Source organism: Pseudomonas sp. UBA6310 (assembly GCF_002438225.1).
Lineage (GTDB): Bacteria > Pseudomonadota > Gammaproteobacteria > Pseudomonadales > Pseudomonadaceae > Pseudomonas_O > Pseudomonas_O kuykendallii.
Window position 1 is genome coordinate 19,169 of record NZ_DJTK01000073.1, and the last position, 44,397, is coordinate 63,565.

42 protein-coding genes and 1 pseudogene are annotated in these 44,397 nt (G+C 67.4%); 9 read left to right on the forward strand and 34 right to left on the reverse strand.

What is annotated here, in order from left to right; all coding sequences use genetic code 11:
- From B3E91_RS17810 to B3E91_RS17935, 26 genes are all read right to left on the reverse strand, one after another.
- Positions 1-556: aspartate kinase (locus B3E91_RS17810; RefSeq protein WP_287030772.1), on the reverse strand; the 556-nt coding region annotated here is incomplete at its 3' end.
- 104 nt (positions 557-660) lie between these two features.
- Complete coding sequence (alaS, locus tag B3E91_RS17815) at positions 661-3,285, reverse strand: alanine--tRNA ligase (RefSeq protein WP_287030773.1); 2,625 nt, start codon at positions 3,283-3,285, stop codon at positions 661-663.
- A 159-nt stretch (positions 3,286-3,444) separates the two neighbouring features.
- A complete protein-coding gene (gene ltaE, locus B3E91_RS17820) occupies positions 3,445-4,443 on the reverse strand; it encodes a low-specificity L-threonine aldolase (protein ID WP_287030774.1) in 999 nt (332 codons plus the stop codon).
- A 97-nt stretch (positions 4,444-4,540) separates the two neighbouring features.
- Positions 4,541-5,548: a succinylglutamate desuccinylase gene (gene astE, locus B3E91_RS17825; RefSeq protein ID WP_287030776.1), complete on the reverse strand. Its 1,008-nt coding sequence runs from the start codon at positions 5,546-5,548 to the stop codon at positions 4,541-4,543.
- 34 nt (positions 5,549-5,582) lie between these two features.
- The gene (locus tag B3E91_RS17830; protein ID WP_287030778.1) at positions 5,583-5,867 is read right to left on the reverse strand and encodes a topoisomerase II; all 285 of its coding nucleotides are present in this window, start codon (positions 5,865-5,867) and stop codon (positions 5,583-5,585) included.
- Positions 5,868-5,937: 70 nt separating this feature from the next.
- On the reverse strand, positions 5,938-7,284 hold the full coding sequence (gene astB / locus B3E91_RS17835; RefSeq protein WP_287030779.1) for an N-succinylarginine dihydrolase: 1,347 nt from the start codon (positions 7,282-7,284) through the stop codon (positions 5,938-5,940).
- Positions 7,281-8,744: a succinylglutamate-semialdehyde dehydrogenase gene (astD, locus tag B3E91_RS17840; protein ID WP_287030780.1), complete on the reverse strand. Its 1,464-nt coding sequence runs from the start codon at positions 8,742-8,744 to the stop codon at positions 7,281-7,283. Before astD ends, astB begins: the two co-directional genes overlap by 4 nt.
- A 28-nt stretch (positions 8,745-8,772) precedes the next feature.
- Positions 8,773-9,783, reverse strand: coding sequence for an arginine N-succinyltransferase (gene astA / locus B3E91_RS17845; RefSeq protein ID WP_287030781.1), 1,011 nt, complete (start codon positions 9,781-9,783; stop codon positions 8,773-8,775).
- A gap of 28 nt (positions 9,784-9,811) precedes the next feature.
- Positions 9,812-10,840, reverse strand: a complete 1,029-nt coding sequence (aruF, locus tag B3E91_RS17850; RefSeq protein ID WP_273228817.1) for an arginine/ornithine succinyltransferase subunit alpha — start codon at positions 10,838-10,840, stop codon at positions 9,812-9,814.
- 86 nt (positions 10,841-10,926) lie between these two features.
- Entirely contained in the window at positions 10,927-12,147 is a 1,221-nt protein-coding gene (locus B3E91_RS17855) for an aspartate aminotransferase family protein (RefSeq protein WP_286785524.1), read from the reverse strand.
- A gap of 460 nt (positions 12,148-12,607) precedes the next feature.
- Entirely contained in the window at positions 12,608-13,585 is a 978-nt protein-coding gene (gene argR / locus B3E91_RS17860; RefSeq protein ID WP_273228821.1) for a transcriptional regulator ArgR, read from the reverse strand.
- Positions 13,586-13,603: 18 nt separating this feature from the next.
- Entirely contained in the window at positions 13,604-14,368 is a 765-nt protein-coding gene (locus tag B3E91_RS17865) for an ABC transporter ATP-binding protein (protein WP_090230148.1), read from the reverse strand.
- A 13-nt stretch (positions 14,369-14,381) separates the two neighbouring features.
- The gene (locus B3E91_RS17870; protein ID WP_287030785.1) at positions 14,382-15,494 is read right to left on the reverse strand and encodes a succinylglutamate desuccinylase/aspartoacylase family protein; all 1,113 of its coding nucleotides are present in this window, start codon (positions 15,492-15,494) and stop codon (positions 14,382-14,384) included.
- Positions 15,495-15,504: 10 nt separating this feature from the next.
- Entirely contained in the window at positions 15,505-16,203 is a 699-nt protein-coding gene (locus B3E91_RS17875; RefSeq protein ID WP_287030786.1) for an ABC transporter permease, read from the reverse strand.
- Between the two features lie 28 nt (positions 16,204-16,231).
- Complete coding sequence (locus B3E91_RS17880) at positions 16,232-16,921, reverse strand: ABC transporter permease (RefSeq protein ID WP_090230156.1); 690 nt, start codon at positions 16,919-16,921, stop codon at positions 16,232-16,234.
- A 108-nt stretch (positions 16,922-17,029) separates the two neighbouring features.
- Positions 17,030-17,803 carry an ABC transporter substrate-binding protein gene (locus tag B3E91_RS17885; protein WP_090230159.1) on the reverse strand — a complete coding sequence of 258 codons (774 nt, stop codon included), beginning with the start codon at positions 17,801-17,803 and terminating at the stop codon, positions 17,030-17,032.
- A 436-nt stretch (positions 17,804-18,239) separates the two neighbouring features.
- On the reverse strand, positions 18,240-20,195 hold the full coding sequence (gene acs, locus B3E91_RS17890) for an acetate--CoA ligase (protein ID WP_287030787.1): 1,956 nt from the start codon (positions 20,193-20,195) through the stop codon (positions 18,240-18,242).
- Positions 20,196-20,456: 261 nt separating this feature from the next.
- Positions 20,457-21,740 (reverse strand): C4-dicarboxylate TRAP transporter large permease protein DctM, encoded by a 1,284-nt coding sequence (dctM, locus tag B3E91_RS17895; protein WP_286785529.1) that lies wholly within the window; start codon positions 21,738-21,740, stop codon positions 20,457-20,459.
- The gene (locus B3E91_RS17900) at positions 21,740-22,369 is read right to left on the reverse strand and encodes a TRAP transporter small permease (protein WP_286785530.1); all 630 of its coding nucleotides are present in this window, start codon (positions 22,367-22,369) and stop codon (positions 21,740-21,742) included. The genes dctM and B3E91_RS17900 overlap by 1 nt, the downstream gene beginning before the upstream one ends.
- A 67-nt stretch (positions 22,370-22,436) precedes the next feature.
- Complete coding sequence (gene dctP, locus B3E91_RS17905) at positions 22,437-23,435, reverse strand: C4-dicarboxylate TRAP substrate-binding protein DctP (RefSeq protein WP_282344848.1); 999 nt, start codon at positions 23,433-23,435, stop codon at positions 22,437-22,439.
- 363 nt (positions 23,436-23,798) lie between these two features.
- The gene (locus tag B3E91_RS17910) at positions 23,799-24,617 is read right to left on the reverse strand and encodes an HpcH/HpaI aldolase/citrate lyase family protein (RefSeq protein WP_287030789.1); all 819 of its coding nucleotides are present in this window, start codon (positions 24,615-24,617) and stop codon (positions 23,799-23,801) included.
- Positions 24,618-24,703: 86 nt separating this feature from the next.
- A complete protein-coding gene (locus tag B3E91_RS17915; RefSeq protein ID WP_287030790.1) occupies positions 24,704-25,909 on the reverse strand; it encodes a CaiB/BaiF CoA transferase family protein in 1,206 nt (401 codons plus the stop codon).
- A gap of 128 nt (positions 25,910-26,037) precedes the next feature.
- Entirely contained in the window at positions 26,038-27,390 is a 1,353-nt protein-coding gene (locus tag B3E91_RS17920; protein WP_287030791.1) for an MmgE/PrpD family protein, read from the reverse strand.
- A complete protein-coding gene (locus B3E91_RS17925; protein WP_286785532.1) occupies positions 27,390-27,785 on the reverse strand; it encodes a VOC family protein in 396 nt (131 codons plus the stop codon). The genes B3E91_RS17920 and B3E91_RS17925 overlap by 1 nt, the downstream gene beginning before the upstream one ends.
- A gap of 120 nt (positions 27,786-27,905) precedes the next feature.
- A complete protein-coding gene (locus B3E91_RS17930; protein ID WP_090230183.1) occupies positions 27,906-29,069 on the reverse strand; it encodes an acyl-CoA dehydrogenase family protein in 1,164 nt (387 codons plus the stop codon).
- Positions 29,070-29,136: 67 nt separating this feature from the next.
- Positions 29,137-29,970, reverse strand: coding sequence for an FAS1-like dehydratase domain-containing protein (locus tag B3E91_RS17935; protein ID WP_287030793.1), 834 nt, complete (start codon positions 29,968-29,970; stop codon positions 29,137-29,139).
- 317 nt (positions 29,971-30,287) lie between these two features.
- Here B3E91_RS17935 and B3E91_RS17940 point away from each other — a divergent pair, with 317 nt between their 5' ends.
- Both B3E91_RS17940 and B3E91_RS17945 read left to right on the forward strand, forming a co-directional pair.
- Positions 30,288-31,226 (forward strand): LysR family transcriptional regulator, encoded by a 939-nt coding sequence (locus B3E91_RS17940; RefSeq protein ID WP_287030794.1) that lies wholly within the window; start codon positions 30,288-30,290, stop codon positions 31,224-31,226.
- Positions 31,223-31,573, forward strand: coding sequence for a 4a-hydroxytetrahydrobiopterin dehydratase (locus B3E91_RS17945; protein ID WP_287030795.1), 351 nt, complete (start codon positions 31,223-31,225; stop codon positions 31,571-31,573). Before B3E91_RS17940 ends, B3E91_RS17945 begins: the two co-directional genes overlap by 4 nt.
- A gap of 7 nt (positions 31,574-31,580) precedes the next feature.
- Here the strand turns inward: B3E91_RS17945 and bkdR are convergent, their stop codons facing one another.
- On the reverse strand, positions 31,581-32,066 hold the full coding sequence (gene bkdR, locus B3E91_RS17950) for a Bkd operon transcriptional regulator BkdR (protein ID WP_090230193.1): 486 nt from the start codon (positions 32,064-32,066) through the stop codon (positions 31,581-31,583).
- Between the two features lie 147 nt (positions 32,067-32,213).
- On the opposite strand from bkdR, the gene B3E91_RS17955 reads away from it, so the two are divergent.
- Together B3E91_RS17955 and B3E91_RS17960 are read left to right on the forward strand one after the other, a co-directional pair.
- On the forward strand, positions 32,214-33,161 hold the full coding sequence (locus tag B3E91_RS17955) for a DMT family transporter (RefSeq protein ID WP_287030796.1): 948 nt from the start codon (positions 32,214-32,216) through the stop codon (positions 33,159-33,161).
- Positions 33,162-33,171: 10 nt separating this feature from the next.
- Positions 33,172-33,435: a transposase gene (locus tag B3E91_RS17960; protein WP_287030797.1), complete on the forward strand. Its 264-nt coding sequence runs from the start codon at positions 33,172-33,174 to the stop codon at positions 33,433-33,435.
- Positions 33,436-33,441: 6 nt separating this feature from the next.
- Here the strand turns inward: B3E91_RS17960 and B3E91_RS22340 are convergent, their stop codons facing one another.
- The 4 genes and pseudogenes from B3E91_RS22340 to B3E91_RS17975 form a co-directional block, all read right to left on the reverse strand.
- Positions 33,442-34,305, reverse strand: a complete 864-nt coding sequence (locus B3E91_RS22340) for a methyl-accepting chemotaxis protein (RefSeq protein WP_376747749.1) — start codon at positions 34,303-34,305, stop codon at positions 33,442-33,444.
- A pseudogene (locus B3E91_RS22345) lies at positions 34,297-35,364 on the reverse strand (methyl-accepting chemotaxis protein); the annotation flags it as partial. The pseudogene B3E91_RS22345 and the gene B3E91_RS22340, both read right to left, overlap by 9 nt.
- A 133-nt stretch (positions 35,365-35,497) precedes the next feature.
- A complete protein-coding gene (locus B3E91_RS17970) occupies positions 35,498-36,475 on the reverse strand; it encodes a nucleoside hydrolase (RefSeq protein ID WP_287030800.1) in 978 nt (325 codons plus the stop codon).
- A gap of 120 nt (positions 36,476-36,595) precedes the next feature.
- A complete protein-coding gene (locus B3E91_RS17975) occupies positions 36,596-37,384 on the reverse strand; it encodes an AraC family transcriptional regulator (protein WP_287030801.1) in 789 nt (262 codons plus the stop codon).
- A gap of 86 nt (positions 37,385-37,470) precedes the next feature.
- On the opposite strand from B3E91_RS17975, the gene B3E91_RS17980 reads away from it, so the two are divergent.
- The gene (locus tag B3E91_RS17980; protein WP_287030802.1) at positions 37,471-38,472 is read left to right on the forward strand and encodes a bile acid:sodium symporter family protein; all 1,002 of its coding nucleotides are present in this window, start codon (positions 37,471-37,473) and stop codon (positions 38,470-38,472) included.
- 15 nt (positions 38,473-38,487) lie between these two features.
- Here the strand turns inward: B3E91_RS17980 and arfB are convergent, their stop codons facing one another.
- Positions 38,488-38,901: an alternative ribosome rescue aminoacyl-tRNA hydrolase ArfB gene (gene arfB, locus B3E91_RS17985; RefSeq protein ID WP_286785537.1), complete on the reverse strand. Its 414-nt coding sequence runs from the start codon at positions 38,899-38,901 to the stop codon at positions 38,488-38,490.
- Positions 38,902-39,079: 178 nt separating this feature from the next.
- Here arfB and B3E91_RS17990 point away from each other — a divergent pair, with 178 nt between their 5' ends.
- Positions 39,080-40,135: a metal-dependent hydrolase gene (locus tag B3E91_RS17990; protein WP_287030804.1), complete on the forward strand. Its 1,056-nt coding sequence runs from the start codon at positions 39,080-39,082 to the stop codon at positions 40,133-40,135.
- 747 nt (positions 40,136-40,882) lie between these two features.
- Here the strand turns inward: B3E91_RS17990 and B3E91_RS17995 are convergent.
- Positions 40,883-41,530, reverse strand: a complete 648-nt coding sequence (locus B3E91_RS17995) for a YceH family protein (protein WP_286785538.1) — start codon at positions 41,528-41,530, stop codon at positions 40,883-40,885.
- A 144-nt stretch (positions 41,531-41,674) separates the two neighbouring features.
- Between B3E91_RS17995 and B3E91_RS18000 the strand changes: the two genes are divergently transcribed.
- The 3 genes from B3E91_RS18000 (at position 41,675) to B3E91_RS18010 (ending at position 43,701) form a co-directional block, all read left to right on the forward strand.
- Positions 41,675-42,451: an AraC family transcriptional regulator gene (locus tag B3E91_RS18000; RefSeq protein ID WP_287030806.1), complete on the forward strand. Its 777-nt coding sequence runs from the start codon at positions 41,675-41,677 to the stop codon at positions 42,449-42,451.
- A 97-nt stretch (positions 42,452-42,548) separates the two neighbouring features.
- On the forward strand, positions 42,549-42,722 hold the full coding sequence (locus B3E91_RS18005) for a DUF1427 family protein (RefSeq protein ID WP_090230219.1): 174 nt from the start codon (positions 42,549-42,551) through the stop codon (positions 42,720-42,722).
- Positions 42,723-42,741: 19 nt separating this feature from the next.
- Entirely contained in the window at positions 42,742-43,701 is a 960-nt protein-coding gene (locus B3E91_RS18010) for a quinone oxidoreductase family protein (protein WP_287030807.1), read from the forward strand.
- 25 nt (positions 43,702-43,726) lie between these two features.
- Here B3E91_RS18010 and B3E91_RS18015 read toward each other — a convergent pair whose 3' ends face one another.
- Positions 43,727-44,359, reverse strand: a complete 633-nt coding sequence (locus B3E91_RS18015; RefSeq protein ID WP_287030808.1) for a DsbA family protein — start codon at positions 44,357-44,359, stop codon at positions 43,727-43,729.
- Between the last annotated feature and the right edge of the window lie 38 nt (positions 44,360-44,397).

Sequence of the window (44,397 nt, forward strand, 5' to 3'; positions counted from 1 at the left end):
CCACGCGCGGGTCGGTGGTGTAGACGCCGTCGACGTCGGTATAGATCTGGCACTCGTCGGCCTTCAGCGCGGCCGCCAGGGCGACGCCGGTGGTGTCCGAACCGCCGCGACCGAGGGTCGTGATGTTGCCCTGCTCGTCGACGCCCTGGAAACCGGCGACCACCACCACGCGGCCGGCCTTCAGCTCGGCCCGCAGCTTGCGATCGTCGATCTGCAGGATGCGCGCCTTGTTGAAGGCGCTGTCCGTGAGGATGCGCACCTGGTTGCCGGTATAGGACACCGCCGGCACGCCGCGCTTGTTCAGCGCCATGGCCAGCAGGGCGATGGTCACCTGCTCGCCGGTGGAGATCATCACGTCCAGCTCGCGTGCGTGCGGCTGCTCGTCGATCTGCTTCGCCAGCGCGATCAGGCGGTTGGTTTCACCGCTCATGGCCGAGACCACGACGACGATGTCGTCGCCGTTCTCGCGGAATTTCTTGACCTTCTCGGCCACCTGCTCGATACGCTCGACGGTGCCGACGGAGGTGCCCCCAAATTTCTGTACGATCAAAGCCATTTCAAAAGCCGCCTAAGCCCGCGAAGGGCGCCCATTAAACATACAACCCCAACCACTGCCAAGGCCTGCACGGCGCCGATACCCGATCGGCGCCGGCAGTCACATCAGAGACTCTGTTCGACGAAGGTTTTCGCCAGCGCCAGTGCCTCGTCGAGTTTCGCCGGCTCGCTGCCGCCGCCTTGGGCCATGTCCGGACGACCGCCGCCCTTGCCGCCTACCGCCGCAGCGGCCTGCTTCATCAGTTCGCCGGCCTTCAGCTGGGCGGTCAGGTCGGCGGTGACGCCGGCCACCAGCACGACCTTGTCGTCGAGCACGCCGCCGAGCAGGATCAGCGCGCGCCCCAGCTTGTTCTTCAACTGGTCGACCAGCGCCAGCAGTGCCTTGCCGTCGAGCCCGTCGAGACGCGCGGAAAGCACCTTGACGCCCTTCACGTCCACCGCCGACCCAGCCAGGTCGTCGCCGGCGCTGCTCGCGGCCTTGGCCTTGAGCTGGGCGAGTTCCTTCTCCAGCTGGCGATTGCGCTCGAGCAGACCGGAGAGCTTGTCGATCAGGTTGTCGCGGCTGCCCTTGAGCAGGTTGGCGGCTTCCTTGAGCTGCTCCTCGGCGCCGTTCAGGTAGGCGAACGCAGCCGCTCCCGTTACCGCTTCGATGCGCCGCACGCCCGCCGCGGTGCCGCCTTCGCTGGTGATCTTGAACAGGCCGATATCGCCGGTGCGCGACACGTGGGTGCCACCGCACAGCTCGACGGAGAAACCGCCGCCCATGCTCAGCACGCGCACGCGATCGCCGTACTTCTCGCCGAACAGCGCCATGGCGCCCTTGGCCTTGGCGGTCTCGATGTCGGTCTCCTGCGTCTCGACCGCAGTGTTGGCGCGGATCTCGCGGTTGACGATGTCTTCCAGCGCTTTCAGTTGCTCGGGCTTGATCGCCTCGAAATGACTGAAGTCGAAGCGCAGGCGCTGGCTGTCGACCAGCGAACCCTTCTGCGACACGTGCTCGCCGAGCACCTGGCGCAGCGCCGCGTGCAGCAGGTGGGTCGCCGAGTGGTTGAGCGCCGTGGCCTGGCGCACCGAGGCGTCGACGGTGGCCTCGACGCTGGCACCGACGCTCAGCGAGCCGCTGTCGAGGATGCCGTGGTGAAGGAACGCGCCGCCAGCCTTGGTGGTGTCGCGCACGTCGAAACGCAGGCCTTCGCCGCTGAGGAAACCGGCATCGCCGATCTGGCCGCCGGACTCGGCGTAGAACGGCGTCTGGTCGAGCACGACCACGCCCTCCTCGCCCGCGTGCAGCTGCTCGACGGCCGCGCCGTCCTTGAACAGCGCCAGGACCTTGCCTTCGCCGGTGGTGCCCAGGTAGCCGGTGAAGCGCGTCTCGCCCTCCACCTTGACCAGCGCGTTGTAGTCCATGCCGAAGGCGCTGGAGGCACGGGCGCGCTTGCGCTGGGCGTCCATCTCGCGCTCGAAGCCTTCCTCGTCGAGGGTCAGCTCGCGCTCACGGGCGATGTCGCCGGTGAGGTCCATCGGGAAGCCGTAGGTGTCGTACAGCTTGAAGATGATTTCGCCGGGAATCACCGAGCCCTGCAGGTCGGCCAGGTCCTGTTCGAGGATCTTCAGGCCCTGCTCGAGGGTCTTGGCGAACTGTTCTTCCTCGGTTTTCAGCACGCGCTCGATGTGCGCCTGCTGCTGTTTCAGCTCGGGGAAGGCCTCGCCCATCTCGGCCACCAGCGCGGCGACGATGCGGTAGAAGAAGCTTCCGGTGGCACCCAGCTTGTTGCCGTGTCGGCAGGCGCGGCGGACGATGCGGCGCAGCACGTAGCCACGGCCTTCGTTGGAGGGCGTGACGCCGTCGGCGATGAGGAAGCCGCAGGAACGGATGTGGTCGGCGACCACCTTCAGCGAGGCCTGCTCTTCGTTGGCGCAGCCGATGGCCTGCGCGGAGGCGTTCAGCAGGTTCTGGAACAGGTCGATCTCGTAGTTCGAGTGCACGTGCTGGAGCACCGCGCTGATCCGTTCCAGGCCCATGCCGGTATCCACCGACGGCGCCGGCAACGGATGCAGCATGCCGTCCGCGGTCCGATTGAACTGCATGAAGACGTTGTTCCAGATCTCGATGTAGCGGTCGCCGTCCTCTTCAGGCGAGCCGGGCGGGCCGCCCCAGATGTCGGCACCGTGGTCGAAGAAGATCTCGGTGCACGGGCCGCAGGGACCGGTGTCGCCCATCGCCCAGAAGTTGTCCGACGCGTAAGGCGCGCCCTTGTTGTCGCCGATGCGGACCATGCGCTCTACCGGGACGCCGATGTCCTTGGTCCAGAGGTCGAAAGCCTCGTCGTCCGAGGCGTAGACGGTGACCCAGAGCTTTTCCTTGGGCAGGTTCAGCCATTTCTCGGAGGTCAGGAACTCCCAGGCGTAGCTGATCGCATCGCGCTTGAAATAGTCGCCGAAGCTGAAGTTGCCGAGCATCTCGAAGAAGGTGTGGTGACGCGCGGTGTAGCCGACGTTTTCCAGGTCGTTGTGTTTGCCGCCGGCGCGCACGCACTTCTGGCTGGAGGTGGCGCGGGTGTAGGCGCGCTTCTCCAGACCGAGGAAGCAGTCCTTGAACTGGTTCATCCCGGCGTTGGTGAACAGCAGGGTCGGATCGTTCGCCGGAATCAGCGAACTCGACGCCACACGGGTGTGCCCCTTCTCTTCGAAGAAGCGGAGGAAGGCTTCACGGATTTCTGCGCTTTTCATTGGATTTTTCCAGGGAAACGGCCGGACAGGAAATAACGGCAAAGGGCCGCATTATATAGGCCCCGCGCCCGCCCGATAGTGCTTTGTGAATAGACTCACGCTATCGGGGCGACAGGCATACGGGTATCGGGCGAAACGCCCCGAGGGGCGGCGCGGCGGTCAGCGGAAGCCGGCGAACAGCTCGCGGACCCGCGGGATGTGTTCGGCGCGGAAATCCAGGTGAGTCACCAGGCGCGTGCGCGGCGCGGTGCTCAGCTTGATTCCCTGCTCGGCGGCGCGGGCCTTTAGCGCGCCGGCCTGATCGCCCATCTGCACGTAGACCATGTTGGTCTGCACCGGCTCCACCTCGAAGCCCAGCCCGCGCAGCTGTTCGGCAAGAAGCTGCGCATTGGCGTGGTCCTCGGCCAGACGCTCGACCTGGTGCTCCAGCGCATGCAGCCCCGCGGCCGCCAGCATGCCGGCCTGGCGCATGCCGCCGCCGACCATCTTGCGCAAGCGACGCGCCTTGTCGATCAGCGCCTGGCTGCCGCACAGCACCGAACCGATGGGCGCGCCGAGACCCTTGGACAGGCACACCGAGACGGAATCGAAATGCCGTGCGATCTCCTGCACCTCGACGCCCAGCTTGACCGCCGCGTTGAACAGCCGCGCGCCGTCCAGATGCAGGGCGAGGCCGCGCTCGCGGGTGAAGCTGCGGGCGCGGGCCAGGTAGTCCAGCGGCAACACCTTGCCTTGCATGGTGTTTTCCAGCGCCAGCAGGCGCGTGCGGGCGAAGTGGAAGTCGTCCTCCTTGATGTAGGCGGCGACCCGGGCGAGGTCGAGTGAACCGTCGGCCTCCATCTCGATCGGCTGCGGCTGGATCGAGCCCAGCACCGCCGCGCCACCGCCCTCGTACCTGTAGGTGTGCGCCTGCTGCCCGACGATGTACTCGTCGCCGCGTTCACAGTGCGCCAGCAGGCCGAGCAGGTTGCTCATGGTGCCGGTCGGCACGAACAGCGCCGCGGCGAAGCCGAGCCGCTCGGCCAGGTAGGCCTCGAGACGGTTGACCGTCGGGTCCTCGCCGTAGACGTCGTCGCCCAGCGGCGCGCGGGCCATGGCTTCGCGCATCGCCTCGGTGGGCTGGGTGACGGTGTCGCTACGCAGGTCGATCAGGGGCATTCTCGGGCTCCGGTGAGTGCGGCGGGCCGCCGCAGAACGGCAGCCGGGCGCGCAGGATAGCGCCGGCCGTCGGCATTGTGCAGGCAGCGCGAGTGATTCAGGCGCCGGACGGAGCCTGGGTGGGGACGATCAGGATGCCGGCGCGCAGCCCGTTGGCGACTTTCGGGTTGGGGAAGATGATCCGCGCGCCCTCCTCCTCCACCAGCCAACGGCTGCCGGCGATGTCCTCGGCGAGCAGGTAGCCCGGCGGCAGTTCGCTGAAGTTCTCCACGTCGGCGGCGAGATGAAGCTGGAACGCATCGCTGTGCTTGATCACCTCGCGGGCGACGGCGAACAGCTGCAAATCGTCGAGGCTGTCGTCCGCCGCGTCCTCGCGGCCTTCGATGAGGGCCGCCAGTCGCGCCTCCAGCAGGTGCAGGTCGACCCCGTCGTTGTGCCCGAAGGGGCGCGCCTTGCCCAGTTCCAGGGTGAAGGCCTCGGCCTGCAGGTGCGTGTAGGTGTAGGCGCTGAAGGTGATCCCCGGCTTGCTCTGCAGCAGCACGGCGTCGATCCCCGCCGCGCTCAGGCGCGCCAGTTGCCGCCGCGAATGCTCTCGACCGCTGGCGAACGGATAGAGCGCGAAACGCTCGATCTTCGAGCCACGAATCGCCGTGTGCAGGTCGTAGTGCAGGCGCTCGCGCCCGGCGCCGGAGAAGAAGGCCGCGGCGAGCCGCTCCAGCTCGGCGGCGCGCAGGGCCTCGAAGCCGCTGGAGTCCTCGTGGCGGCCGTTGAACAGGCGGTTGAGATCCTGCTCCAGGTAACGCTCGCCACGGCGCATGGCATCCGGGTTGCCGTACATGAACAGCACGCGCGCGCGGGGCTTCAAACGGCCGCTGGCGATGTCCTGCAGCAGCCGGTCGAGCAGTTCGATCGGCGCGGTTTCGTTGCCGTGGATGCCCGCCGAGAGCAGCAGGTCGAGGCCGTCGTCCTTGCCGCTGGGCGGGGTGACCTCGAGCACTCCCTCGGTCAGCCAGTGCAGGCGAACGCCCTCTACCGTCAGTTGAATCTTCTCGGTCGGCTCACGGCGGACCAGGGTCAGTTCAAGCAGTTTGCCGAGGGCAAGCATGGGCGTACTCCCTGTCTGGCGCGTCGCGCGCTGCTCAGTGGCCGCAATCCGGGCCGTGCACGTGTTCGCCGTCTTCCTCGTCGGCTTCCACCGGCTCCATCTCCAGCTGCAGGCTGACCAGGTTGGTGGCCATCGGGCGCAGCAGCAGGTTGGCGTATTCGCTGTCGCCGTCCTCGATATCCACGCCGATCAGCAACTGCCCGTTGTTCTGCTGAATCCACAGCTCGCGGCCCTGCCAGACCACGGCGAAACGCGTGCAGGAGGTTTCCAGTTGGGTGCCGTCGGTGTCTTCGAGGATCAATTGAAGGGCGTCGCTCATGGGTTACTCCAGATGGCGGGCGCGGCCCGCATGGCAAGGCGGAGGCCGCGGGAAGCCGCGGCCGGGAGAATCAGTTGGTCTGGAACGGATAGACCGAGCCCAGTTTAAGTATCCGGGTCAGCTCGTCCAGCGCCGTGCGGCATTCCAGCAGCAGTTGAGGGTCGCCCAGGTCCGCTTCACCGAGGCGATCACGGTAGTGGGTATCGACCCAGGCGAGCAGTTCCTGGTACAGCGCCGGCGTCAGCACGACACCCGGATTGACCGCCGCCCGCTCGGCATCGTTGAGCGCGACGCGCAGGCGCAGGCAGGCCGGACCGCCGCCATTCTGCATGCTCTGCTTGAGGTCGAAGGCCTTCACCTCGCGGATCGGACCGCCGCTGGCGGCGAGCCCCTCGAGGTAACGCCACACCGCCGGGTTGCTGCGGCACTCCTCCGGGACCACCAGCAGCATGCTCCCGTCGGCGCGGGTGAGCAGTTGGCTGTTGAACAGATAGGAACGCACCGCGTCGTCCACGGCCACCGCATCGCGCGGCACGCCGATCGCCTGCAGGCGGCCGCCGCGGCGCGCCAGCTTGTCGTGCAACTCGGCAAGCACGCGCTCGCTGTCGAGGAAGGCGTCCTGGTGATGGAACAGCACCTCGCCGTTGCCCACCGCGATGACGTCGTTGTGGAACACGCCCTGATCGATCACCGCCGGGTTCTGCTGCGCGTAGACCACGCCCGCATCGCTCAGCCCGTGCAGGCGCGCCACGGCCTGCGAGGCCTCCAGCGTCTGCCGCGCCGGGTAGCGCGAGGGTTGCGGGTAGCGGCCATCGAAGGCGCTGCGGCCGAAGACGAAGAACTCCACGCCGGGCTCGCCGTAGTCGCGGCAGAACCGCGTGTGGTTGGCCGCGCCTTCGTCGCCGAACTGGCTCGCGGCCGGCAGCGCCGGGTGATGGGCGAAATGCTGCGGATCGGCGAACATCGCCGCCAGCACGCGACTGGTCTGCGGGTGCTCGATGCTGCGGTGGAACTTGCAGTTGAGGTTGGCGACGGTGAAGTGCACGCGGCCGTCGGCGGTGTCGGCGCTGGGGCTGACCGTCGCGGCGTTGGCCGTCCACATGCTCGACGCCGAACTGCAGGCCGCCAGCAGCAATGGCGCTTCTCGGGCGGCCTTCTCCACCACCTGGGCGTCGCTGCCGGAGAAGCCCAGGCGGCGCAGCGCGGCGATGTCGGGGCGCTCCTGCGGGGCCAGTACGCCCTGCTGGAAGCCCAGATCGAGCAACGCCTTCATCTTCGCCAGGCCCTGGCGCGCGGCTTCCTTCGGGTTGGACGCGGTCTGGCTGTTGCTCTGCGAGGCGACGTTGCCGTAGGACAGCCCGCCGTAGTTGTGCGTCGGCCCGACCAGCCCGTCGAAGTTCATTTCATGTGCCGTCATAGGCTGACTCCCGGGGTCAGGGTGGCGGGCAGGCTGAGACGCGCGCTTTCCAGCGAGGCGACCGGATAGGCGCAGTAATCGGCGGCGTAGTAGGCGCTGGCGCGATGGTTTCCTGAGGCGCCGACACCGCCGAAGGGTGCGCTGCTGGCGGCGCCAGTGAGCTGCTTGTTCCAATTGACGATGCCCGCGCGGCTTTCCAGCCAGAACTGCGCGTAGCGCTCCGCCGAATCCGACAGCAGCCCGGCGGCGAGCCCGTAGCGGGTGGCGTTGGCCTCGGCGATCGCCGCGTCGAAATCGACGTAGCGGATCACCTGCAGCAGCGGGCCGAACAGTTCCTCGTCGTCGCGCCCGGCGACCGCGCTCACGTCGAGGATGCCCGGCGTCAGCAGCGCCGCGTTTTCCAGCGGCTGCGACATGTTCAACAGCGAAACCGCGCCGCGCTCGATCAACTGGCGTTGCGCCTTGAGCAGCTGCTTCGCGGCGTCCAGGGAAATCACCGCGCCCATGAACGGCGCCGGCTGTTCGTCGAAGGCGCCGACCCGGATCGTCGAACTGACCGCCACCAGGCGCGCCAGCAGCGCATCGCCCCAGGCGCCCTGCGGCACCAGCAGACGGCGCGCGCAGGTGCAGCGCTGGCCGGCGGAAATGAACGCGGACTGGATGATGGTGTAGACGGCCGCGTCGAGGTCCTCGACCTGATCGACCAGCAGCGGGTTGTTGCCGCCCATCTCGAGCGCGAGGATCTTTTCCGGACGCCCGGCGAACTGGCTGTGCAGCAGGTTGCCAGTGCGGCTGGAGCCGGTGAAGAACAGCCCGTCGATGCCGTCGTGACCGGCCAGCGCGGCGCCGGTGTCGCGCGCGCCCTGCAGCAGTTGCAGCACACCGGCGGGCAGGCCGGCCTCGATCCAGCATTGCACGGTCAGCTCGGCGGTTTTCGGCGTCAGTTCGCTGGGTTTGAACAGCAGCGCGTTGCCGGCCAGCAGCGCCGGCACGATGTGCCCGTTGGGCAGGTGTCCGGGGAAGTTGTACGGGCCGAACACCGCGACCACGCCATGCGGCTTGTGGCGCAGCGCGGCCGTGGCATCGGCCAGCGGCGCGCGTTTCTCGCCGGTGCGCTCGCGATAGCTCTGCAGCGAGATGGCGACCTTGTTGACCATGCTGGTGACTTCGGTGGCGGCCTCCCACAGGGGCTTGCCGGTTTCCGCGCCGATGCAGTGGGCCAGCGCGTCGGCACGCGTCTTGAGCACCTCGGCGAAGCGCTCCAGCACGCCGACACGCTCCTCCAGCGGGCGCCGCGCCCACGCCGGAAACGCCGCGCGGGCGGCCTGCAGCGCCACCTCGACCTGCTCGGCGCTGGCCGCGCGGCCGCTCCACAGGCACTCCTGGGTCACCGGATTGAGCGATTCCAGGGCCTCGCCCTGCCCCGCCTGCCAGGCGCCGGCGATGTAATGCGTACTCATGGCGGAAACTCCTCGACCGCGCCTGGGCTCAGGCGCTCAGCGGCACGGCGCGCACCTGGGCGCCGGGGGTCAGTTGCAGGCGCCGCGCGGTCATCGGGTCGACCACCAGGGTGCCGGCGGCCATCCGCGCGGGGGCGGCGGTGATCCGGCAATCCTGGCGCTTGCGGTTGTGGATGAGGAACGGCGTGGCATCGTCGCCCGGCGTGCCGACGGCCAGCACCAGCGGCTGGCTGTCGCGAACCGCGCGGATCTTCGCCGTCTCGCATTCGATGGCCGGGCCGGCGTCGAAGATGTCGACGTAGCCCTGGTGGCTGAAGCCTTCGCTCTTGAGCATCGCCAGCGCCGGTTCGGTGTCCGGGTGGACGCGGCCGATCACGTTGCGCGCATCCTCGGAAAGGAAGCAGGCGTAGAGCGGGAACTTGGGCATCAGCTCGGCGATGAACGCCTTGTTGCCGACCCCGGTGAGGTAGTCCGCCTGGCTGAACTCCATCTTGAAGAAGTGCCGGCCCAGGCATTCCCAGAACGGCGAATGGCCGGCCTCGTCGGACATTCCGCGCATCTCGGCGATGACCTTCTCGCCGAACAACTGGCGAAACTCGGAGATGAACAGGAAGCGCGCCTTCGACAGCAGCCGGCCATTCAGACCGCTGCGGTGGTCGGCATGCAGGAACAGCGAGCACAGCTCGGAATTGCCGGTGAGGTCGTTGGCGAGGAACAGCGTCGGAATCTGCCGATGGATGTTCAGCTCCTGCGAGGCGCTGACGGTGAGCCCCACGCGGTAGTTGTACCAAGGCTCGCGCAGGCCGACGGCGCCGGCGATGGCGGAGATCCCTACCACCTGCCCCTCGTCGTCCTCGAGCACGAACAGATAGTCGGCATCGGCCCGTTCGGCCTCGCCGCGGAAGGTCTTCTCCGCCCAGCCGACGCGGTGCGCCAGGCGCGCCTCATTGGCCGGCAGGGTGGTCAGCCCGGCGCCGGTACTGCGCGCGAGGTCGATCAGCGCCGGCAAATCGGCGCTGCGTACGGGACGAACGATCATGGAATTCTCCGCAAGACTGCCGCGCTCATCACACCGCCACCAGGCGCACGGAGGCGCCGTCGCCGGCACCCAGCGCTTCGGCCGCGGCGCCAGGCAGGGACACCGGCTTGCCGGGCACCCAGTCCAGCTCCACCACCAGCGCCCGGAAATCCTGCAACTGGCCATTGGAGACCAGGTACGGACGACCGCCACGGATCGGCTCGCGACGCTCCTCGAGAATAGCCACCGGAACCATGCGGCTCTGGGCGATCGAGCGGATGCCCGACGTCCGCGCATGCAGGGTCGGCCCGCCGTCGAAGATGTCGATGTAATGGTCGGTTTCGAAGCCTTCGCGCATGAGGATGTCGAAGGTGATCTGCGCGCGCGGGTGCACCTGGCCCATCGCCTCCTGGGCGGAATCCGGCAGCAGCGGCACGTAGATCGGGTAATGCGGCATCAGCTCGGCGAGGAAGGTACGGCTCTTCAGGCCGCAGAGGCGCTCGGCCTCGGCGTAGTTGATGTCGAAGAAATTGCGCCCGACCGCGTCCCAGAACGGGGAATCGCCGTTCTCGTCGCTCTGCCCGACGATCTCGGTGACGATGGCGTCGGCGAAGCGCTCCGGATGATTGGCGACGAACAGCAGGCGCGCCCGCGACACCAGCTCGGCGGCGATCGAATCGACCAGGCCCGGCTCGATGTAGAAGCTGGTCAGCAGGCTGTTGCCCGTGAGGTCATGGCACAGCGAGAGGACGTGGGTCTTGTTGTGGATCTTCAGCTCGCGCGCGGCGTGCACGAAGGTCTCGTTGCGAAAGCTGTAGAACGGCTCGGAATAGCCGGCGGAGGCGACGATTCCTGAACAGCCGACCAGGCGGCCGCTGTCGCTGTCCTCGAGGACGAAGAAATAGGTCTCCTCGCCGTTGAAGCTGACTTCGGCGGCGAACGAGGCCTCGGAGGCGCCGATCTTTTCGCCGAGGCGACCGCTGTCGTCGGGCAGCGACGTGACACCGACCGGGCTGTCCGCGGCCAGGCGCTGCACTTCGGCCAGATCGGACATTTGCGCGGGGCGCATCACCAGCATTCTGAGACTCCTCCAGAAAAACGCGCCGCCAGAGGCGGCGCGCGAACACGGGTAGCGGCGCGCCCAAACGCGACGCCGGGCTTGGATCAGGCGGAAGTCAGCTTGACCACCGCCCGCTCGAAGCGCGCCAGGCCTTCGTCGATATCGGCGTCCTCGATGACCAGGCTGGGGGCGAAACGGACCACGTCCGGCCCGGCCTGAAGCACCATCAGCGCCTCTTTCTCGGCGGCGACGAGGACATCCTTGGCCTTGCCCTTCCAGGCATCGGCAAGCACGCAGCCGATCAGCAGGCCGAGGCCGCGAACCTCGCTGAACAGGCCGTACTGCTGGCCGATGCGCTCCAGCGCGGTGCGGAAGCGCTGGTGCCGCGCCTTCACGCCGTCTAGGGTCTCGCGGGTGTTGACCACGTCCATCACCGCGCAGCCGACGGCGCAGGCCAGCGGATTGCCGCCGTAGGTGGTGCCGTGCACGCCGACCGAAAAATGCTTGGCCAGGTCGGTGGTGGTGAGCATCGCGGCGATCGGGAACCCGCCGCCCAGGCTCTTGGCGCTGGTGAGGATGTCCGGCGTCACGCCGAAATGGGTGTGGGCGAACAGCTCGCCGCTGCGGCCCATGCCGCTCTGCACTTCGTCGAAGATCAGCAGCGCGTTGTGCGCATCGCAGAGTTCGCGTGCGCCCTGCAGGAAGGATTGCTCGGCCAGCAGCACGCCGCCCTCGCCCTGGATCGGTTCCAGCACCACCGCGCAGGTCTTGTCCGAGATCGCCGCCTTGAGCGCGTCCAGGTCGTTGAACGGAATGTGGCTGATGCCCTGGATCTTCGGCCCGAAGCCGTCGGAATACTTGGCCTGGCCGCCGACGCTCACAGTGAACAGGGTGCGCCCGTGGAAGCTGTTCAGCGCGGCGATGATCTCGTACTTCTCGTCGCCGAAGCGGTCATGGGCAACGCGGCGCGCCAGCTTGAAGGCGGCCTCGTTGGCCTCGGCGCCGGAGTTGCAGAAGAACACCCGCTCGGCGAAGGTCGCGTCGACCAGCTTCTGCGCCAGGCGCAGGGTCGGCTCGTTGGTGAACACGTTGGAGACGTGCCAGAGCTTGTTGGCCTGCTCGGTCAGCGCGCCGACCAGGGCGGGATGGCAGTGGCCGAGCACGTTCACCGCGATGCCGCCGGAGAAATCGACGAGTTCTCGGCCGCTCTGGTCCCAGACTCGCGAGCCCTGGCCGCGCACCGGAATGAAGGCGGCAGGTGCGTAGTTGGGAACCATGAACTGGTCGAAATCGGCGCGTTCTACTTGCGCGTGCGGAGCGGACATCGAGGTTTTCTCCTGCCATGAATGGCCAGTGGTGAGCGGATTGTAGGGACTGCACCGGGGCCGTCATTGCCGCCATGCGACAACTTGTTATAGCGGCCACCCGGCCGTTCGCCGTGCTTTCAGCAATGCGACAGAAAGCGTCGGGACTGCGCAGTTTAAACGCACTGCCCGGGCCGTTGGCGCTGCCGGGGAAATTTTCCGTGGGGAGTTTTGCAAACCACGCTACCGGGGATGGTGGGCTGAAGCCCACCCTACGGCACTGCCTGGACCGTTGGCGTCGTCGGGGAAATTTTCCGTGGGGATTTTTGCAGAACGCGCCTACCGGGGTTGGAGGGCTGAAGCCCACCCTACGGCACTGGCCGGGTGACGGTGGGCTGAAGCCCACCCTACAGGTCCGTGGGATTGGGTTAGCCGCGCAGCGGCGTAAACCATCGCATGACCCGCAAGACCGACAGCGACGCTACTCGCGCTCGCCCGATCCGCTCAGCTCGAAGGGGTTGGCGCTGCGCCGCTGGTTGCGGTCTTCGCGCGGGGTGGCGCCGAAGAAGTTGCGGTAGGCGCTGGAGAAGTGCGGGCCGGAAGAGAAGCCGCAGGACAGGCCGATCTGGATGATCGACTTGCTGGTCTGCATCAGCATCTGCCGCGCCTTGTTCAGGCGCAGCTCCAGGTAGTACTGGCTCGGCACGCGGTTGAGGTACTGCTTGAAGATGCGCTCCAGCTGCCGGCGCGACACGCAGACGTGCTGGGCGATTTCGTCGGTGGTCAGCGGCTCCTCGATGTTCGCTTCCATCAGCAGCACCGCCTGGGTCAGCTTCGGATGGCTGGAACCGAGACGGTTCTGCAGCGGGATGCGCTGGCGCTCGCCACCCTCGCGGATGCGCTCCACCACCAGTTCCTCGCTCACCGCACCGGCCAGTTCGGCGCCGTGGTCGCGCGCCAGCAGCGCCAGCAGCAGGTCGAGAACGGCGAGACCACCGCAGGCCGTCAGGCGATCGCGATCCCAGTCGAAGAGGTGGCTGGTGGCGATCACCTTGGGAAAGCGCTCGGCGAAATCGTCATGCCAGCGCCAGTGCACCGCGGCGCGGTAGCCGTCGAGCAGGCCGAGCTGGGCCAGCGGGTAGACGCCTGCGGACAACCCGCCGATCACGCAGCCGCTGCGCACCAGTTGCTTGAGCGCCGCGGCGAGCGGCGCGGAGACGTTCAGCGGCGGCTCGTCGGCCACCACGAAGAGCCGCTGCAGGCCTTCCAGGCGTCCGCTCCAGGGCTCGCCCGGCAGGCGCCAGGCGTCGGCCGCCGGGGTTTCGGCCTGCAGGAAGGACAGCTCGTAGACGACCTCCGGATGCAGCCGCTGCGCCACGCGCAGCGCTTCTTCGGCCAGGGACAGCGTCATTGCCCGGGTCTCGGGCCAGATCAGGAAGCCGATTCGATAAGAGGTCATGGCGGTCGAGTCTAGGGCTTATTTGAGGCTGCCGGAAAGAAACTGCTTGAGTCGTTCGGACTGCGGATTCGCCAGCACCTCGCGCGGGTTGCCGCGCTCCTCGACCAAACCCTTGTGCAGGAACACCAGCTGGCTGGAGACCTCGCGGGCGAAACCCATTTCGTGGGTCACCACCAGCATGGTGCGCCCCTCCCCGGCCAGGTCCTGCATCACCTTGAGCACGTCGCCGACCAGCTCAGGGTCGAGCGCCGAGGTAGGCTCGTCGAACAGCATCACCTCCGGCTCCACCGCCAGCGCGCGGGCGATCGCCACGCGCTGCTGCTCGCCGCCGGACATGTGCGCCGGATAGGCGTCCTTGCGGTGCGCCACGCCGACCTTGGCCAGGTAGTGTTCGGCCTTTTCCAGGGCTTCCTTCTTCGGCACGCCGAGCACGTGCACCGGCGCCTCGATGACGTTCTCCAGCGCGCTCATGTGCGACCACAGGTTGAAGTGCTGGAACACCATCGACAGCCGCGAACGCATGCGCTGCAACTGGCGCTCGTCGGCGGCCTTCAGCGCGCCGTGCTTGCCTGGCTTGAGCTTGAGCGCCTCGCCGTTGAGCAGGATGCTGCCGGCGTGTGGCTGTTCGAGCAGGTTGATGCAACGCAGGAAGGTGCTCTTCCCCGAGCCTGAGGAACCGATGATGCTGATCACGTCGCCGGCCTTGGCCGCCAGCGACACGCCCTTGAGCACCTCGTGGTCGCCGTAGCGTTTGTGCAGATCCTGGACTTCGAGCTTGTACATGTTCTCTCTCTGGTCAGTCGCTGAGCAGGCGACCCTGGCGAATGGGTTGGCGGCCGGCGACCTTGGTCAGCCACAGCCCCGGACGGGCGAAACGCATGCGCTCGCGGACGAAGAGCACGCCGTCGACCTGGGAACGCACGACGCTGTGGCGGCCGTCCAGCGGGTCGATCACCTCGAACAGCGGATCGCCGACGCGCACCTGCGCGCCGAGCGGCTGGAGGAAGCTGACCACCCCGGCATGCGGCGCCAGGGCGAATTCGGCGCCCTCGAAAGGCGTCGCGTCGCAGCAGTCGGCCGGCGCCGCCGGCCAGTCGCCGGCGATCAGCCCCTGTTCGGCGAGGAACGCGAGAATCGCCTCGGCGCTGGCCTCGGCCTGCTCGCGGCCGGTGTCGCCCATGCCACCCAGTTCGACGGTGGTCGCCAGGCAGGCCAACGGCACGCTGGCCTCGGCGAAACGCCGCGCCACGCTCAGCCAGGGCATCGAGCAGGCTTCATCGAAGGAATTGCCGCCGGACTCCTCGGCCAGCAGCACCGCGCCGGCGCCCAGGCGCGCGGCCAGCGAGCGCCACCGCGGCCCGTGCTGCGGAATCGCGTACAGGTGGGTCAGCGCTTCCATGTCGCAATGCAGGTCGAGCACTACGTCGGCGTCGCAGGCGTGGCCGAGCAGCAGACGCTGCAGCCCTTCCAGCTCGGAAGGTGCGGCGGGCATGCACGCCAGCGCCTCGCGCATCGCCGCGCGGATCAGCCGCACGTTGGCCGCGGCGTCGGCGCCGAGCATCCGCTCCAACGCCGGTGCGATGAGTTCGGCGAGGTCGAGGAAACCCCGGTTGAAGTTCTTCCCGCTGCCGAATTCGAAGCGCCCGAGATGGCTCGCCTGCAACAGCTGGCCGAGGCCGATCGGGTTGGCCACCGGCACCAGTTCGATGGTGCCGGTGAGGCGGCCCTGGGCTTCCAGATCGAACAGGCGCCGCTTGAGCTCGACCGCCACGCGCATGCCGGGCAGTTCGTCCGCGTGCAACGACGCCTGCACGTAGGCCTTGGCCGTGCCGCTGCCGAAACGGAACACGCTGAGGGTGCGCTGGGTGCCTGGCGTGCCCCAGGGCAGCGGATGATCGATGCGTTGCATGGCGCTCTCCTCAGGACGCCCGGGGCGCCAGGTAGGCCAGCCAGCGACGCTCGGCCAGCTTGAACAGGCGCACCAGGATGAAGGTCAGGCAAAGATAGAACACGCCGGCGGTGATGAACGCCTCGAACGGCAGGTAGTACTGCGAGCTGACGGTGCGCGCCGCGCCGGTGATGTCGATCAGGGTGACGATCGAGGCCAGGCTGGTGGTGTGCAGCATCATGATCACTTCGTTGCTGTACTGCGGCAGCGCACGGCGCAGCGCCGAGGGCAGCAGGATGCGCCGGTACAGGCGGGCGCGCGACATGCCCATCGCCCTGGCCGCCTCGATCTCGCCGTGCGGCGTGGCCTTGAGGCTGCCGGCGAGGATTTCCGCGGTGTAGGCGCTGGTGTTGATGGCGAACGCCAGGCAGGCGCAGAACGTGGCATTGGACAGGTACGGCCAGAGCAGGCTCTCGCGCACCAGGGCGAACTGCGCCAGCCCGTAATAGACCAGGAACAGTTGCACCAGCATCGGCGTGCCACGGATGACGTAGGTGTAGAGCCACGCCGGGAAGTTGATCGCCGGCTGCCGCGACACACGCATCAGCGCCAGCGGGATAGCCACCGCCAGCCCGGTGACTAGGGCGATGGCCAGCAGCTTGAGCGTCACCAGCACACCGCCGAAGTACAGCGGCAGGCTGTCCCAGATGACCGAGAAGTCAAGGATCATGCGCGGCCCTCCGTGATCGACCTGAGGTTCATAGCTCGGCCACCTTGATGCCGGCACTGTAGCGCTTCTCGAGGAAACGCAGGGCGAGCAGCGACACGCTGGTCAGCACCAGGTAGAGCGCGGCGACCGCGAGGAAGAAGGTGAACGGCTCGCGGGTGGCGTCCGCCGCCTGCTTGGCCTTGAACATCATGTCCTGCAGGCCGACCACGGAAATCAGTGCGGTGGCCTTGGTCAGCACCAGCCAGTTGTTGGTGAACCCGGGAATCGCCAGGCGGATCATCTGCGGTACGAGGATGCGGAAGAACACCTGGCGCCCGCTCATGCCATAGGCGGCGCCGGCCTCGGCCTGGCCCTTGGGAATCGCCATGAAGGCGCCGCGGAAGGTTTCCGACAGGTAGGCGCCGAAGATGAAGCCGAGGGTGAAGACCCCGGCGACGAAGGGATTGATGTCGATGTAGTCCTCGTAGCCGAGCAACGGCGCGAGGCGGTTCACCAGGTCCTGGCCCCCGTAGAAGATCAGCAGGATCAGCACCAGGTCGGGGATGCCGCGGATCACCGTGGCGTAGGTCTCGCCCAGCAGCGCCAGCCAGCGCAGCGGCGACAGCCGGCAGGCCGCGCCGAGCAGGCCGAGGCCGATGGCGACGGCCATCGAGGTCAGCGCCAGCAGCAGGGTCAGCCAGGCGCCATCGACGATGGTCGCCCCGTAGCCGTTCAACATCGAGCAGTCCTCAGGCGAAGCGGCGCGCCAGATGCGCGCCGCACGGGTGAGCGACGAAGGCAGGACTCATCGCCCTGCCTTCATCAGACGCGTTCCTGGCGTCAGCCCTTACTTGCCGTAGACATCGAACGCGAAGTACTTGTCCTGCACCTGCTTGTACTTGCCGTTGGCGCGGATCGCCAGGATCGCCGCGCTGATCTTGTCGGCCAGCGCCTTGTCGCCCTTGCGCACCGCGATGCCCTGGCCTTCGCCGAAGTACTGCTCGTCGGTGAAGTCCGGGCCGATGAAGGCGAAGCCCTTGCCGGCGTCGGTCTTGAGGAAGCCGTCGTCGATGTTCACCGAGTCGGCCAGGGTGGCATCGAGGCGGCCGCTGGCGAGGTCGAGGAAGACTTCGTTCTGCGAGCTGTAGCGGACGATCTCGGCACCCGCCGGGGCGAAGACGTCGGTGGCGTAGCGGTCATACACCGAGGAGCGCTGCACGCCGATCTTCTTGCCCTTGAGGTCGGCCACGTCCTTGTAGGTCGCGCCGTCCTTCATCGCCAGCTTGGCCGGCGTGGAGTAGTACTTGCCGGTGAAGTCGACCGACTTCTTGCGCTCGTCGGTGATCGACATCGAGGAGAGGATGGCGTCGAACTTGCGCACCTTCAGCGCCGGGATCAGGCCGTCGAACTCCTGCTCGATCCACGTGCACTCGACCTTCATCTCTTCGCACAGGGCCACGCCGATGTCGTAGTCGAAGCCGCTGATGTTGCCTTCCGGCGTCTTGAAGGCGAACGGTGGGTAGGCCGCCTCGATGCCGATGCGCAGCGGCTTGTCGGCCATCGCCAGCGGTGCCAGCAGGGACAGCGCCAGTGCGCCGAACAGGACGATCTTGTTCTTCATCGAAAGCTCCATGATGCGGAAATGTCGGGTGCCGCGGGGTTGGCCCGCCGGAACGAAGGGAGTTGGCAGAGGCGCCGGCGACACGAACCTTTTGGGATCGGCGGCCCTCCTTTCGGGTGGGCGGCATTCTAGCGGCAGGCCGAAGCGGGATATTTCCTCAATGCGACAACTAATTACAGAAGCACCGAAAGCGCGCAGGGGCGATATTGACAGGCCGTCCGAAACGTGACCAACCGGACAGGAAACAGCCAACCGATGAACGAAGCAATTAGCGCACCGCAAGGGCCCGAGGGCTCTGGAACGCGCCTGTGCCCGCTGCGGGCGAGAGGCGGTAACCGCCATGGCGTTTCGATTCGCCACCGCCCGGGCAGGCGGTGACAGCCGAAATGAAAACGCCCCGCCCGACGGAACCGGGCGGGGCGTCGTGGCCAGCGGGTCAGGCGACCTGCATGGTCTTGTGGGTGTTGATCAGGTGCTCCACCACGCTCGGATCGGCGAGGGTGGAAATGTCACCCAGCGCGCCGTATTCGGCCGTGGCGATCTTGCGCAGGATGCGCCGCATGATCTTGCCCGAGCGGGTCTTCGGCAGGCCCGGCGCCCACTGGATGACGTCCGGCACGGCGATCGGACCGATCTCCTTGCGCACCCAGGCCTTGAGCTCCTGGCGCAGCTGCTCGGAGTACTCCTCGCCACTGTTGAGGGTGACGTAGACGTAGATGCCCTGCCCCTTGATGTCGTGCGGCACGCCGACCACGGCGGCTTCCGCGACTTTCGGGTGGGCGACCATGGCGCTCTCGATCTCGGCGGTGCCCATGCGGTGACCGGAAACGTTGAGCACGTCATCCACGCGGCCGGTGATCCACCAGTAGCCGTCTTCGTCGCGGCGCGCGCCGTCGCCGGTGAAGTACATGCCCTTGAAGGTCTTGAAGTAGGTGTCGACGAAGCGGTCGTGGTCCTTGTACAGACTGCGCGCCTGACCCGGCCAGGAATCGATGATCACCAGGTTGCCCTCGGCCGGGCCGTCGATGATGTTGCCCAGGTTGTCCACCAGTGCCGGCTGCACGCCGAAGAACGGACGGGTCGCCGAGCCCGGTTTGAGCGCGGTGGCGCCCGGCAACGGGCTGATCAGCACCCCGCCGGTTTCGGTCTGCCACCAGGTGTCGACGATCGGGCAGCGGCTCTGGCCGACGCACTCGTGGTACCAGTGCCAGGCTTCCGGGTTGATCGGTTCGCCGACCGAGCCGAGCAGGCGCAGGCTGGAGCCATCGGCACCTTCGACCGCGGCCTTGCCCTGGGCCATCATCGCGCGGATCGCGGTAGGCGCGGTGTAGAGGATGTTGACCTTGTGCTTGTCGATGATCTTGGCGACGCGGGTGATGTCCGGGTAGTTCGGGATGCCTTCGAACAGCAGCGTGGTGGCGCCGTTGGCCAGCGGGCCGTAGACGATGTAGCTGTGGCCGGTGACCCAGCCGACGTCGGCGGTGCACCAGTAGACTTCGCCCGGGCGGTAGTCGAACACGCGCTCGTGGGTCAGCGCGGCGTACAGCAGGTAGCCGGCGGTGGTGTGCAGCACGCCCTTCGGCTTACCGGTGGAGCCGGAGGTGTAGAGGATGAACAGCGCTTCCTCGGCGCCCATTTCCTTCGGCGCGCAGACGCTGCCGGCCACTTTCATCAGGTCCTCGAACCAGATGTCGCGGTGCTGGTTCCACTTGATGTCGGCCCCGGTGCGCTTGCACACGATGACCTTCTGGATGCTGTTGGTTTCGGGGTTGGTCAGCGCGTCGTCGACGTTGGCCTTGAGCGGCGTACGCTTGCCGCCGCGCAAACCTTCGTCGGCGGTGATCACGACTTTCGACTTGCAGTCGATGATGCGGCCGGCCAGCGCTTCGGGCGAGAAGCCGCCGAACACCACCGAGTGGATCGCGCCGATGCGGGCACAGGCGAGCATCGCCACCACGGCCTCGGGGATCATCGGCATGTAGATGGTCACCACGTCGCCGCGATGGATGTCCTGCCCGCGCAGGGCGTTGGCGAACTTGCAGACCCGCTCGTGCAATTCGCGGTAGGTGATTTCCTTGTGCTCGGACGGGTCGTCGCCTTCCCAGATGATGGCGATCTGGTCGCCGCGCTCTGCCAGGTGACGATCCAGGCAGTTGTAGGACACGTTGAGGGTGCCGTCGGCGAACCACTTGATGTCGACATGGTGATCGTCGAAGGAGGTCTGCTTGACCTTGGTGAACGGCTGGATCCAGTCGAGACGCTTGGCCTGCTCGCGCCAGAAGCCATCCGGGTTGATGACCGATTGCTGGTACATGGCCTTGTAGGTGGCTTCGTCGGTCAGCGTGTTGGCTACGACCTCGGGACTGACGGGATAAAGAGAAGCGGCGCTCATGGACTAGGACCTCGGTAGATAGTTGTTTTTCTATGGTGTCTTTGTATCCGCCGGGCGCCCCCGGCAACCATTCGACCATTGTCTTACCGGGTTAAGACAATGGTCGCAGATGGCTGCCGGCGTCCGGAAAAAGGCCGTTCGGGCGTGCAGGGAAGAGGTTTCCGGGCGCCCATAAAAAACCCGTGCCGGAGGAGCACGGGTCAAGGGGAACATCGTTCGCGGGGGCATCGGCATCCGCGGGACACCGAAGCGCGCGGTCGCTCAGGTCATCCCGAGCATGTTCGGCAGGATCAGCGAAATCGCCGGGATATAGGTGATCAGGCCCAGGAAAACCATCAGCAGCAGCAGCCAGGGCATCGCCGCGCGGATCACCGCGGTCACCGGCATTCCGGTCACCGCCGAGGTGACGAACAGGTTGAGGCCCACCGGCGGCGTGATCAGGCCGATCTCCATGTTCACCACCATGATGATGCCCAGGTGGATCGGATCGATGCCCAGGTGCACGGCGATCGGGAAGAGGATCGGCGCGAGGATCAGGATCACCGCCGACGGCTCCATGAAGGCACCGGCGATCAGCAGCACGATATTCACCACCAGGAGGAACATCCAGGGCTGCAGCCCGGCCTCCATCACCCAGCCGGTGATGGTCTGGGGAATCTGCTCGGTGGTCAGGACGTGGGCGAAGAGCATGGCGTTGGCGATGATGAACATCAGCATGATCGACAGTTTGCCCGACTCCAGCAGCACCTTGGGCACTTCGCGGAACGTCATGTCCTTGTAGACGAACAGCGCAATGAAGGCCGAATACACCGCCGCCATGGCCGCCGCCTCGGTGGGCGTGAACATTCCGGAATAGATGCCGCCGAGGATGATCACCATCAACAGCAGACCCCAGATCGCCTTGCGTGCGGCGGTGAGCCACTCGCGGAAAGACGCGCGCGGCAACGCCGGCAGGTTCTTCTTCACCGCGATGATGTAGATCGCCACCATCAGCACAACACCGAGCAGCAGCCCAGGCACCACGCCGGCCATGAACAGCTTGCCGACGGAGGTTTCGGTGGCCGCGGCGTACACCACCATCACGATCGAAGGCGGAATCAGGATGCCCAGGGTACCGGCGTTACACACGATGCCGGCGCCGAACGCCTGCGGATAACCGGAACGGACCATGCCGGCGATGGCGATGGAGCCGACCGCGGCCACGGTGGCCGGTGAGGAACCGGACAAGGCGGCGAACAGCATGCAGGCCAGCACAGCGGAAATTGCCAGGCCGCCACGGATGTGACCGACGCAGGCGTTGGCGAAGTCGATGAGGCGGCGCGCCACGCCACCGGTGGTCATGAAGGCGCCGGCCAGCAGGAAGAACGGAATCGCCAGCAGCGTGTAGTGCTCGGAGGTCTCGAACAGCTTGATCGCCAGCGAGCGCACCGAGTCCGGGCTGAACAGCAGGATCGTCATGGAGCCGGCCAGGCCAAGGGAAATGGCGATCGGCACACCGATGAACATCAGCAGGAACAGGGCCACGAAAAGGAAGAGGATGGTCATTACTTGACCTCCTCGTGTTCGGCCAGCTTGAGCGCATCGGCGGCTTCGTCGGCGAGGCCGAGCCCGGTCTGCTGGTCACGCAGGATGCGCACGAGGATCTCGACGAAACGGATGAACACCAGAGCGAAACCCACCGGAACCACCAGACCGATCATCCATTGCTGGATGCCGAAGTGGCCGAGGTCCTCGGCGCCGATGCCCGCGGAGTAAAGGGTTTCGGTCCACTCGAAACTGGCCTCGGCGAACAGGCCGGTATAGGCGAGACAGCACAGGCAGGCGATCACGCCGAGTACTTTCTGCGTGCCGCGCGAAGTCAGCTTGACCAGCGCATCGATGCCGATATGGCCGCCGGTACGCACGCCGTAGGCGATGCCGAGGAAGATCAGCCAGGCGAACAGTGCGCGAGTGGCGGCGCTGCTCCAGGTCATCGCCTGGGCACCGCTCATCACGCTGTCGCCCAATGCGAAGAAGAAACCGCTGGTGGCTTCCCAGCGATCACCGAGGGAATACAGAACGGTGTAGAGGTTGTTCATCACGACGTAGAAGAACGTCACCAGGGTCATGGCAGCCAGCAGGAAGGCAATGATGGCCTCCTCCAGGCGCGCCCAGAATCGCATCAGCGTTTGCATTAGAGTGCTCCGCGGAAAGACTGCGAGAGGGATGGCCGCCGCGCCCGGGCGCGGCGGCCATGGCGGATCAGGATGCCTTGTTGGATTCTTCGGCGGCCTTGATCAGATCGGCGCCGATCTCGCCCTGGAATTTCTCCCAGACCGGACGCATGGCTTCACGCCACTCGGCACGCTGCTCGGGCGTCAGCTGGATGATCTCGCTGGTCTTGGCGTCGATGATCTTCTGCTTGGAAGACTGGTTCAGCGCCTCGGCCTGCTTGTTCACCTCGACCGACACCTCGGCCATGATCTCTTCGAGTTGCGGGCGGATGTCATCCGGCAGCCCTTTCCAGAACTTGGCGTTGGTGATCACCATGTAGTCGATCAGGCCGTGGTCGGACTCGGTGAAGTACTTCTGTACCTCGTTCACCTTCTGGCTCTCGTAGTTCGACCAGGTGTTCTCGGTGCCGTTGACCACGCCGGTCTGCAGGCCCTGATAGACCTCAGCGAAACTCATCTTGCGCGGGTTGGCGCGCACCGCCTTGAACTGCTCCTCGAGCACGCTGGAGGCCTGCACGCGGAACTTCAGGCCACGGGCGTCCTTGGGTTCGCGCAGCGGCTTGTTCGCCGACAGTTGCTTCATCCCGTTGTGCCAGTAGGCCAGGCCGAGGATGTTCTTGTCCTCCATCGAGGTCAGCAGTTCCTTGCCCTGCGGGCCGTGCTGGAAGCGGTCGACCGCAGCGATGTTGTCGAAGAGGAACGGCAGATCGAAGATCTGCACCTTCTTGGTGTACTGCTCGAACTTGGCCAGCGAGGGCGCCAACAGTTGCACGTCGCCCAGCAGCAAGGCCTCCATTTCCTTGCCGTCGCCGAACAGCGACGAGTTCGGGTAGACCTCCACCCGCACCTTGCCTGGCAGGCGTTCTTCCGCGAGCTTCTTGAACAGGTTGGCGCCCTGCCCCTTCGGCGTGCCGTCGGCGACCACGTGGGCGAATTTGATGACGATGGGATCGGCCGCCTGGGCAAAGCCGGACACACCGAGGGCGAGCGTGGCGGCGCAGAGTAGCGCCTTGGGGAGCTTGAGCATGAAATCACCTTTTATTGTTTTTGGAGTGTTGGATAAAGCATCCACCGCGAACGATAGACCCAAGCCGTGGAAACGGCCCGGATGCAATCCAGTAGCAGGAGGAAAGGCCCCTGGCTACTGGTTCACCGCTCGACGACGGAGACCTTTTCCAGCAAAGCGATGAGCAGGTTGCATAACGTGGCGCGTTTCGTAAATTAGCTTTTTTATAATCCGGCGTTCGTCATTCGCGAACACTAATCCGAGCGTCGTCAGCGCGATGGCGAAGTGCCCGGTTTCCGCGCACTCCAGCGCTGCGCACATATCCCGTTACATCAAAAGCAGCAGCGCACTACCGACCAAAGTCTTAGTGCGCCGTAGCGCTACTCAGGGCCTGGCGAACGCCAGCAGCCTTTGTGCACGGGCCAATACGGGCGCATCGACCATCTGTCCGTCGACCTGATAGGCCCCCGCGCCGCTACTGCCGGCGTCGATGACCCGTTGCGCCCAGGCCAGCTCCTCGGCGCTGGGCGCCAGCGCCTGGTGAATCACCTCGACCTGCCGGGGATGAATGCACAACGCGCCGGCGAAACCCATGCCAGCCGCCAGGCGGATCGAGGCACGCAGCCCCTCGGTATCGCCTATGGCCGGATGCACGCCGTCCAGCGGCGCGGCCAGCCCGGCGCCGCGCGAGTGCAGCAGCACCGCGTAGCGCGCCTGGTCGAGCACGCGTCCGGCGCCCTCGCTGCCGCTTTGCAGGTTGAGGTCCAGAGCCAGGTCCAGGCCGCCGAACGACAGGCGCTCCACACCCGGCGCGCCGGCGATATCGGCCAGCGCCAGCAGGCCGCGCGCGCTCTCGATGATCGGCCACACCGGCTTGCCGACGGCGGCCACCGCGGCCACCTGCGCGGCGCTTTCCACCTTGGGCAGCAGCACGCCGACTACGCCCGCCTGGGCCTTGCAGAACGCCAGGTCGGCGGCGTGCTCGGCGTGTTCAGGGGCGTTCACCCGCACCAGCAGGCGCACGCCGGGTTCGGCCGCGAGGAACGCCGCCAGGTTGTCGCGCGCCTGGCGCTTGAGCGGCTCCTCGACGGCGTCCTCGAAATCGACGATGACGGTATCGGCACCACTGGCCAGCGCCTTGGCGAAACGCTCCGGGCGACTGCCGGGCACGAACAGTGCCGTGCGAAGGGGGGATGGACTCATGGCTCTTCTCTTGTTGTGGCGGGGAGCGTGGCACTCCCCGGTCCTCTCCCGCGGGAAGAGGGATCGTTCGGAGGACGCGGCGTCTACTAGATGACGCCGCTGTCGCGCAGGCGCTCCACCTCGTCGCTGGAATAACCCAGCCCGGCGAGGATCTGCGCCGAATGCTGGCCGAGGCCGGGCACGGCGTCCATGCGCGGGCTGAAGGCGTTACTGCGCCCCGGCGGCAGCAGCGACGGGAGCGTGCCCGCCGGGCTGTCGATCTCGCGCCAGCCGTCGCGCGCCTTGAGCTGCGGATGAGCCCAGACACCGGCCATGTCGTTGACGTGAGCGTTGGCGATCTGTGCCTGCTCCAGGCGCTCGATCACCTGCTCGGCGCTGAGTTTGGCGAAGGACTCGACGATGATCCCGCGCAATTCGGCGCGGTTGGTCGAGCGCTTGAAGTTGGCCGAGAAGCGCTCGTCCACCGCCAGCTCCGGCTGCAGCAGCACCTTGTCGCAGAACGCCGCCCACTCGCGCTCGTTCTGCAGGCCGAGCATCACCGTACCGCCGTCGCCGGCCGGGAACGGGCCGTAGGGGTAGATCGTCGAGTGCGCGGCGCCGGCACGAGGTGGCGGATTCGCCCCCTGGTAGGCGTAGTACATCGGGTAGCCCATCCACTCCACCAGGCTTTCCAGCATGCTCACGTCGATGCGGCTGCCCTGACCGGTGCGACCGCGCAGCAGCAGCGCGGAAAGGATGCTGCTGTAGGCGTACATGCCGGCGGCGATGTCGGCGATCGAGCAGCCGGCCTTGGCCATTTCCTCTTCGCCCGGCCCGCCGGTGACGGACAGGAAGCCGCCCTCGCTCTGGATCAGCAGGTCGTAGGCCTTCTTCTTCTCGTAGGGGCCGCCCTCGCCGTAGCCGGAGATGTCGCAGACGATCAGCTTCGGGAAGCGCTCGTGCAGCGCCTCGAACGACAGCCCCATGCGCGCCGCCGCGCCGGGTGCGAGGTTCTGCACCAGCACGTCGGCGTCCTGCAGCAGGGCGTCGAGGATCTTCGTCGCATCGTCCTGCTTGAGGTCCAGGCTCAGGCTTTCCTTCGAGCGGTTGGTCCAGACGAAGTGCGAGGCCAGGCCATTGACGCGCTCGTCGTAGCCGCGGGCGAAGTCGCCTACGCCAGGGCGTTCGACCTTGATCACGCGGGCGCCGAGGTCGGCCAGCTGGCGGGTGCAGAACGGCGCCGCGATGGCGTGTTCAAGGCTGACCACGGTGATGCCGTCCAGCGGACGCGGGTTGTGTGCGATGTCGTTCATGTCCGGTTCCTGTGTTTCTTGTTTGTGGCGGCGCCGGCCGCTCGGTGGATCGATGAAGCGCGATCCACCCTACGACTCGTTGGTGATCGCGGCGCCCGTAGGGTGCGCCCTGCGCACCGATCCGCGACTCAGGCCAACACGCCGAGGTCGTCCAGCTCGCGCAGGCGCCAGACCAGGGCGATCAGCGCGTCGGCCTGCTCGGGCGAACGCGCGCCGGCGAAGGCCAGCAGGCGGCGGAACTTGTCTTCCAGTTCGGGACGGCTGAGGGTGTTGCCCGGATCGCCCTTCGGCTCGTCGATAGCGGCGGCCAGCCGGCGCCCGTCGGTGGTGGTCACCTCGACCCGGCCGAGCCAGCGCGCCGGGTAGGCGCCGTCGACCTCGGGGTCGAGCTGCATGCTGACCTTCTCGCGGAACGCCGAGACGTTCGGGTCGGTCAGCGCCAGGGTGTGGAATTCGGTGAGCTGCGCCTTGCCGTGCACGGCGATCAGGCCCAGCACCGTGCCCATGGAAAACTTCGCCTGGTGCACGGTCTGAGGCACCACCACGCGACCGAGCACGTCGATGGCGCCCTGGTGCACGCGGGTGGTGACCTGCTCGATCTGCTCATGGCTGAGCCCTTCGCGCTGCATCAGCTGCAGCAGGGCGTCGGCGGCCGGATGGGTGTGACGGCAGGAGGCGTGGAACTTGAACGAGGTCTCCACCAGCGCCCAGCGGCTACCGAGGCGGTCGGACAGTTTGCTCGGGTCGGCATCGCTGGACATCCCGGCGGCCATGCCCTGCTCGCCTTCAAGGATGTTGCGCGCGCCGGTCAGGCCGTCCTCGGTCAGGTAGGCGGCGAGCAGCCCGTCGGCGGCGGCCTTGGCCGTGTGCAACTGCTTGGAGTCCGCCGCGTCGCGGAGGAACTCCCAGAGCCCGGAGGCCTGGGTGCCGGCGTTGCCGAGCAGGTTGACGAACTGTTCCTGGTCGAACTCCAGCAGCTTGCCGACCGCCACCGCCGCGGCGAGGGTGCCGACCGTGGCCGTGGTGTGGAAGATGCGGTAGTGCGAGCGGCCCATGAATTCGCCGATGCGGATGCCCGCCTCGTAACCGGCAAGCGCCGCCAGCAGCAGCGCGCGGCCGGACTTGCCACGGTCCTGCGCGGCGGCCAGCACGGCGGGGAACACCACCGTCGCCGGGTGCAGCACCGAGCTGTTGTGCAGGTCGTCCTGCTCCACCAGGTGCGAGCTGGCACCGTTCACCAGGGCGGCGAAATACGCCGAGCTGCGGCTCCCGTCGACCAGGATGTTCGCCGGGCCGCTGGCCGGGCCCATCTTCTGCGCATAGCGCTCGAACAGCGGAATCGGGTGCGAGCCCTGGCTGGCCAGCGCCGAGCCGAGCCAGTCGAGGAACAGGTCCTCGGTGCGCGCCAGCACGGCGTCGGGCACGTCTTCATACGCGAGATCGGCCAGGAAGGCGGTCAGTTGCCGGGTGTGTTCGCTCATTATTTTTGTCCTTCGTCCAGCGGATTCGAGAGTTCGATCAGGTTGAAATCGGGGTCGCGCACGTAGACCGAGCGGATCGGCTGCGTGGCGCCGGTGCGTCGCACCGGCCCTTCGAGGATCGCCACGCCTTGCGTTTCAAGGTGCGCGATGACCTCCTCCAGCGGCGTGGCGACGATGAAGCAGAGGTCCGCCGAGCCCGGCGTCGGGCGCTCGGCCTTGGGCTCGAATTCCCTGCCGGCCTGGTGCAGATTGATCTTCTGCATGCCGAAACCGAGCGCCTTGCGCCCCTCGCCGAAGGTCACTTCCTGCATGCCCAGCACGCGGGTGTAGAAATCCACCGTGACGTCGAGGTCGGCGACGGTGAGTACCAGGTGATCCAGGTGGTCGATGTGCATCGTTGATCTTCCGTCCAGGCGGTCAGTGGCGCGGTGGTTGGTGGGCTGAAGCCCACCCTACAAAGAGGGTCCGGCGTAGGGTGGGCTTCAGCCCACCAATCTTCAGCCCACCGCCCCAGGTCAGAACGAACGCGGCAGTTCGAGCAAATGCTCGGCCACGTAGGACAGGATCAGGTTGGTGGAGATCGGCGCCACCTGGTACAGGCGCGTCTCGCGGAATTTGCGCTCGACGTCGTACTCGTTGGCGAAGCCGAAACCACCGTGGGTCTGCAGGCAGGCGTTCGCCGCCTCCCAGCTGGCCTTGGCCGCCAGGTACTTGGCCATGTTGGCCGCCGCCCCGGCATTGATGCCGCTGTCGTATTCGGCGCAGGCGCGCCAGCGCATTAGGTCGGCGGCCTCGATCTCGATGTGCGCCTCGGCGATGGGGAACTGCACGCCCTGGTTCTGCCCGATCGGCCGGCCGAATACCACGCGGTCGCGGGCATAGGCGCTGGCCTTTTCGATGAACCAGCGACCGTCGCCGATGCACTCGGCGGCGATCAGCGTGCGCTCGGCGTTGAGCCCGTCGAGGATGTACTTGAAGCCCTTACCCTCTTCGCCGATCAGGCTGCTGGCGGGAATCTCCAGGTTGTCGAAGAACAGCTCGTTGGTCTCGTGGTTGACCATGTTGGCGATGGGCTGCACGGTCAGGCCGTGGCCGATGGCTTCGCGCAGGTCGACCAGGAAGATCGACATGCCTTCGGACTTTTTCTTCACCTCGGCCAGCGGCGTGGTGCGCGCCAGCAGGATCATCAGGTCGGAATGCTGGATGCGCGAGATCCACACCTTCTGCCCGTTGATCACGTACTTGTCGCCCTGGCGCACCGCGGTGGTCTTGATCTTGGTGGTATCGGTGCCGGTGGTGGGTTCGGTGACGCCCATCGACTGCAGGCGCAGCTCGCCGCTGGCCAGCTTCGGCAGGTAGTAGCGCTTCTGCTCCTCGCTGCCGTGCCGCAGCAGGGTGAACATGTTGTACATCTGCCCGTGAACGGTGCCGGAGTTGCCACCGCAGTGGTTCACCTCCTCGAGGATCACCGAGGCCTCGGCCAGGCCGAGGCCGGAGCCGCCGTATTCCTCGGGAATCATCGCCGAGAGCCAGCCGGCCTCGGTCAGTGCCTTGACGAAGGCTTCGGGAAAGCCCTTTTCCTCGTCGATCTTGCGCCAGTACTCGGCGGGGAACTCGGCGCAGAGCGCGCGCACGCCGTCACGGATGGCATTCAGTTCGTCCTGGTCGTAGGTCTTCATAGCGTCCTCTTGTTCTTGTCGGGCGCACCGGCGCCGATCGGATGGGGCGTCGTCACGGATGGACGGATTACGCCGGGTCGAATTCCACTTCCGCGCTCTGCGCGATGCCACCGGCGTTGCCGGCCCACAGCTCGGCCTTGCCCGGCGCGACGATGCGCCCGCCGACCTCGAACGGCTGCGGCGCGATCAGCGGACGAACGCCGCGGTAGGCGAAGCGGCGCAGGCGCGCCTGCGGGTTGGCGCGGCAGAACGCGCGCAGGTTCAGGGTGGCGATCATCGGGCCGTGCACCACCAGGCCGGAGTAGCCCTCGGTGCCGGTCACGTAGGGGAAGTCGTAGTGGATGCGATGGCCGTTGAAAGTCACCGCCGAGTAGCGGAACAGCAGGGTCGGCGTCGGCTCCACCGATTCGCTCCAGTCGCCCGCCGACGGCAACTCGCCGCTGGCCGTCTTCGGGGGCGTCGGTTCGCGGTAGACGATGTCCTGCTCCTCGCGGATCGCCAGGCGGCCATCCTGCGAGTAATCATGGCGCACGGTGACGAACAGCAGCGCGCCGGTACGGCCGTGCTTTTCCTCAATGTGGGTGATGGTCGATACGCGCCCGGCTTCGCCGCCGGCACGCAGCGGCTCGTGAAACTCAAGACGCCCGCCGGCCCACATGCGGTTGCGGTTGTCGGCCGGCGGCAGGAAGCCGCCGCGTGCCGGATGGCCATCGCCGCCGAGACTGCTTTCGGCGATCGGCTCCTGGAAGAAGCACCACTGCCACAGCGGCGGCAGCGCCTCGCCGTGGGCCGGCGTCGGCTCGCCGAAGGTGGCGGCGATGCGCTTGAGCAGGTTTCGGCTCAACTGATCGTGAGCCTCCTCGGTACGCCCGATCCAGGCACTGAAAGCAGAATCGTTCATGGGTGAATTTCCGCAGCGGTTATTGTTGTGGGCGGATCATGCTGCGCGACCGGCGTTCTGAGAATTTGCAATTACGTATACCAGCGTTCGGTTATGCTGAACGCAGTGCCGCGTTTGAGCGGCACACACCGTAGGGTGGGGTTCAGCCCACCAATACTCGCCCGCGACTTACCGCGTGGGCTGAAGCCCACCCTACGAACAGAACCCGTGGGCTACCGATTTACCGCAGGGCGGGCAACGGTGGGCTGAAGCCCTCCCTACGGACTGTTGTCAATTCGCGAGCACCCGACCTTGCGTTCTACGAGGGAAAACAGCGCATGCATTTCGATCTGGCCGACCTGCGGCTGTTCATCCACATCGCCGAATCGCCCAGCCTGACCCAGGGCGCGCGCCGCGCGTTTCTTTCGCCGGCCGCGGCCAGCGCGCGGATCAAGGCTCTGGAAGGCCAGCTCGGCAGCCGCCTGCTCTATCGCGACAGCCGTGGCGTAGAGCTGACCCCCGCGGGCGAGCGCCTGCTGCAGCACGCGCGTCTGATCATGCGCCAGGTCGATTACCTGAAGAGCGAGTTCGCCAGCAACGGCACCGAAACCGCCGGGCACATCCGCATCTACGCCAACACCACGGCGGTGACCGAGTTCCTTCCCGAGGTGCTGGCGCGCTTCCTCGCCGAGCGCCCGGCGGTCACGGTGGACCTGCAGGAAAAACTCAGCCGCGACATCGTCCGCGGCGTGCTCGACGGCGCTGCCGACCTCGGGATCATCGCCGGGCCGGTGGAAGCGACCGGGCTGCAGGTGCTGCATTTCAGCACCGACCACCTGGTGCTGGCGGTGCCGCTGGGCCATCCGCTGGCCAGCGAGCAGCGCGTCACCCTGCGCCAGACGCTCGCCTACCAGCACATCGGCCTGCACGACGGCAGCACCCTGCTCAGCTTCCTCCGCGACCACGTCGAGCGCCTCGGCGAAACCCTTTCACTGCGCATCCAGATGTCCAGCTTCGAGGCGATCTGCCGGATGGTCGAGGCCGGCGTCGGCATCGGCATCATTCCCGAATCGGCGGCGCGCCGGCACAGCCGCACCATGCAGCTGGCGACGGTGGAGTTGGACGAACCCTGGGCCATGCGCGAGCGCAGCATCCTGGTGCGCGAACTGGAGGCGCTGCCGGGTAGCGTGCGTGCCCTGATCGCCACCCTGCGCCCGGACGTTGTGCTGCCGCCGGTGTCCGAAATCGCGGACAACCTGATCACGGAGCAACCATGAACGACCTTGGAAAACTGCCCTGCGAAGCCTGCCGCGCCGATGCGCCAGCCCTCGACGAGCAGGCGATTGCGGCCCTGCATGCACAGCTTCCGGGCTGGTCCCTGGTGACTCGCGACGGGGTGCGGCAACTGGAGCGCGACTTCGCCTTCGCCGACTTCAAGGCGGCGCTGGCCTTCGCCAATGCCATCGGCGAACTGGCGGAGGCGGAAAACCATCATCCGGCGCTGCGGGTCGAGTGGGGCAAGGTGCGGGTCAACTGGTGGACCCACAAGATCCACGATGTCCACCGCAACGACTTCATCCTGGCGGCACGGTGCGACGAGGCGTTCGCGCGCCTCGGCGCCTGATGCGCAGTCAGGCCAGGGTCAGGCCATTGGCCGGCAGCGGCAGCGCGGTCTTGTAGAGCACCTGCTTGAGCGCGAAGCTCGAGCGGATGTTGGCCACGCCCGGCACCTTGGTCAGGTGATCGAGGATGAAGCGCTCCAGCGCCTGGATGGTCGGCACCAGCACCCGCAACAGATAGTCGGCGTCGCCGGTCATCAGGTAGCACTCCATCACTTCCGGCCGCTCGGCGATCGCCTGCTCGAAACGCTGCAGCGCGTCTTCCACCTGCTTCTCCAGGCTGACGTGGATGAACACGTTGACGTGCAGCCCTAGCAGGTCCGGCGCCAGCAGCGTCACCTGCTGGCGGATCAGGCCGAGTTCCTCCATCGCCTTGACCCGGTTGAAGCACGGCGTCGCCGACAGGTTCACCGAGCGGGCCAGCTCGGCATTGGTGATGCGGGCGTTCTCCTGGAGGCGGTTGAGAATGCCGATGTCGGTGCGGTCGAGCTGGCGCATGAGAGAGATATTCTCCGCAAATAAGATTTTGGAGAGTGAATATCTTCAAAAAGCCATAAGCGCAATGAATTTGAGAAAAACTCTCCCCTCGGGGAGTAATAAAGTTTTCTCCAGCCACGCCAACCCTAGCCGCGCTGGAGGATATCCATGGCCCAATCTCGCAACGCCTGCACCGCCGCCCCGGACGCGCGCCGTGCGCTGTTCTCCACCCGCAGCAAAGGCGTCGCCCTGCTGCTGGTGGCGATCCTGATCTGGGGCGCGAACTGGCCGGTGATGAAGACCGGCCTGGCGCACGTCACGCCGATCTGGTTCTCGGCCACCCGCTTCGTCCTCGGCTGCCTGTGCCTGTTCATCTTGCAGATCGTCACCGGCACCCTGCGCCTGCCGCGCCGCCGCGACCTGCCGCTGATCGCCAGCGTCGGGCTGCTGCAGATGCTCGCCTTCACCGTGCTCGGCGCCATCGCCATGCTCGACATCCCGGCCGGGCGCTCGGCGGTGCTCGCCTACACCACGCCGCTGTGGGTGACGCCGGCGGCGATCCTGTTCTTCCGCGAACGGCTTTCCCCCCGCCAGTTGGCCGGCACCCTGCTCGGTGTGCTGGGCGTCGCCGTGCTGTTCAACCCGCTGGCGCTGGACTGGAGCGACGGCCGCCTGGTGAAGGCCAACCTGATGCTGCTCGCCGCCTCGTTCTGCTGGGCGCTGTGCATCCTTCACCTGCGCCACGCGAAGGGCAGCGCCAGCGCCTACCAGCTGGCGCCCTGGCAGATGCTCACGGCGAGCGTGCCGCTGCTGGCGATCGCCTGGCTCGTCGAGGGGCCGTTCAGCGGCGATGGATCGCGCACGTTCTGGCAGGTGGCGTTGTTCGTCGGCCCGCTGGCGACGGCCTTCTGCTTCTGCGCGGTGAATGCGGCGAGCATGTGGCTGTCCACCACCAGCATGTCCTCGGCGATGCTCGGCGTGCCGGTGGTCGGCCTGCTCATGGCGGTGATCTTCCTGGGCGAAAGCCTCAGCCTGACGCTGGTCGCCGGCGTGCTGGCGATCGTCGGCGGCATCCTGCTGGTGACCGTCGCGCCGCGCGCCGACGGCGCACGCTGAGGGCGAAGCCATGCGCAAACCGCGTTTCAGCGACGAGCAGATCGCCGTGATTCTCGCCGAGGCGGCGGCCGGCGTGCCGGCCGCCGAACTGTGCCGGCGCCACGGCATGTCCGACACCACCTTCTACACCTGGCGTAGCCGGCGCTGGCAGCAGGACGAGCGGAAATCCGGCTGCGCCGAACTGCGCCGTGCGCTGGCGCAGCAACAGGAGCAGATTCGTCGCCTGCGGGCATGCCTGGAGAACCACGCCGGCGGCGAATCGATCAGCGGCTGAGCCGCTTCAGACGCGGAAATGGCCGACCATGGCCTGCAGCTGCCCGCCGAGGCGCGCCAGTTCGACGCTCGACTTGGCGATTTCCTCGCCCGCCGTGGCGGTCTGCTCGGAAATGTCGCGCACGTTGACCACGCTGCGGCTGATCTCCTCGGCCACCGCGCTCTGCTGCTCGGCCGCCGCGGCGATCTGCTGGTTCATCGACTGGATGTTCGACACCGTGCCGGTGATGTTTTCCAGCGCGCTGCCGGCCTTGCGGCTCAACTCCACGCTGGTATCGGTGACCGCGCGACTGCCCTGCATGATGGTGGCGACCTGTTGCGTGCCCTGCTGCAGGCCGGCGACCAGCACCTCGATTTCCTCGGTGGAGTTCTGCGTGCGTCGCGCCAGGGCGCGCACCTCGTCGGCGACCACGGCGAACCCGCGTCCGGCCTCGCCGGCCCGCGCCGCTTCGATGGCCGCGTTGAGCGCCAGCAGGTTGGTCTGCTCAGCCACCGCCTTGATCACGTCGACCACGCTGCCGATCTTGTTGCTCTCCGTCTGCAGCACGCCCATGGCGTCCGAGGAGCGCACCACTTCCTGGGCCAGCCGCTCGATCTGGGCGATGGCCTCGATCACCACCCGGTCGCCCTCGCGGGCTTCGCCATCGGCCTGCGAGGCCGCCAGCGAAGCCTGTTCGGCATTGCGCGCGACTTCCTGCACGGTGGCGGACATCTCGTGCATGGCCGTGGCGACCTGGTCGGTCTCGATCTTCTGCGTATTGACCCCGGCGGCGGTCTGCTCGGTCACCGCGGACAGCTCTTCGGCCGCGCTGGCGATCTGGGTGACGCCGTCGCGAATCCCGCCGATCAGCTCGCGCAGGGTCGCGCCCATGCGCTGGATGCCCTGCTGCAGCACGCCCAGTTCGTCGCGGCGCTGGACGACGAGGCTCTGCGCCAGGTCGCCGGCGGCGATGCGCTCCACCGCGGCCAGGGTATCGCGCAGCGGACGGGTGATCTGACGGGTGATGATCCACGCGGCGAGCACGCCGAAGAGCACCGCCAGCAGCGCCGCGACGATCTGCACGCCACGCGCCTGGGCGCTTTCGGCGTCGCGCCGGTCGACCTGCAGCTGGGTCAGACGCTCGTCGTACCTGACGATCTCCTCCGCCTGTTCGGTCAGTTTCCCGCGCACGTCGACGAGGTCGGCGTTGGCCTTGACGAAGGCCAGCAAGGCGTCGTGGTAGGCGCCCAGCGCGCTGTCGATCTGGGTGACGAGCTGCGGATGGTCCGGGCCGAACACCGCCTTGAACGCGGCGAACGCGCGCTGGGTGTCGTCCAGCTGGGTCATCGCCGTGCGCTCGGTGTCGGCAGTCGGATTGCCGGTGTAGCCGCGCACCTGGTAGCGCACCATCTGCCAGTCTTCCCGGGTCTGGGTGATCGAGCGGAACTGCGAAAAGCGGCTCTCGTCGTCACCGGGCAGCTGCAACACCTGGGCGTTGATGGTCTTGATCGCGTCGTTGATCCTGAGCGCATTGTCGCCCATCGTCAGGCGCGCCTGCTGGGTGGCCTTGTACGACTCGCGCATCAGGTTCAGCGAACGCTGGTAGTCGGCGATCACGGCCGACTGCTGCTCCAGCAGGCGCGTGCTCTCCGGGCTGATGAAGAGTTCGTGGATCTTGTCGTGGTCGCGAAGGTAGGTGTCCAGCGCGCGCTGTACGGCGGCGGCGGCCTTCTCGTCGCCGTTCGCCAGCATGTACTGCAGGCGGGCGATGCGCAGCGCCGTCAGCGCGTCGCCGAGCCGGTTGATCTGGCTCATCGCGTTGCTGCGTTGAATCACGCTTTCCAGGCTGTTCCAGCCTGCCGAGGCGAGGATTACGGTAAGGATCAGCACCACGCCGAAGCCAAGTCCCAGCTTGCGTGTGACGCTCAGGTTGTCGAGCCAGCTCTTCATGAACACTCCCAAAGATTTCGATTTTCGATTGTCGGTAATCGCTGGAATTGTTCTTGTAAGCCAGCAGCACGCAGAAGCCGCTGTCACGGCCGCTTGGTTGACACTACGCGGCGACCGGGCGCCGCCACGGCGCTCAGGCCGGCGCAGGCGCCGGCGGTATCGCGTTCCCGGCGGTCAGCACCGCCTCCATCCAGTCCTCCACGGCGGCAGCGTCGACGCCCAGGCAGACCTCCACCGGCGGCGTGCCGCTCCAGCGCTCGCTGACGAACTCGCGACCGGCCTCGGCGAACACCGTCTGCCCCTCGGCGATGCCCTCGGTGACCACGTTGAGGTGCCCGCGCACACTACGGAACAGCTCCGGCCGTCGCAGCCAGGCCACCGCGCAGCTGTCGTGCGGGCAGCAGCCATCGCGGCCGAGAAAGGTGCGATAGAAGCCCGCGTAGAACTCGAAGGCGCGCGCCAGGACCGGTCCCAGGCGCGGCTGCGCATGGGCGATACGCGCCATGCGCGGCGGGTCGATGAGGGTGCGGTGGGTGACGTCGAGGCCGACCAGCGTCAGCGGCCAGCCGGCGGTGAGCACACGCTGCGCGGCATGCGGGTCGGAGAAGATGTTGGCTTCGGCCAGCGGCGTGACATTGCCGCCCTCGCGGATCGAGCCGCCCATCACCACCACCCGCGCCACCCGGCCGGCCAGGTGCGGATCGAGTGCCAGCGCCTGCGCCAGGTTGCCCAGCGGACCGACCGCGACCAAGGTGATCTCGCCGGGGCGCAGGCGGGTCTGCTCGATGATGAACTCGGCGGCGTTCTGCTCGATCGCCCGCCCTTGCGGTTCGCCGAGGTTCTGGTTGCCCAGGCCGTCGGCGCCATGGATGTGCGCCGGAACCGGCAGCGGCTCCTTGCGCAGCGGCTTGCCGATGCCCCGCGCCACGGGCACGTCGACGCCGGCGTGTTCCAGCAGGAGCAGCGCGTTGCGCGTCGCCGTGTCGACGGAAACGTTGCCGAAGGTGGTGGTCACGCCGAGCAGCTCGATGCCCGGATCGGCGAGGATCAGCGCCAGTGCCTGGGCGTCGTCGATACCGGGATCGGTGTCGAAAATGATCGGAATGGGCACACGGCTCTCCAGGTGGGCGGACCGGCCGCGCGGGAAAATCGCGGATTCTACCGAGCGAGTCCGCATATGGCACGCATTAAGTCATATTGCCGGCGTCAACTTAATGACCACCGCCCAGAGTCAGATGTTGAAGAATTCCCCCGGCGTGCAGCCGAAGTGCTGGCGGAAGGCGGTGATGAAGGCCGAGGTGGATTCATAGCCGCAGCTCAGGGCCACATCGGTGACCCGTTCGCCATTCTCCAGCGGTGCCAGCGCGTGCAGCAGGCGCAGACGCTGGCGCCAGGCGCGGAACGACAGCCCGGTCTCGCGCAGGAAGATCCGCGACAGGGTTTTTTCCGACACGCCGATGCGCGCCGCCCAGTAGCCGAGATCGCGCCCGTCGGCCGGGTCCGCCTGCAGGCTCTCGCAGAGCACCCGCAGGCGCTCATCCACCGGCAGCGGCAACGACAGGCTGACCTCCTTGGCCTGCCGCAACTGGTCCAGCAGCACCTGTACCAGGCGGCCGTCGGCGCCCTCCTCGGCATATTCGCTGGGCAGCGCGGTGAAGCTGCGAATCAGCTCGCGGGTCAGCGGCGAGACCTCCACCACCTGGCAGCGCGCCGGCATCCAGGGCGCCGCCGATTGTTCGATGTAGAGGCTGCGCATCTCCGCGCGGGCGTTGCTGCCGACCTGATGCTGCAGCCCGGCCGGGACCCAGATCGCCCGTTGCGGCGGCGCCACGTAGCTGCCCTCGGCAGTGTGCACGCCGAGCACGCCCTGGATCGCATAGGAAAACTGCACCCAGGGGTGGCTGTGCGGCGCCGACCAGGAATCGCTGCCGAGGGATTCCACCCGCGCGTAGACCGGCCTCGGCAGCCTTTCCAGCTGCGGAATCTCACGCGGAACGGTGGAATGTCCGTTTGGCGGCATATTCTGGCTTTCTAGCGTTAGTCGGAAGTTTCCCCGAGGCGTAGAGTCGCAGACCTGATCAACCCACGCCACCGCCGAGAGATTCCATGGCCCGTCCTCGCCTGCTGCCCGACAACCTCACCCTCGCCCTGATCGCCACGGTGATCACCGCCAGCCTGCTGCCGTGCAGCGGCTCGGTCGCCGAGGTGTTCCACTGGGCGACCACCTTCGCCATCGGCATGCTGTTCTTCCTCCACGGCGCCAAGCTGTCGCGCGAGGCAGTGCTCGCCGGCTTCCTGCACTGGCGCCTGCACCTGCTGGTGCTGTGCTGCACCTTCGTGCTCTTCCCGCTGCTCGGCCTGGCGCTGAAACCGCTGCTCTCGCCGCTGGTCACGCCGCAGCTGTACCTCGGCATCCTGTTCCTCTGCGCGCTGCCGGCCACCGTGCAGTCGGCCATCGCCTTCACCTCGCTGGCGCGCGGGAACATCCCGGCGGCGGTGTGCAGTGCCTCGGCCTCGACCATGATCGGAATCTTCCTCACCCCGCTGCTGGTGCAACTGATGCTCGGCGTGCAGGGCAGCAACGGCGGCCTCGACGCCATCGGCAAGATCGTCCTGCAGCTCTTCGTGCCCTTCGTCGCCGGCCAGCTGGCACGTCGCTGGATCGGCCGCTGGGTGGATGCACACAAGGGTTCGCTGAAGTTCTTCGACCAGGGCTCGATCCTGCTGGTGGTCTACACCGCGTTCAGCGAGGCGGTCATCCAGGGGCTCTGGCAGTCGATTCCGCTGCCGGCGCTGGCCGGGCTGCTGGTGTGCTGCTGCATCCTGCTGGCCCTGTCGCTGGGCATGACCACGCTGCTCGCGCGCAAGCTCGGCTTCTCCAAGGAGGACGAGATCACCATCGTCTTCTGCGGCTCGAAGAAGAGCCTTGCGAGTGGCGTGCCGATGGCCAACGTCCTGTTCGCCAGCAGCGCGGTGGGCGCGATCATCCTGCCAGTGATGCTGTTCCACCAGATCCAGCTGATGGTCTGCGCGGTGCTCGCGCAACGCTACGCGCGGCGTGCGGCCAGCGCAGCGGCTGGGGCGGAGACCACCCAGGCACGCGCCTGAACGCCGTGAAGCCGATCAGACATCCACCCGCCCGCGCCCGGCCTTGATCGCGCCGCGCTTGGCCTTGCCCTCCAGGCGGCGCTTCTTCGAGCCGAGGGTGGGTTTGGTCGGGCGGCGCTTCTTCTCCACCTTGCCGGCGTCGCGGATCAGCTCGGCCAGGCGCTCCAGGGCGTCGGCGCGGTTCTGTTCCTGGGTGCGGTACTGCTGCGCCTTGATCACCACCACGCCCTCGCCGGTGATGCGACTGTCGCGCAGCGCCAGCAGGCGTTCCTTGTAGAACGGCGGCAGGGACGACGCCTGGCTGTCGAACCGCAGGTGCACCGCGCTGGAGACCTTGTTGACGTTCTGCCCGCCAGCGCCTTGAGCGCGGATCGCGGTGAGTTCGATCTCGTCATCGGACAGGTGGACGGCGTTGGAGATTTCCAGCATGGCGGGCGTTCGTCGTTGGGCGGGTGACTACCCTACCTCAGACCGCGACTCCTGACCTTCGATCCGCGCGCAACGCCGCGCCGAAGACATCCGCGGAAACCTTTTCCAACGATCCGTTGCCCACCGCACGGGCGCCGATGGATTACCGTGGCGGCCAAGATCGGCGAACGAGGCAACCATGGATTCGATAACCCAGGCGGTACTCGGCGCCACGCTCCAGGCCGCCCTGCTCGGCCGCTGGCAGGGACGCAAGGCGCTGCTCTACGGCGCCGCCCTGGCGACCCTGCCGGACCTCGACGTGGTGATCGATTATGGCGACGCGGTGGCGGGAATGACCTACCACCGCAGTTTCAGCCATTCCCTGCTGGTGCTGACCGGCCTGGCACTGGCGCTCACCCTGCTGCTGCGCTGGCGCCCGCATCCCGGTTATTCCGCCGGGCGGCTGTTCGTCACGCTGTGGCTGGTGCTTGCCACCCATCCGCTGCTGGACGCCTTCACCAGCTACGGCACCCAGCTGTTCTGGCCGTTCACGCCGACGCCGACCGCCTGGTCGACGGTGTTCATCATCGACCCGCTGTACACCGCGCCGCTGCTGGTGGCGGTGATCGGCGGGCTGGTCCACGGCCTGCGCGACAAGCCTCCGCGCCTGCCGCTGCTGGCGCTCGCGCTGTCCAGTCTGTACCTGGGATTCACCGTCGCCGGCAAGCAGATGGCCGAGCAAGCGGTGGAGAAGGAACTGGCGCGCCAGGGCATCCACGCCGACGCGCTGTTTAGCGGGCCGACACCCTTCAACAGCCTGCTCTGGCGGGTCATCGTGGGCGACGGGGCGGATTACCACGAGGCGGTGGTCGGCTGGTTCGACCGCCAGCCGCCGCGGATCGAGCGCTTCGCCCGCGGCACCGGCTTGCGCGCCGTGCTGGCCGATTCGCCGCAGGAAAAGCGCCTGGAATGGTTCACCGGCGACTGGCTGCGCTACGACGAGATCGACGGCCAGCTGATCGTCACCGACCTGCGCCTGGGCATGACCGGCTTCCATCCCTTCCGCTTCCCGCTGGCGGAACGCCGCGACGGGCAGTGGCAGCTGATTCCCTACGTCGAACGCCTACCGATGGAGCGTGGCGGCGCGGCGCAGATGAAGCTGATCTGGGCACGCATCTGGCAGCAGCAACCGCCGCTGCCGCTGCGCGAATGGGCGGAAACGCTGAAGCAGACGAGTCGCCCTGTTGGAGCGTGAGCCCTGGGCGCCACGCTGCTGCGGTATTGGTGCGCGCGGCGCACCCTACGGAAGCATCGGCTCCCGACCTCATCGCGCGAAGTGTCGCACCGTAGGTGCGCCATGCGCACCGCTGCCTTTGGTGCGCGCGGCGCACCCTACGAAAGCATCGGCTCCCGACCTCATCGCCCGAAGCACCGCACCGTAGGGTGCGCCATGCGCACCGGCACCTTTGGTGCGCGCGGCGCACCCTACGAGAGCATCGGCTCCCAACCTCATCGCGCGAAGCGTCGCACCGTAGGGTGCGCCATGCGCACCGGCACCTTTGGTGCGCGCGGCGCACCCTACGAATTGCATTGGCATTCCGACAGCATCGCGCGAAGCACCGCACCGTAGGGTGCGCCATGCGCACCGGGCGCCTTTGGTGCGCGCGGCGCACCCTACGAAAGCATCGGCTCCCGACCTCATCGCGCGAAGCGTCGCACCGTAGGGTGCGCCATGCGCACCGGCGCCTTTGGTGCGCGCGGCGCACCCTACGAATTGCATTGGCATTCCGACAGCATCGCCAGGCGCACCCTACGAAAGCATCGGCTCCCGATCTCATCGCGCGAAGCACCGCACCGTAGGGTGCGCCATGCGCACCGGCGCCTTCGGTGCGCGCGGCGCACCCTACGAAAGCATCGGCTCCCGATCTCATCGCGCAAAGCACCGCACCGTAGGGTGCGTCACGCGCACCGACGCGGTGGCACTGCGCCCCGGAGGGCCAGGTCAGCCTTCGAGCCGCGCCAGGCGCTCTTCCAGCGCGGCGACGCGGGCTTCCAGTTCGGCCAGGCGTTCGGCCTGACCACCCCGAGCGGTGGAGGATTCGCCGCCTTCGGCGCGCGCGGCGATGATCGCCTGCAGCTCCTCCGGGTCCACCAGCAGGTGCATGAAACGCTCCTCGCGCTGGCCGGGCTGGCGCTGCAGCTGGACCGCCATCTGACGTGAAGCCAGGCGTTCGAGATGATGCTGGACCTGCCCCACATCCTCGAAATCGTGCATGCGGCCGCTGCGCGCGAGCAGCTCGCCGAGGGTCTGCGGGCCACGCAACAGCAGCAGGCCGAGCAGCACCAGTTGCGGCGCGACCAGTCCGAGGGTCTTGTCCGCGCGCTGTTCCCAGCGGTCGGCGCGGCTGCCCATCACCAGGCGCACCAGCCCGCGCCCTTCGAGGCTACGCAGGGCCTGGCCGACCTGGCCGGGGGTCAGTTCCATCACCGGCTCGCGGCTGGTCTTCTGGTTGCACGCGAGAACCGCCGCATTGAGGGTCAGTGGATAGCTTTCCGGGGTGGTGAGCTGCTTTTCGATCAGGCTGCCGAGCACGCGCGCTTCGGCGGCGTTGAGGGGTTCGACGGGCTGGATGTCCGTTTCTTCGGTCATTGCGGGCGCTCTCCGGTTGAGGGTTGGGGCGAAGTTTACCGGCTTCACGGCCTCCGGCAGAGGCGCTTTTCGCCAGGTTCGCAGGCGTCGCCAGCGCCCGTGCTTCTTGGCTAAGATGCCGACGCCTCCACCCTCGAGCATGCCATGGCCCGCGCCACGCCCCCCGACCTGAACAGCACCAGCAAGCCCCTGCGCGGGCTGGCGCGCAGCTATCCGCGCGGCCTCTACATCGAGCCGCACCAGCACGCCTGGGGCCAGGTGCTCTACGCGATCTCCGGCGTGATGTGGCTGGAGACCGAACGCGAGGCGTTGCTGGTGCCGCCGCAGCGCGCGGTGTGGCTGCCGCCGGGGGTGACGCACGGGATTCGCGTGGTCTCCGAGCTGGAGATGCGCAACATCTACCTGCGCCCGACGCTGGCCGAGGCGCTGGAACCGCAGGTGCGCATCGTCGAGGTCAGCCGCCTGCTGCGCGAACTGGTGCTGGCGCTGGTCGAGCAGGAGCGCGAGGACGAGCCAGGCTACTACGAGGCGCTGGCCAACCTGGCCCTGCTCGAACTGCGCCGCGCGCGGCATTCCTGGTTGCGCGTGCCACTGCCCGACGACGCCGACCGCCGCCTGCTCGGCCTGTGCCAGGCGGTGATGGCGGCGCCGTCGCTGGAGATTTCCTTCGAGCGCCACGCCGAACAGGCCGGCGCCAGCGTGCGCACCCTGACCCGCCTGTTCCAGCGCAGCCTCGGCCTGGGCTTCGCCGAATGGCGCCGCCAGGTGCAGCTCGCCACCGCCGTCGCCGCGCTGATCCAGGGCACGCCGGTGAGCACGGTGGCGCGTTCGCTGGGTTATCAGCCGAGCAGCTTCAGCGACATGTTCCGCCGCGAACTGGGCGTGGCGCCATCGGACTACCTGCGCCGCGATGGCGACTGAGCGGCGAGATTGGCCGATAGGCAGAAGCCTATGGCCGGAGCGTGACAGCGCGCCTGCATAGACTGGCCGCCATCGCCCACGCCACCCGGAGGTTTCGATGAACTACCTGATCTCGCTGCTAATCGGCCTGGGTGTCGGTGCGCTCTACGCCCTGCTCGACTTCAAGTCGCCCGCGCCACCGGCCATCGCCCTGGTCGGACTGCTCGGCATGCAGATCGGCGAAGCCCTGCTGCCGCTGGGTCGCCAGTTTCTCGCCCAGTGGCTGCACTGACCCCCGAAGAGGAATCCCCATGAAAGCTTTGCAATTCGCCCGTACCGGCGACCTCGCCGCCCTCGAACTGCGCGACATCCCGCCGCCACGCCTTGCCGAAGGCGAGGTGCTGGTGCGCGTGGAAGCCGCCGGCCTGAACCCCAGCGACGTGAAGAACGTGCTCGGGCGCTTCCCCTACACCACCCTGCCGCGCGTGCCGGGTCGCGACTTCGCCGGCGTGGTCGTGGAAGGCGCAGGCGATCTGCTCGGCGCCGCCGTATGGGGCACCGGCAAGCCGCTCGGCTTCGCCCGCGACGGCAGCCACGCGCAGTTCATCGCCCTGCCCGCCAGCGGCGTGGCGCACAAGCCGCAGCGGCTTAGCTTCGTCCAGGCAGCGGCCCTCGGCGTGCCCTACACCACGGCCTGGGACGCGCTGGAGCGCGCCGCGGTCGACGCCGGCACGCGCTTTCTGGTGATCGGCGCCAACGGTGCGGTGGGCAGCGCCGCCCTCGCGCTGGCCAGGGCGCGGGGCGCCGAGCTGCTCGCCGCGGTGCGCAGGCCCGAGCAGGCCGATCGCCTGAATGCCGCCGGCATCCCGGCCATCGTGCTGGAGCAGCCGGAGCATCTGGGCGCCCAGGTACAGGCACATTTTCCCGGCGGCGCCGAGGTGATCTTCGATACCACCGGCTTCTGGCTGCCGGCGGCGGTTCCGGCCCTGGCGGATTTCGGTCGCATCGCGATCATCGCCGCGCCGGTCGACGGCCAGGTGCAGTTGCCCGCCCTGGCGCTGTATCGCCGCGGCGGCTCGGTGGTCGGGGTCAACTCGTTGCTGTACGACGCCACCCAGTGCGCGGCGATGCTGGAAGCGTTCGGCCGCCTGTTCGACGAGGAACGCCTGCCGCTGCCGACGGGATTGCGCGAAATGCCGCTGGAGCAGGGCCCGGCGGCCTACGCCGAGGTGAACGCCGGCAGCGCGGAGAAGATCATCCTGCGTCCCTGATGCCTCGGAAAGACCGGGGCGCGGATCAGCCCCGGACGTTGCGCTCCAGCCAGCGGGTCAGCAGCGGCGCCAGATGCTCCAGCGGCTGGTAGCCGTTGGTCAGCAGCGCCATCTGCCCGTCGTGCTCGGCGAGCAGCGTGGGGAACCCGGCGATGCCGAGGTTCTGCGCCCAGGCGAAGTCTCCGGCGGTCTGCTCGCGGATTTCCAGCTCGTCGAAAGCCGCGGCGAATTCGATCCGCGGGATGCCCGCACGCTCGGCCAGCTCCACCAGCACCGTCGGCAGGGTGACGTCGCGACCCTCCTGGTAGAAGGCGCGCTGGATCAGCTCCAGCAGCGGCCAGACGCTGTCCTCGTCCAGCTCGCGCGCGGCGACCAGCGCGCGGCAGGCCGGCTCGGTGTCGTAGACGAACCCGTCCGGCAAGCCCTCGTTGAAATTGAACAGTTGCCCGGTGGTGGCGTTCACCGCCTGCCAGTAACCCAGGGTGCGCACCCGCGCCGCCGGCTCCATCGTTGCGCGCTCGTGGCGCAGGCCGCCGACCACCAGATGGGTCGGCACGCCGGCGGCCAGCGCCTGTTCGGCCAGCGCATCGACCACCGGGGCGAACCCCCAGCACCAGGAACACATCGGGTCCATCACGTAGATCAGGCGAGCGGCCATCGGTTGCTCCGAATCGGGTCTGTGGAACGTCAGTCGGC

Coding starts and splice junctions, on each gene's coding strand:
- B3E91_RS17975 (WP_287030801.1), bottom strand. CDS start 37,384: ATGCCGCCAAACGGACATTCCACCGTTCCGCGTGAGATTCCGCAGCTG.
- B3E91_RS17960 (WP_287030797.1), top strand. CDS start 33,172: ATGCGCAAACCGCGTTTCAGCGACGAGCAGATCGCCGTGATTCTCGCC.
- B3E91_RS17920 (WP_287030791.1), bottom strand. CDS start 27,390: ATGAGCGAACACACCCGGCAACTGACCGCCTTCCTGGCCGATCTCGCG.
- B3E91_RS18000 (WP_287030806.1), top strand. CDS start 41,675: ATGGCCCGCGCCACGCCCCCCGACCTGAACAGCACCAGCAAGCCCCTG.
- B3E91_RS18015 (WP_287030808.1), bottom strand. CDS start 44,359: ATGGCCGCTCGCCTGATCTACGTGATGGACCCGATGTGTTCCTGGTGC.
- B3E91_RS17925 (WP_286785532.1), bottom strand. CDS start 27,785: ATGCACATCGACCACCTGGATCACCTGGTACTCACCGTCGCCGACCTC.
- B3E91_RS17915 (WP_287030790.1), bottom strand. CDS start 25,909: ATGAACGACATCGCACACAACCCGCGTCCGCTGGACGGCATCACCGTG.
- B3E91_RS17885 (WP_090230159.1), bottom strand. CDS start 17,803: ATGAAGAACAAGATCGTCCTGTTCGGCGCACTGGCGCTGTCCCTGCTG.
- B3E91_RS17830 (WP_287030778.1), bottom strand. CDS start 5,867: ATGAGCGACGCCCTTCAATTGATCCTCGAAGACACCGACGGCACCCAA.
- B3E91_RS18005 (WP_090230219.1), top strand. CDS start 42,549: ATGAACTACCTGATCTCGCTGCTAATCGGCCTGGGTGTCGGTGCGCTC.
- astB (WP_287030779.1), bottom strand. CDS start 7,284: ATGACGGCACATGAAATGAACTTCGACGGGCTGGTCGGGCCGACGCAC.
- arfB (WP_286785537.1), bottom strand. CDS start 38,901: ATGCTGGAAATCTCCAACGCCGTCCACCTGTCCGATGACGAGATCGAA.
- B3E91_RS17910 (WP_287030789.1), bottom strand. CDS start 24,617: ATGAGTCCATCCCCCCTTCGCACGGCACTGTTCGTGCCCGGCAGTCGC.
- B3E91_RS17980 (WP_287030802.1), top strand. CDS start 37,471: ATGGCCCGTCCTCGCCTGCTGCCCGACAACCTCACCCTCGCCCTGATC.
- B3E91_RS17930 (WP_090230183.1), bottom strand. CDS start 29,069: ATGAAGACCTACGACCAGGACGAACTGAATGCCATCCGTGACGGCGTG.
- astD (WP_287030780.1), bottom strand. CDS start 8,744: ATGAGTACGCATTACATCGCCGGCGCCTGGCAGGCGGGGCAGGGCGAG.
- B3E91_RS17955 (WP_287030796.1), top strand. CDS start 32,214: ATGGCCCAATCTCGCAACGCCTGCACCGCCGCCCCGGACGCGCGCCGT.
- B3E91_RS17875 (WP_287030786.1), bottom strand. CDS start 16,203: ATGATCCTTGACTTCTCGGTCATCTGGGACAGCCTGCCGCTGTACTTC.
- B3E91_RS17865 (WP_090230148.1), bottom strand. CDS start 14,368: ATGTACAAGCTCGAAGTCCAGGATCTGCACAAACGCTACGGCGACCAC.
- ltaE (WP_287030774.1), bottom strand. CDS start 4,443: ATGCCCCTGATCGACCTGCGTAGCGACACCGTCACCCAGCCCACCGAG.
- B3E91_RS17880 (WP_090230156.1), bottom strand. CDS start 16,921: ATGTTGAACGGCTACGGGGCGACCATCGTCGATGGCGCCTGGCTGACC.
- B3E91_RS17990 (WP_287030804.1), top strand. CDS start 39,080: ATGGATTCGATAACCCAGGCGGTACTCGGCGCCACGCTCCAGGCCGCC.
- dctP (WP_282344848.1), bottom strand. CDS start 23,435: ATGCTCAAGCTCCCCAAGGCGCTACTCTGCGCCGCCACGCTCGCCCTC.
- B3E91_RS17935 (WP_287030793.1), bottom strand. CDS start 29,970: ATGAACGATTCTGCTTTCAGTGCCTGGATCGGGCGTACCGAGGAGGCT.
- B3E91_RS18010 (WP_287030807.1), top strand. CDS start 42,742: ATGAAAGCTTTGCAATTCGCCCGTACCGGCGACCTCGCCGCCCTCGAA.
- B3E91_RS17900 (WP_286785530.1), bottom strand. CDS start 22,369: ATGCAAACGCTGATGCGATTCTGGGCGCGCCTGGAGGAGGCCATCATT.
- argR (WP_273228821.1), bottom strand. CDS start 13,585: ATGACCTCTTATCGAATCGGCTTCCTGATCTGGCCCGAGACCCGGGCA.
- astE (WP_287030776.1), bottom strand. CDS start 5,548: ATGCTTGCCCTCGGCAAACTGCTTGAACTGACCCTGGTCCGCCGTGAG.
- B3E91_RS17855 (WP_286785524.1), bottom strand. CDS start 12,147: ATGTCCGCTCCGCACGCGCAAGTAGAACGCGCCGATTTCGACCAGTTC.
- B3E91_RS17940 (WP_287030794.1), top strand. CDS start 30,288: ATGCATTTCGATCTGGCCGACCTGCGGCTGTTCATCCACATCGCCGAA.
- B3E91_RS17995 (WP_286785538.1), bottom strand. CDS start 41,530: ATGACCGAAGAAACGGACATCCAGCCCGTCGAACCCCTCAACGCCGCC.
- aruF (WP_273228817.1), bottom strand. CDS start 10,840: ATGCTGGTGATGCGCCCCGCGCAAATGTCCGATCTGGCCGAAGTGCAG.
- bkdR (WP_090230193.1), bottom strand. CDS start 32,066: ATGCGCCAGCTCGACCGCACCGACATCGGCATTCTCAACCGCCTCCAG.
- B3E91_RS17945 (WP_287030795.1), top strand. CDS start 31,223: ATGAACGACCTTGGAAAACTGCCCTGCGAAGCCTGCCGCGCCGATGCG.
- B3E91_RS17870 (WP_287030785.1), bottom strand. CDS start 15,494: ATGCAACGCATCGATCATCCGCTGCCCTGGGGCACGCCAGGCACCCAG.
- B3E91_RS22340 (WP_376747749.1), bottom strand. CDS start 34,305: ATGGGCGCGACCCTGCGCGAGCTGATCGGCGGGATTCGCGACGGCGTC.
- alaS (WP_287030773.1), bottom strand. CDS start 3,285: ATGAAAAGCGCAGAAATCCGTGAAGCCTTCCTCCGCTTCTTCGAAGAG.
- astA (WP_287030781.1), bottom strand. CDS start 9,783: ATGATCGTTCGTCCCGTACGCAGCGCCGATTTGCCGGCGCTGATCGAC.
- dctM (WP_286785529.1), bottom strand. CDS start 21,740: ATGACCATCCTCTTCCTTTTCGTGGCCCTGTTCCTGCTGATGTTCATC.
- acs (WP_287030787.1), bottom strand. CDS start 20,195: ATGAGCGCCGCTTCTCTTTATCCCGTCAGTCCCGAGGTCGTAGCCAAC.